This is a genomic window from Pseudomonas sp. LB3P81 (assembly GCF_054897965.1).
The window spans coordinates 2,793,455-2,851,125 of record NZ_JBUBVG010000001.1 but is presented as its reverse complement, the minus strand read 5'-3'; the positions used below and the strand labels follow the sequence as shown (position 1 = coordinate 2,851,125).

Annotated in this window: 45 protein-coding genes, 2 pseudogenes and 1 riboswitch (1 of these 48 cut by a window edge); of the genes and pseudogenes, 35 read left to right on the top strand and 12 right to left on the bottom strand. The window is 59.9% G+C overall.

Features of this window, described 5'->3' with window-relative positions:
• Positions 1-103: 103 nt before the first annotated feature.
• From ACYZTL_RS13160 to ACYZTL_RS13125, 8 genes are read left to right on the top strand one after another with little or no spacing between them, the layout of a single operon-like run.
• Positions 104-1,861 (top strand): carbamoyltransferase family protein, encoded by a 1,758-nt coding sequence (locus tag ACYZTL_RS13160; RefSeq protein ID WP_008027860.1) that lies wholly within the window; start codon positions 104-106, stop codon positions 1,859-1,861.
• Positions 1,845-2,975 carry a glycosyltransferase gene (locus ACYZTL_RS13155; protein ID WP_461952147.1) on the top strand — a complete coding sequence of 377 codons (1,131 nt, stop codon included), beginning with the start codon at positions 1,845-1,847 and terminating at the stop codon, positions 2,973-2,975. Before ACYZTL_RS13160 ends, ACYZTL_RS13155 begins: the two co-directional genes overlap by 17 nt.
• Positions 2,975-3,871 carry an antimicrobial resistance protein Mig-14 gene (locus ACYZTL_RS13150; protein WP_461952146.1) on the top strand — a complete coding sequence of 299 codons (897 nt, stop codon included), beginning with the start codon at positions 2,975-2,977 and terminating at the stop codon, positions 3,869-3,871. Before ACYZTL_RS13155 ends, ACYZTL_RS13150 begins: the two co-directional genes overlap by 1 nt.
• Before the next feature lie 8 nt (positions 3,872-3,879).
• A complete protein-coding gene (locus ACYZTL_RS13145) occupies positions 3,880-5,313 on the top strand; it encodes a PIG-L deacetylase family protein (protein WP_461952145.1) in 1,434 nt (477 codons plus the stop codon).
• A 53-nt stretch (positions 5,314-5,366) separates the two neighbouring features.
• Positions 5,367-6,251: a DUF6625 family protein gene (locus tag ACYZTL_RS13140; RefSeq protein ID WP_461952144.1), complete on the top strand. Its 885-nt coding sequence runs from the start codon at positions 5,367-5,369 to the stop codon at positions 6,249-6,251.
• Complete coding sequence (locus tag ACYZTL_RS13135; protein ID WP_461952143.1) at positions 6,248-7,402, top strand: glycosyltransferase; 1,155 nt, start codon at positions 6,248-6,250, stop codon at positions 7,400-7,402. Before ACYZTL_RS13140 ends, ACYZTL_RS13135 begins: the two co-directional genes overlap by 4 nt.
• Positions 7,399-8,280 carry a glycosyltransferase gene (locus ACYZTL_RS13130; RefSeq protein WP_461952142.1) on the top strand — a complete coding sequence of 294 codons (882 nt, stop codon included), beginning with the start codon at positions 7,399-7,401 and terminating at the stop codon, positions 8,278-8,280. The genes ACYZTL_RS13135 and ACYZTL_RS13130 overlap by 4 nt, the downstream gene beginning before the upstream one ends.
• 3 nt (positions 8,281-8,283) lie before the next feature.
• A complete protein-coding gene (locus ACYZTL_RS13125; RefSeq protein ID WP_461952141.1) occupies positions 8,284-8,907 on the top strand; it encodes a CatB-related O-acetyltransferase in 624 nt (207 codons plus the stop codon).
• Positions 8,908-8,931: 24 nt separating this feature from the next.
• On the opposite strand, the gene ACYZTL_RS13120 is transcribed toward ACYZTL_RS13125, so the two are convergent.
• A complete protein-coding gene (locus ACYZTL_RS13120) occupies positions 8,932-10,797 on the bottom strand; it encodes an O-antigen ligase family protein (RefSeq protein ID WP_461952140.1) in 1,866 nt (621 codons plus the stop codon).
• Between the two features lie 154 nt (positions 10,798-10,951).
• Here ACYZTL_RS13120 and msbA point away from each other — a divergent pair, with 154 nt between their 5' ends.
• The 5 genes from msbA to ACYZTL_RS13095 all read left to right on the top strand — a co-directional run bounded on the left by msbA (position 10,952) and on the right by ACYZTL_RS13095 (position 17,034).
• Complete coding sequence (gene msbA / locus ACYZTL_RS13115) at positions 10,952-12,754, top strand: lipid A export permease/ATP-binding protein MsbA (RefSeq protein WP_461952139.1); 1,803 nt, start codon at positions 10,952-10,954, stop codon at positions 12,752-12,754.
• Positions 12,755-12,930: 176 nt separating this feature from the next.
• Positions 12,931-14,352: a bifunctional D-glycero-beta-D-manno-heptose-7-phosphate kinase/D-glycero-beta-D-manno-heptose 1-phosphate adenylyltransferase HldE gene (gene hldE / locus ACYZTL_RS13110; protein WP_461952138.1), complete on the top strand. Its 1,422-nt coding sequence runs from the start codon at positions 12,931-12,933 to the stop codon at positions 14,350-14,352.
• A gap of 127 nt (positions 14,353-14,479) precedes the next feature.
• Complete coding sequence (locus tag ACYZTL_RS13105) at positions 14,480-15,454, top strand: glycosyltransferase (protein ID WP_461952137.1); 975 nt, start codon at positions 14,480-14,482, stop codon at positions 15,452-15,454.
• A 2-nt stretch (positions 15,455-15,456) separates the two neighbouring features.
• Complete coding sequence (locus tag ACYZTL_RS13100) at positions 15,457-16,161, top strand: hypothetical protein (protein WP_461952136.1); 705 nt, start codon at positions 15,457-15,459, stop codon at positions 16,159-16,161.
• 66 nt (positions 16,162-16,227) lie between these two features.
• A complete protein-coding gene (locus ACYZTL_RS13095) occupies positions 16,228-17,034 on the top strand; it encodes a hypothetical protein (RefSeq protein ID WP_461952135.1) in 807 nt (268 codons plus the stop codon).
• 12 nt (positions 17,035-17,046) lie between these two features.
• Here ACYZTL_RS13095 and ACYZTL_RS13090 read toward each other — a convergent pair whose 3' ends face one another.
• The 4 genes from ACYZTL_RS13090 to ACYZTL_RS13075 form a co-directional block, all read right to left on the bottom strand.
• Entirely contained in the window at positions 17,047-18,012 is a 966-nt protein-coding gene (locus ACYZTL_RS13090; protein ID WP_461952134.1) for a metal ABC transporter ATPase, read from the bottom strand.
• Positions 18,013-18,045: 33 nt separating this feature from the next.
• Positions 18,046-18,858, bottom strand: coding sequence for an aldo/keto reductase (locus ACYZTL_RS13085; protein ID WP_461952133.1), 813 nt, complete (start codon positions 18,856-18,858; stop codon positions 18,046-18,048).
• Positions 18,855-20,030, bottom strand: a complete 1,176-nt coding sequence (locus ACYZTL_RS13080) for an NAD(P)/FAD-dependent oxidoreductase (RefSeq protein ID WP_461952132.1) — start codon at positions 20,028-20,030, stop codon at positions 18,855-18,857. The genes ACYZTL_RS13085 and ACYZTL_RS13080 overlap by 4 nt, the downstream gene beginning before the upstream one ends.
• 237 nt (positions 20,031-20,267) lie before the next feature.
• Positions 20,268-20,600 carry a DMT family transporter gene (locus tag ACYZTL_RS13075; protein WP_008027887.1) on the bottom strand — a complete coding sequence of 111 codons (333 nt, stop codon included), beginning with the start codon at positions 20,598-20,600 and terminating at the stop codon, positions 20,268-20,270.
• 103 nt (positions 20,601-20,703) lie between these two features.
• Between ACYZTL_RS13075 and ACYZTL_RS13070 the strand changes: the two genes are divergently transcribed.
• Together ACYZTL_RS13070 and waaA are read left to right on the top strand one after the other, a co-directional pair.
• On the top strand, positions 20,704-21,624 hold the full coding sequence (locus ACYZTL_RS13070; protein ID WP_461952131.1) for a LysR family transcriptional regulator: 921 nt from the start codon (positions 20,704-20,706) through the stop codon (positions 21,622-21,624).
• On the top strand, positions 21,617-22,894 hold the full coding sequence (gene waaA, locus ACYZTL_RS13065) for a lipid IV(A) 3-deoxy-D-manno-octulosonic acid transferase (protein WP_461952130.1): 1,278 nt from the start codon (positions 21,617-21,619) through the stop codon (positions 22,892-22,894). Before ACYZTL_RS13070 ends, waaA begins: the two co-directional genes overlap by 8 nt.
• Before the next feature lie 97 nt (positions 22,895-22,991).
• Here the strand turns inward: waaA and ACYZTL_RS13060 are convergent, their stop codons facing one another.
• Complete coding sequence (locus ACYZTL_RS13060) at positions 22,992-24,425, bottom strand: TolC family outer membrane protein (RefSeq protein ID WP_461952129.1); 1,434 nt, start codon at positions 24,423-24,425, stop codon at positions 22,992-22,994.
• Positions 24,426-24,621: 196 nt separating this feature from the next.
• Positions 24,622-24,727: riboswitch (TPP riboswitch) on the top strand.
• Positions 24,728-24,892: 165 nt separating this feature from the next.
• Here ACYZTL_RS13060 and thiC point away from each other — a divergent pair.
• Together thiC and cytX are read left to right on the top strand one after the other, a co-directional pair.
• Positions 24,893-26,782: a phosphomethylpyrimidine synthase ThiC gene (gene thiC / locus ACYZTL_RS13055; protein ID WP_461952128.1), complete on the top strand. Its 1,890-nt coding sequence runs from the start codon at positions 24,893-24,895 to the stop codon at positions 26,780-26,782.
• A 217-nt stretch (positions 26,783-26,999) separates the two neighbouring features.
• Positions 27,000-28,292 (top strand): putative hydroxymethylpyrimidine transporter CytX, encoded by a 1,293-nt coding sequence (gene cytX / locus ACYZTL_RS13050; protein WP_461952127.1) that lies wholly within the window; start codon positions 27,000-27,002, stop codon positions 28,290-28,292.
• Here cytX and ACYZTL_RS13045 read toward each other — a convergent pair.
• Positions 28,261-29,007 (bottom strand): RsiV family protein, encoded by a 747-nt coding sequence (locus tag ACYZTL_RS13045; RefSeq protein ID WP_461952126.1) that lies wholly within the window; start codon positions 29,005-29,007, stop codon positions 28,261-28,263. The two genes, cytX and ACYZTL_RS13045, sit on opposite strands and share 32 nt — an antisense overlap.
• Positions 29,008-29,235: 228 nt before the next feature.
• On the opposite strand from ACYZTL_RS13045, the gene ACYZTL_RS13040 reads away from it, so the two are divergent.
• The 9 genes from ACYZTL_RS13040 (at position 29,236) to ACYZTL_RS13000 (ending at position 38,597) form a co-directional block, all read left to right on the top strand.
• Positions 29,236-29,853, top strand: a complete 618-nt coding sequence (locus ACYZTL_RS13040; protein WP_461952125.1) for an NUDIX domain-containing protein — start codon at positions 29,236-29,238, stop codon at positions 29,851-29,853.
• Positions 29,844-30,296: a DUF1249 domain-containing protein gene (locus tag ACYZTL_RS13035; RefSeq protein ID WP_064675587.1), complete on the top strand. Its 453-nt coding sequence runs from the start codon at positions 29,844-29,846 to the stop codon at positions 30,294-30,296. Before ACYZTL_RS13040 ends, ACYZTL_RS13035 begins: the two co-directional genes overlap by 10 nt.
• A 90-nt stretch (positions 30,297-30,386) precedes the next feature.
• Entirely contained in the window at positions 30,387-31,202 is an 816-nt protein-coding gene (gene cpdA, locus ACYZTL_RS13030) for a 3',5'-cyclic-AMP phosphodiesterase (RefSeq protein WP_461952124.1), read from the top strand.
• A 151-nt stretch (positions 31,203-31,353) separates the two neighbouring features.
• Entirely contained in the window at positions 31,354-31,962 is a 609-nt protein-coding gene (locus ACYZTL_RS13025; RefSeq protein WP_461952123.1) for a YqiA/YcfP family alpha/beta fold hydrolase, read from the top strand.
• Between the two features lie 54 nt (positions 31,963-32,016).
• Positions 32,017-33,921 (top strand): DNA topoisomerase IV subunit B, encoded by a 1,905-nt coding sequence (gene parE, locus ACYZTL_RS13020; RefSeq protein ID WP_461952122.1) that lies wholly within the window; start codon positions 32,017-32,019, stop codon positions 33,919-33,921.
• Positions 33,921-34,910 carry an esterase-like activity of phytase family protein gene (locus ACYZTL_RS13015; protein WP_461952121.1) on the top strand — a complete coding sequence of 330 codons (990 nt, stop codon included), beginning with the start codon at positions 33,921-33,923 and terminating at the stop codon, positions 34,908-34,910. The genes parE and ACYZTL_RS13015 overlap by 1 nt, the downstream gene beginning before the upstream one ends.
• Positions 34,907-35,431, top strand: a complete 525-nt coding sequence (locus ACYZTL_RS13010) for a retropepsin-like aspartic protease family protein (protein WP_461952120.1) — start codon at positions 34,907-34,909, stop codon at positions 35,429-35,431. The genes ACYZTL_RS13015 and ACYZTL_RS13010 overlap by 4 nt, the downstream gene beginning before the upstream one ends.
• A gap of 7 nt (positions 35,432-35,438) precedes the next feature.
• On the top strand, positions 35,439-37,706 hold the full coding sequence (gene parC / locus ACYZTL_RS13005; RefSeq protein ID WP_461952119.1) for a DNA topoisomerase IV subunit A: 2,268 nt from the start codon (positions 35,439-35,441) through the stop codon (positions 37,704-37,706).
• 177 nt (positions 37,707-37,883) lie between these two features.
• Positions 37,884-38,597, top strand: a complete 714-nt coding sequence (locus ACYZTL_RS13000; RefSeq protein ID WP_461952118.1) for a PqiC family protein — start codon at positions 37,884-37,886, stop codon at positions 38,595-38,597.
• A 178-nt stretch (positions 38,598-38,775) separates the two neighbouring features.
• On the opposite strand, the gene ACYZTL_RS12995 is transcribed toward ACYZTL_RS13000, so the two are convergent.
• A complete protein-coding gene (locus ACYZTL_RS12995; protein WP_461952117.1) occupies positions 38,776-40,302 on the bottom strand; it encodes an AhpA/YtjB family protein in 1,527 nt (508 codons plus the stop codon).
• A 135-nt stretch (positions 40,303-40,437) separates the two neighbouring features.
• Between ACYZTL_RS12995 and serB the strand changes: the two genes are divergently transcribed.
• The gene (gene serB, locus ACYZTL_RS12990) at positions 40,438-41,652 is read left to right on the top strand and encodes a phosphoserine phosphatase SerB (protein WP_461952116.1); all 1,215 of its coding nucleotides are present in this window, start codon (positions 40,438-40,440) and stop codon (positions 41,650-41,652) included.
• A gap of 136 nt (positions 41,653-41,788) precedes the next feature.
• Here serB and ACYZTL_RS12985 read toward each other — a convergent pair.
• A pseudogene (locus tag ACYZTL_RS12985) lies at positions 41,789-43,570 on the bottom strand (molecular chaperone).
• Positions 43,571-43,877: 307 nt separating this feature from the next.
• On the opposite strand from ACYZTL_RS12985, the gene ACYZTL_RS12980 reads away from it, so the two are divergent.
• Positions 43,878-44,279 carry a lectin OAA family protein gene (locus ACYZTL_RS12980; protein ID WP_031318316.1) on the top strand — a complete coding sequence of 134 codons (402 nt, stop codon included), beginning with the start codon at positions 43,878-43,880 and terminating at the stop codon, positions 44,277-44,279.
• 57 nt (positions 44,280-44,336) lie between these two features.
• On the opposite strand, the gene asd is transcribed toward ACYZTL_RS12980, so the two are convergent.
• Genes asd through ACYZTL_RS12965 form a run of 3 tightly spaced genes read right to left on the bottom strand, consistent with a single transcriptional unit; the run spans position 44,337 to position 47,609 of the window.
• Entirely contained in the window at positions 44,337-45,197 is an 861-nt protein-coding gene (asd, locus tag ACYZTL_RS12975; protein ID WP_461952115.1) for an archaetidylserine decarboxylase, read from the bottom strand.
• 18 nt (positions 45,198-45,215) lie between these two features.
• On the bottom strand, positions 45,216-46,031 hold the full coding sequence (locus ACYZTL_RS12970) for a rhodanese-like domain-containing protein (RefSeq protein WP_461952114.1): 816 nt from the start codon (positions 46,029-46,031) through the stop codon (positions 45,216-45,218).
• A gap of 39 nt (positions 46,032-46,070) precedes the next feature.
• Positions 46,071-47,609 (bottom strand): HDOD domain-containing protein, encoded by a 1,539-nt coding sequence (locus tag ACYZTL_RS12965; RefSeq protein WP_461952113.1) that lies wholly within the window; start codon positions 47,607-47,609, stop codon positions 46,071-46,073.
• Positions 47,610-47,775: 166 nt separating this feature from the next.
• Here ACYZTL_RS12965 and motA point away from each other — a divergent pair, with 166 nt between their 5' ends.
• From motA to ACYZTL_RS12930, 7 genes and pseudogenes are all read left to right on the top strand, one after another.
• Positions 47,776-48,627, top strand: a complete 852-nt coding sequence (motA, locus tag ACYZTL_RS12960; RefSeq protein WP_461952112.1) for a flagellar motor stator protein MotA — start codon at positions 47,776-47,778, stop codon at positions 48,625-48,627.
• Between the two features lie 3 nt (positions 48,628-48,630).
• Complete coding sequence (gene motB / locus ACYZTL_RS12955) at positions 48,631-49,650, top strand: flagellar motor protein MotB (RefSeq protein ID WP_461952111.1); 1,020 nt, start codon at positions 48,631-48,633, stop codon at positions 49,648-49,650.
• A gap of 238 nt (positions 49,651-49,888) precedes the next feature.
• Complete coding sequence (locus ACYZTL_RS12950; RefSeq protein WP_461952110.1) at positions 49,889-51,958, top strand: type VI secretion system Vgr family protein; 2,070 nt, start codon at positions 49,889-49,891, stop codon at positions 51,956-51,958.
• Positions 51,955-52,788 carry a DUF4123 domain-containing protein gene (locus ACYZTL_RS12945; RefSeq protein WP_461952109.1) on the top strand — a complete coding sequence of 278 codons (834 nt, stop codon included), beginning with the start codon at positions 51,955-51,957 and terminating at the stop codon, positions 52,786-52,788. Before ACYZTL_RS12950 ends, ACYZTL_RS12945 begins: the two co-directional genes overlap by 4 nt.
• Positions 52,785-56,072: a toxin VasX gene (locus tag ACYZTL_RS12940; protein ID WP_461952108.1), complete on the top strand. Its 3,288-nt coding sequence runs from the start codon at positions 52,785-52,787 to the stop codon at positions 56,070-56,072. The genes ACYZTL_RS12945 and ACYZTL_RS12940 overlap by 4 nt, the downstream gene beginning before the upstream one ends.
• Positions 56,069-56,689 (top strand): annotated as a pseudogene (locus ACYZTL_RS12935) (hypothetical protein); the annotation flags it as partial. The gene ACYZTL_RS12940 and the pseudogene ACYZTL_RS12935, both read left to right, overlap by 4 nt.
• A 99-nt stretch (positions 56,690-56,788) precedes the next feature.
• Positions 56,789-57,671 (top strand): IS3 family transposase gene (locus ACYZTL_RS12930; protein WP_461950368.1). Its coding sequence is split into 2 segments (ribosomal slippage): positions 56,789-57,251 and positions 57,251-57,671, totalling 1,554 coding nucleotides; it runs 670 nt beyond the window's last position; the frame shifts between segments, so codons are not numbered across the junction.

Here is a 57,671-nt window from a genome sequence, read left to right as displayed (position 1 = left end):
TAAGCTATAATCCCGCCCTTTAGCTGTCTCTCGCCCCCTTGCGAGGGCACATTCATTTTGAGGCGCCTTGCGCCTGCATGCAGACTAAAGAGGCTAGACCCCTGTGGCATTGACGATTCTTGGCCTGTCCGGCGCCCTTAGCCATGATCCTTCCGCAGCCTTGTACATCGACGGCAAGCTGGTCGCGGCGGCTGAAGAAGAGCGCTTCGTGCGCGACAAACATGCAAAGAACCGCATGCCTTACGAATCGGCGAAATTCTGCCTCGAACAGGCTGGCATCAAGCCATCCGACGTTGACGTGGTAGCGATTCCGTTCGCGCCGATCAGCCTGTTCGGCAAGGCGCGCTGGCACTACGCCAAGCGTTACTGGTACGCCCCGGACCGCGCCCTTGACGCAATCCTGATGGGCAACCGCCGCTACAAGCGCTACCGCAACAAGATTGTCTGGTGCCTCGAGCAGCTGGGCTTCGATCCGAAGAAAATCAAGATCGAGCCGGTCGAACACCACCTGGCTCACGCCTCCAGCGCTTACCATTGTTCCGGTTTCAAAGAGAAAACCGCGATCCTCGGGATCGATGGCAAAGGTGAGTACGCCACGACCTTCTTCGGCTACGGCGAAAACGGCAAGATTCACAAGATCAAGGAATTCTTCGATCCGGACTCCCTGGGCGGCCTGTACGGCGCGATCACCGAGTTCCTCGGTTTCGAGATGCTCGACGGCGAGTTCAAGGTCATGGGCATGGCGCCGTACGGCGACGCCAGCAAATACGATTTCTCCCGTCTGGCCTCGTTCGAAAACGGCGAGCTGGTGATCAACACCGACTATGCCAACGTCATCGGCCTGCGTCGCTATAAAGAGAAGGGCAAGGGTTTCTACTTTTCGCCGAAGCTGATCGAGTGGCTGGGTCCGAAGCGCGAAGGCGACATCGCCGACGAACCGTACATCCACTACGCCGCGAGCATGCAAGCGCTGTTCGAGAAACTGGCGTTGCAGATGATCGACCACTACCTGGGTGACGTGCTCAAGGAAACCGGCAAGCTGGCCTTCGCCGGCGGCTGTGCGTTGAACGTCAAGCTGAACCAGAAAATCATCGCCCGCGACGACGTCAAGGAACTGTTCGTGCAGCCTGCGTCCGGCGATGCCGGCACCGCGGTCGGTGCGGCGGCTTATGTGTCTCACGCCCGTGGCGTGCCGGTCGAGAAGATGGAACACGTCTACCTCGGCCCGTCGTACAGCAACGAAGACGTGCTTGCAGCATGCGCCCGTCACCCGAGCAAGCCGGTCTGGCGCAAGCTCGAGAACATGCCGGAAAACATCGCCAAAATCATGGTCGATGGCAACCCGGTCGCGTGGTTCCAGGGGCGTATGGAGTTTGGTCCGCGTGCCTTGGGCGGGCGTTCGATCATCGGTTGCCCGAGCGCGACCGGCGTGGCCGACCGCATCAACCACCAGATCAAGTTCCGCGAGCGCTGGAGGCCTTTCTGCCCGTCGATGCTCGACACCGTCGCACCGCAGATGATCAAGATCGATCACCCTGCGCCGTTCATGACGTTCACTTTTGAAGTGGCTGAAGAGTGGAAGACCCGCGTGCCGGAAGTCGTCCACGAAGACGGCACCTCCCGGGCCCAGGTGCTCAAGCGCGAATACAACCCGCGCTACTACGACATGATGAAGGCGCTGGAAGTACTGACCGGCAACGGCGTGTCGCTGAACACCTCGCTCAACCGTCGTGGCGAACCGATGATCTGCTCGCCGACGGATGCCCTGAACATGTTCTTCGGTTCCGACCTACAGTATTTGATCATGGAAGACATTCTGGTGGTCAAAGAGGGCGCGGACGCATATGACACGCTCGGCTGAACGCCACGTGCTGCAGTTCTGTCACGGCTATGACGGTCCGTTTCTGGACTGCGCCCGGCAGTACGCCAGCCTGTTCGCGGGGACCGGTTATCGAGTGACCACGGTGTTTCTGACCGGGGTTGCCGATGCCGGAGTCGCTGAGGCCTGTGCCTCCGATGAAGTGCTGTTCATGGAATACAGTTCCAAGGCTATTCGTGGCCTGAAGCTGGGCGCCATCGGCGATCTGCGCAAGATCGCCGCTTCGCGCAATTTCAGTTTCTGCATTGCTCACCGCTTCAAGCCGATCTATATCGCCTTGCTTGGCACTTCGTTGCCGGTGATCGGCGTCCATCACGCGTTTGACGACTATAAGCGCGGCACTCGCCAATTCTTTGCGAATTTTTTCCGCAAGCGTTTGAGTCTGCTCGGGGTCTCCGATGCCGTGCGCGACGACATGCGCAGCTGCCTGCCGAAATGGCCGGCTGCACGGATTCAGACGCTCTATAACCGCATCAATGTGCAAGCCTTGCAGGACAGTCACGTGTCGGTTCGAGAAGCCCGGGAAACCCTGGGTTTGTCGATGGATGCGTGGATTGTCGGCAACGTTGGCCGACTCCACCCGGACAAGGACCAGACCACGTTGCTGCATGGTTTTGCCGCGGCGTTACCGGGTTTGCCGGCTAACAGCCAGTTGGTGATTCTGGGTGTCGGTCGGCTGGAACAGGATCTCAAGGCCATGGCCCGTGAGCTGGGGATCGGCGACCGCGTGCTGTTCCTCGGTCAGGTGCCCGAAGCCCGTCGTTATTTCCGCGCCTTCGATGTGTTTGCCTTGAGCTCCGATCACGAACCGTTCGGCATGGTGCTGCTGGAGGCCATGGCCGCCGGCGTGCCGTTGCTCGCGACGGCATGCGGCGGTGCGAGGGAAGTGGTCGAGGGCGTCGGCATTCTGTTCCCGCTGGGCGATGCCGAGCGCATGGCTCAAGGGCTGCAGCATCTGGCCGCAATGGATGATCAGCAACGCCGCCAGTGCGCCGAGCTGATGCTCGAGCGCTTGCGTGAGCGTTTCTCCGACCGTGCGGTACGCGATGCTTTCTGGCATTTGCCAAACGTCACCGAACTGGCGGCGAGGGGCTGATGCTCAACCGATTTCAAGGATGGCGCGAGCGTGGCTGGGCGGTGATCGACGCCTCGACGTACACCGAGGCCTGGCACCGTTATGGTGGCAGCGTCGCCACTCATCCGATGGTGGTCGAGCGACTGGCGCAGTTGGCCGACATTCCGGTGCGTTACCTGGCCTGGGCGCCGAATGGCGAAGTCGAGGCTGCGATTCCGACTTGGGGCCGCGACCTTGCGTTGTCCAAGGACGTGCTCAAGCGCAACGGTAAAAAGGGCCTGTTCGACCTTGGCAATGCTGAGTTCATCCTGCCTGCCGCCGCTGATACGCAAGCCCCTCTGCGCCATCGTGCACGCTACTTGTCCGCGCTGAATGAAGGCCGCTTCAGCGGCATCAGGCTGCAGGCCGAACAACTGGCCATGGCCCGGACTCCCGAAGAACTGTCGAAGAAGTTTCGCTATAACCAGCGTCGCGAATTGCGTTTGCTGGAAGAGGCGGGCGGCGTGGTGCGGCCGGTCAGCGAGTTTTCCAGCGTCGAGCTGGCGGCGATCTATTGCGACTTGTTCCAGCGTCGCTGGGGTTTTCCGGCGACCGGGGCCGAGCGCATGGCCGAGGTGATCGAGTTGTTGCGTGATTTGTTGATCGGCTCGGTGATTTTCCTCAACGATGCGCCGATCGCTATTCAACTGGTGTACCGCGTCGAAGCGCCGCAATGGATCAGCGTCGAGTACATCAATGGCGGCGTCGATCCCGAAACCCGGGAATTCAGCCCCGGTAGCGTGTTGAGTTTTCTCAATACCCAAAGCGCCTGGGAGCATGCGCGTGCGCTGGACAAGCCCCTGCGTTTTTCCTTCGGTCGCGCCGACCGTGAATACAAGGACCGCTGGTGTAATCCTGTACCGGTCTTCACCGTATGAGCGAACCCATGAGTCGTAAACAGCAATTGCTCAAGCGCCACCGGCGCAACAAACGCATCGGCCTGTTGATCGCTCTGGTGCTGTTGATTGTCGTCGGCGTGCTGGTGGCCTGGTGGCTGCCGCTGGTGCTGGCGGTGCTGGGCTGGATCGCTCACGAAGCATGGTTCGCCGACCATTTGTTTTATTCGCCCAAGGACGATTACGCGTACAGCTTCCCGCCTTACACCCCGCAACCCAAGATTCACCTGGACGGTGAGCGTTTGCGCCTGGATGACGGCGTGATGCTGGTGGACGACGCTACGCTGGTATTGGCCCTGCGGATCAAAAGCACCTGGTTGGGACGCTTTATCGACCCGTCTGTCGAATTGTCGGGTGGCGATAATCCCGATCGGCAAACCTTCGAGCGCGGTGCCAACGGGCTGCGCTATCTCAACCTCAGTGGACAGGCGCAAGTGCTGTCGCGGGGCGAGTTGCGTTTGCGCGGACGTTTTTGCCGAGTGCTGGGCGAACCCGTGCTCTGGGCGTTCGAACAACCGGATTACCGCCGTCAGCGGGTGATGGTGATTGCACCTCACGCTGACGACGCCGAACTGGCGGCCTATGGCTTGTACAGTCAGGCCGACGAAGCCTGGATCGTTACCCTCACCGCCGGCGAAATCGAAGCAGAACATTATCAGCAGATCGGCCTGAACAAGGTCGAAGCGGCGCGCCTCAAGGGGCGGCTGCGGGCCTGGGACAGCATCGCCGTACCGCGCTGGGCCGGGGTGCCCGACGCCCATTGCGTGCAGTTGGGCTATTTCTGCCTGCAACTGGCGGCAATGCAAGAAGCACCGTCCCGGCCAGTGGGTTCGCGGGACGCGGAGATGGACGACACCCGCTTGTTCCGCCAGTTGAACCCCTTTGCACTGCCGGGCGACGCCAATGGCGCACCCACCTGGAATAACCTGTTGGCCGACCTGCGCGAATTGCTGCTGCGGGCCCGTCCCGAAGTCATCGTGTTGCCGCACCCCACGCTCGATCCGCACCCGGACCACATTTGCGCTCAGCAAGCGGTCTTGGAAGCGCTGCGAGGCCTGGAGTGGCAGCCGACCACATTGCTCGGTTATGCCAACCATTTGCATGACAATGATCGCTGGCCCATGGGGGATGCCGGCCATGGCATCGCACTGCCGCCCGCCTTCGACTCGTCGGTACCGATGCAGCCTTACTGCCTTCCGGTTCCTCCGGAACTTCAGCGTGATAAAGCCATGGCGCTGAGAATGATGCACGACCTCCAGCCGCGCATGCCATTCAAGCGGCGACTGCGGCGGTTGATACAGTGGCTCTTGGCCAGTAGAGTTCCGCCGCTCTATGGAGAGAATGAATTCTTTCGCAAGGCGGTCAGACGCCAGGAATTGTTCTGGCTTCTGACGCATGGCGAAACACCTGTGAAGCAGAACTGAAGTACAACCCTGCCTAGCATGGCGGCGTTCCCAGCATTGACAGAGAGTTTTCCGTGATTAATCCATGCCCGCGTATTTTGTTTCTGATGCCTTATTTCGGCCGCTGGCCCTTCTGGATGCCGTTTTTTCTGGAGAGCTGTCGTCGTAATCCCGACATCGACTGGTTGTTCTTCACCGACTGTGGGGTTCCCGAGAATCTGCCACCCAACGTGACCGTCGAAAGCATGACGTTCAGCGAATACTGTGGGCTGGTGTCCCGGCGGCTGGGTATCGACTTTGCGCCGACCGAAGCTTACAAGCTGTGCGACATCCGGCCCGCGTTTGGACTGATTCATGCCGACCGCCTGGAGGGCTATGATTTCTGGGCATTCGGCGATATTGACCTGGTGTACGGCGACCTGCGCAGTTACTTCACTGCGGAGCGACTCGCCTCATACGATTTGTACTCCACTCACGAGCGGCGCGTGGCAGGGCATCTTTGCCTGATCAGGAACACTGCCCGCAAGCGTGAATTGTTCAGGCAGATCAAGGACTGGGAAGCGCGGTTCACGGACCAGAAGCATCACGCGATCGACGAAGGTGCATTCAGTCGAATCTTTCTCTGGCGCAAGAATTTCCCCGAGCCCTTGTTCAAACTGGTGGGCAAGTTCAACCCGTGGCGTCGACGCAGCGAATTCACCGAGGCATTCAGTACGCCGGGTGGCTGCATCAAGTGGCATGACGGGACCGAGAACTTCCCGCACCAATGGTATTGGCGCGACGGCCATCTGACCAATGATCGCGATGGCGATCGCCGGTTTCCGTATTTCCATTTCGTTTGCTGGAAGCGCAACGAGTGGCCACGGTTGCCTCAACCCGATCCGGCGGAGGTCAGGCGCCTCGCCGCTGAACCCGCCTGGGTCATCGATGCGACTGGTTTTCACCGGGGAGAGTTATGAGTCAACGGTCAAAGGTTCTGCAATTGCAGCCTGACTACAATGTCAAAGCCCATGACTTTGCCGACTTGGCGGAGCAGATCGTCAAGGCTTTGCCGGGTGATCGCTATGAGGTGACCGCAGCGTTTCTGCGCGGCAAGCCCGGGCCGGGCGAGGCCGTGAGCCGTGCCGCGCGTTCCGTGTATTTCGAGTTTTCCGACAAATCGCTCAAGGGCATGCGCCTGCGTGCCATGTGGCGGCTGTATCAGTTTTGCCGCAAAGAAAAATTCGATGTAGTGATCTGCAACCGCTTCAAGCCGGTCAACATGATGCTGACGCTCAACCGCTGGTTGAAAGTGCCACTGTGCATCGGTATCTCCCACGGCTTTGGTGAGTACGACCGGTTCTACCGACGTCGCCAGACCCAGCGCCTGATCGATAGTCACTGGCGTTTTGTCGGTGTATCGCCGGCGGTCAAACAGTACCTGCTGGACTGTGATTGCGGTTTCACCGATCAAAACACCTATGCCATTACCAATGCGATCGACATCGAACAGGCCGAAGGCTTGCAGCACAGCCGCGAACGCGCCCGTGAACTGCTCGGCATTGATCCGTCGGTGCGGTTGATTGGCGCTTTGGGCCGGTTGGTGCCGGTCAAGGGGCACACCTACCTGTTGCAGGCGTTTGCGGCTCTCAAGGACAAGTACCCGAACACCCAGTTGGCGATCATTGGTGCCGGCCGCGAAGAGTCGCGCCTGGCCGCCGAGATCGAGCGTCTGGGCCTGAGCGGGCGAGCGCACCTGCTGGGCTTCAAGGAAAACGCCTTGCAGTATGTTCGCGCCTTTGACATCTGGACCATGCCATCGTTGGCCGAAGGTCTCGGGCTGGCATTGCTCGAGGGCATGAGCGGTCATCTCCCGGTGATCGCCTCCAGCGTGCCGGCGATGCTGCCGCTGATCCAAGGCGCGGGCGGTCTGGCGATTACGCCAAAGGATGTGCCGAGCCTGGTTGCGGCACTGGATGCTTACCTCGCTCTACCGGATGACGCGCTCAAGGCCAAGGGCGAACAGGCCTACCGTTATCTCCAGGAACAACACGACATCGAGGTGTTCCGTCAGGAATACCTGAACCTGATCGACTCCGGCTTGAGCAAGGCCCGCAAGGAACAGTCATGAACGACGCACAACCCATCGTCACGGTCATCATCGCGTCGTATAACCACGGTCGTTACATTGAGGAGAGCATTCTCAGCGTCCTCAACCAGACCTATTCGAACATTGAGTTGCTGGTGGTCGATGATGGCTCCAGCGATGACAGTGTCGAGCGGATCAACGTCTTGCAGGCGCAACACGGTTTTGATTTTCGTGTTCAGCAGAATCAGGGGCTGACCAATACCCTCAACGGAGCCATTGCGCGCGCCAAGGGCAGTCTGATCGTGCCATTCGGTTCCGATGACATCATGCTGCCCGAGCGCATCGCCACGCAGGTGGCGTACATGGATGGCAAGCCCGAGGTCGGCATCTGCGCCGGCAACATCGAGCTTATCGACGCTGACGGCAATCTGTACCCGGAGTCGCGTCAGCGCCGCGATGTGCCGTTCCGCCGTCTGGATTTCGATGACATGTTCCTGGAGCGCAAGCCCTATCCGCCGGCGCCGACGCTGATGATTCGCCGCGAAGCGCTGGACAAGGTCGGTGGGTTCGATCCGAGCATTCGTCTGGAAGATTTGCTGATCGAGCTGAAGGTGACCCATGCCGGTTACTTCATTGATGGCTTGAACGTGCTGATGGCGCGCTATCGCAAACACGCCACCAATTCCTACAAGAATCACCGCTTCATGATCGACAACATTCTGCGTTCCTATGCCCTGTTCAGCGATCACCCGCTTTACGAGCACGTGCGCTACAAGTTTCTCAGTTCGATGTTCCTGAAGACCGCCAATCGAGACCGCAAATTGGCGCGGGAGCTACTGGCGCAGATTCCGTTCAGGGCGTGGAACAAGAAGACCTGGCGTGGTCTGGGGCGTTTGTTATTGCCGTTGGAGAAAGATTGAGCCATGGGCTGGATTCAACGCTATCGGGAAAAACGCGCGAAACGAGCGATCAGAAAGCTGCCGAAATTTGAGCGGGGCATGGCGCGTTTCAAACTGCAGTATCCGGACTACGCCTTTGGTCGTGGCAGTTATGGCGTGCCACAGGTCCATGACTGGAAGGAAGGCTCGACGCTGAGCATTGGTGCGTATTGCTCGATCGCTGAAGGCGTGCAGATTTTTCTCGGTGGCCACCATCGTGCCGATTGGGTCACCACGTTCCCGTTTCCGGTAATGGTTGCACAGGCCGCACATATCAGCGGCTACAGCGGCACCCACGGCGATGTGAGCATCGGCAACGATGTGTGGCTGTGTTCAAACAGCACGATACTTTCAGGTGTGACGGTGGGGGATGGCGCAATCGTTGCCGCGGGCGCGCTGGTGACTCGCGATGTCGAGCCCTACGCAGTAGTCGGTGGCAATCCGGCGCGTTTCCTGCGTTGGCGTTTCCCTGAGGAACAGCGTTTGCTGCTCCTTCAAAGTGCCTGGTGGAACTGGCCGGAAGCCGAGTTGCACAGTCTGGCTGACAAACTCTGCAGCGATGATATCGAAGGCTTCCTTGCCTATGCTCGTCAGCGGCCGCCCGTCTGATCGTTCAAGGTTGACGAATTTCGGTCATACATGAGCCCGCTCGGGCTGGCTGGCCGCCAGTGCTTGCCTGTGCAGGTTATCCACCGCGGATTTCGATGCCGTCACGGCGTAGCCCTGAAGCAGTGCCTGGAAATGATCTTCGAACAACCAGCGATGATCGACGGTGTAGCGCTGCATATGGCGCAGGTTGCGCTGACGCAGGGACAGGCTCAGTGACGAAGGGTAAATGCGCAGGTCCGCCACGTCGATCAGGCCGAACTCGCCGTCCTCCAGTACCAGCACGTTGCCCAGATGCAGAGATCGGAAATACACGCCTTGCTCATGCAGCTGCGCCATGAACTTGCCGAAGCGTTCCACCAACGCCTGGCGCACGTCCGGTGCCGTGATCGCTTGCAGGACCTGACGCAGCGTATTGCCCGGCAGAGGCGTGTAGTGCACGGCGCTGCTGCCGTCCTTGAAGCGGTATAGATCCAGAATCTGCGGCGTCGGGATGCCCATGCGGCGCAGTCGCTCGCTGTTGTTTGCAAAGCGTTCGGAATACGGATCGAAGCTGCCCGAGGTGTACCAGCGGCGACGGCGGAACAGCTTGAGGAAGCTGCCATCGACCAGACGCAGGACCTTGGGGCCCAGACCATCTTCCTCGATCACCTGGGCGTTGGCCGTCAGTTTTTGCAGGGTTGCCTGCGCCAGTTGTTTGATCGGCATGGCCAGCAGGCGACCAGCACGCTGGTTGATACTCAACGCGGCGATCAGTGCCAGCGGAATCCACAGCAGGAACCAGTGTTCCTTGGGGCGCGAAATGATCCCGCCGCCTTCGGTCAGACCTGCACCGATACCGAACACCAGCCAGGTCGAGGCGATGATGAACAGCGGTTGCACTCGATGGCGCCAGCTGCTCAGCAGGCCCCAGGCCTGGAAGAACAGCCACGGGATAAAGCCGAAAATACCGACATAGTAGAGAACGCCCAGGGCGAAACTGTGGGGTTCTGCCAATGTGAAACCGACGCTGGAGTCGACGGACAGGGTGGCGTCGTAGCCATGGCCTATCCACGGGTGTTCGGCGATTTTTTGCAGGACTATCTGCCAGATTTCGAAACGATAGGAATCGCCTCGTCCAAAAATCATGTTCGAGAAAAGCACAACTACCGACGCCCCGCCGACGAGCATGATGCCCAGCAACACGACGGACCGGCGGTTCCAGCAGATGAAGCCCAGCCACAACGCGGCCAGTGTCAGGGCAACCAGCGGTGTCCGGGAGCCGGTGGCGATCACCGCGATGAACATGACCGCCGTTGCCGGGATACTCAACCAGAGTATCTGCGGGCGTTTGCAGGTCATGCTCAGGCTCATCCAATAGGCGCAGAAAAAGCCGAACAAGTGCGAGCTCAACAACGGATTGTCGAACGCGCCGCCACCCACCAGGCGCAGGCCCGGCTCATAGATGTGGGCAAACATGTACAGGTTATAAATCGACGCGATCAGCCCGACTATCGCGGCGCTGAACAGCAGGGGCTGGACGATATCGCTGCGGTAGCGCACCAGCAGGTAGCACCCGGCGAACAGCATCAGCGTGTGTAGCGGTGGCTTGAACTTGCCGGAAAATCCTGCATCGCCCGGGCCCCAGCACAGACTCAACAGCGCCCATCCGGCGAACAGCAGCATCGCAATGAAAATCGGCTCGCGCAGCAACTCTTTGAGCTCTCGGGGTCGCAGGCAAAGCGCTATCAGCGCTGGAATGCTGAACAAGCCATAGTAGAGCTTATGAAACAGACTGCGGTCCGGCAGGAAGAACAGCGAGCACAGAAGCAAAAGATAGCCAAGTGGAAGCATCCACAGGCAAATGAAGTCGAAGACTCGATTGGACGTACTGTTGAAACTGCTGAGTTGCATGCTGAGAAATTCAATCCTGAAGTTGATCGGCCATTCCGATGGTGGCCATATGATACTGTTTGAGTCGTCTAACAATAACAGCCTTTAAGCGATTGCCAGAACCCTGAGGAAGCTGTGCTAAAGTCAGCGTCCTTTTTATCGACATTCGCGTGATATGACCGACTCCAGTCTCTCCGCAAGCCCCTCGAGCTTGAAAATCTACTTCCGTCTGCTCGGTTATGTCCGGCCGTACATCAGCCTGTTCCTGATCAGCATCGTCGGTTTTCTGATTTTCGCTTCGACGCAGCCAATGCTCGGCTACATCCTCAAGTATTTCGTCGATGGCCTGTCCAATCCCGAAGCGGTGCTGTTTCCCACCGTCCCCTATCTGCGCGACCTGCAACTGTTGCAAGCCGTGCCGTTGCTGATCATTCTGATCGCCGCCTGGCAGGGGTTGGGATCTTATCTGGGCAACTACTTTCTTGCCAAGGTTTCTCTCGGGCTGGTCCACGACCTGCGGGTCCAGTTGTTCAATAACCTGCTGGTTCTGCCCAACCGGTATTTCGACAAGCATAACTCCGGTCACCTGATTTCCCGTATCACCTTTAACGTGACGATGGTCACCGGGGCGGCCACGGATGCGATCAAGGTCGTAATCCGTGAAGGCATGACGGTGATCTTCCTGTTTGCCTCGCTGCTGTTCATGAACTGGCGCCTGACCCTGGTCATGGTCGCGATCCTGCCGCTGATCGCGTTGATGGTCCGTACCGCGAGCAAGAAATTCCGCAAGCAGAGCAAGAAGATCCAGGCGGCCATGGGCGACGTGACGCACGTGGCGTCGGAAACCATCCAGGGTTATCGCGTGGTGCGCAGCTTCGGCGGCGAAGTCTACGAAGAGAAGCGCTTCTTCAATGCCAGCCAGGGCAACACCGACAAGCAATTGCGCATGACCCGTACCGGCGCTATCTACACGCCGCTGCTGCAACTGGTTATCTACACCGCCATGGCCGTGCTGATGTTCCTGGTCCTTTTCCTGCGCGGCGATGCGTCCGCCGGTGACATGGTGGCCTACATCACCCTGGCAGGCCTGCTGCCCAAGCCGATCCGTCAATTGTCCGAAGTCAGCTCAACCATTCAAAAAGGCGTGGCCGGTGCCGAAAGTATCTTCGAGCAACTGGATGTTGAACCGGAAGTCGATACTGGCACCGTCGAGCGCGATGCCGTGACCGGGCGCCTGGATGTGCGGCATCTGAGCTTCACCTACCCTGGCACCGAGCGTCAGGTGCTCGACGACATCAGTTTCTCGGTCGAGCCCGGGCAAATGGTGGCGCTGGTAGGGCGTTCGGGCAGTGGCAAGTCGACCCTGGCCAACCTGATTCCGCGTTTCTATCACCACGACAAGGGCGAGATCCTGATTGATGGCGTCGAGGTGGAACAGTACAAACTGCTGAACCTGCGCAAACACATCGCCCAGGTCACCCAGCACGTGACGTTGTTCAGCGATACCGTGGCCAACAACATTGCGTACGGCGATCTGGCTGGCGCGCCCCGTGAAGACATCGAAAAAGCGGCGAAAGACGCTTATGCGATGGACTTCATCGCACAACTGCCAGAAGGCCTGGACACTCAGGTCGGCGAGAACGGCGTATTGCTGTCCGGTGGCCAGCGTCAGCGTCTGGCGATTGCCCGGGCCCTGTTGAAGAACGCGCCTTTGCTGATTCTCGACGAAGCCACCTCGGCCCTCGACACCGAATCGGAACGGCATATTCAGGCGGCTCTGGATCAGGTGATGAAAGGCCGGACGACCCTGGTGATTGCTCACCGTCTGTCGACCATCGAGAAGGCCGACCTGATTCTGGTCATGGATCAGGGGCGGATCGTCGAACGCGGCACGCATGCCGAGCTTCTGGCGCAAAACGGCTATTACGCCCGTCTGAATGCCATGGGCCTCGATGCCCCGGCTGAAGATATCGCCTGATTCCTGTCGACGTTCATTTGCCGTGAACGACTGAAAAAAGTCGCAGTCTGAAGTTTTCGAACTTGCACAGGCTGCGATTTTTTTGCTTTTGGCACCCTCCTTCATGCCATGCGCAAGCCCCGCGCAATCCCTGTGCTAATATCCCGCCCTTGTTCATTTTGTATGTGGGTTGCTCCATGAAGTTGTCCATGCCGCGATTCGATCAAGCCCCTGTATTGGTGGTCGGCGATGTCATGCTCGACCGCTACTGGCATGGTGGTACCTCACGGATTTCCCCTGAGGCGCCGGTACCGGTGGTCAAGGTCGAGCAAATCGAGGACCGCCCGGGCGGTGCCGCTAACGTTGCCCTGAACATTGCCGCGCTCGGCGCGCCGGCCTCGCTGGTCGGTGTGACCGGCGACGACGAGGCTGCCGACAGCCTGGCCAATAGCCTCAAGGGGGCGGGTGTGCGCGCACTGTTCCAGCGTATTGCGCACCAGCCGACCATCGTCAAGTTGCGGGTCATGAGTCGTCATCAGCAGTTGCTGCGTATCGACTTCGAAGAACCCTTTGCCACCGACGCCCTGGCGCTGGGCGAGCAAGTTGACGAGTTGCTTGAAGGCATCAAGGTGCTGGTGCTGTCCGACTACGGCAAAGGCGCGCTGAAAAATCATCAGGTGCTGATCCAGGCTGCCCGTGCCCGTGGTATTCCGGTGCTGGCCGATCCCAAGGGCAAGGATTTCTCGATCTACCGGGGGGCGAGTCTGATTACCCCGAACCTCAGCGAATTCGAAACGATCGTCGGCGGTTGCGCCGATGAGCACGAACTGGTGAGCAAGGGCGCGCAACTGATGCACGACCTGGACCTCGGCGCTTTGCTGGTGACACGTGGCGAGCATGGCATGACCTTGTTGCGCCCGGACCATCCTGCATTGCACTTGCCCGCCCGCGCGCGGGAAGTGTTCGACGTGACCGGTGCCGGCGACACGGTGATTTCCACCCTGGCGGCTGCGATCGCTGCTGGCGAAGAATTGCCCCACGCGGTGGCGTTGGCCAACCTGGCGGCCGGCATCGTGGTCGGCAAGCTCGGCACGGCGGCCATCAGCGCTCCGGAGCTGCGGCGTGCCATTCAGCGTGAGGAAGGTTCCGAGCGCGGTGTGCTGGGTCTGGAGCAGTTGCTGCTGGCGGTTGACGATGCGCGTGCGCACAAAGAAAAGATCGTCTTCACTAACGGTTGTTTCGACATCCTGCATGCCGGTCATGTGACCTACCTCGAGCAGGCGCGGGCCCAAGGGGATCGTTTGATCGTCGCGGTCAACGACGATGCATCGGTAAGCCGTCTGAAAGGGCCGGGACGTCCGATCAACAGTGTAGACCGTCGCATGGCCGTGCTGGCGGGGCTGGGTGCGGTGGATTGGGTGATCAGCTTCCCCGAAGGCACTCCTGAAAACCTGCTGCGCGAAGTCAAGCCGGACGTGCTGGTAAAGGGGGGCGATTACGGAATCGATCAAGTGGTGGGTGCAGACATCGTGACGGCTTACGGCGGCACCGTGAAGGTGCTGGGGTTGGTTGAAAACAGCTCGACAACAGCGATTGTCGAGAAGATTCGCGGCCATTGATGAGATTAATGAGGCCCGTTTCATACTGCGTATGAACGGGTTTTATCGTGAGCTTATAACCGTTTACGAGGATGTTGACGGGTATGACCCAATGCACTTGCTTGCTTTGTCTCGTGGTAAATGATTTATGAAAGTCATGCTCCTGGTGATGGACGAGCAGCGCGTGATTCTGGATCGTCTGTATGAAATCGTGCAGCGGAGCTGCGACGAGTGTGTCGTTTATCGCCTGAGCAAAAAGCAGCAAATCAAGTTAGGTCCGTTTCTCGCCTCCGTCAATTACCAGAACTTTGACCGGGTCGTGATCTTCTCCAGGGTCAAGCGCCTCGTCCCTCAACTAAGGGTCCTGAAATGTATTCCCGGCCTGGTTTTTCTTGAGCATGATGCTTATCAGAATTACATGCCCGAGAGTAAATACCTGCGGGTTTACTCGCGTCTATACAGTCGTCTGCCAAGTTCTCGCGTACTGGTTTCCGGGGCTGTCGTTGCGCGTCGGATGCAGGCTGAAAACATTGATGCAGTGTTCGTTTCGAAGGGATATGACGAACAAATGCTGCATAACACCGGCGGTGTTCGGGACATCACGGTAGCCTTTCTGGGCAGTTTGAAAAGTACTGAATACGCGCAGCGCAGGACGCTTCTGGAATCCCTTTCCCGGCGTACCGGCCTTTTGGTGGGCCGCACCCGGTCGGGCGCCGAATATCTGGAAATGCTCAATCGCATCAAGATTTTTGTGAGTGCCGATATCGGCATGAATGAATTCATGATCAAGAACTTTGAAGCGATGGCCTGCGGCTGTGTATTGCTGGCCTGGAGTCAGGGTGAGGAAGACCAATTGCTGGGCTTCCGGGATATGCACAATACGGTTTTCTATCGCTCCGAAGATGAGGCCGTGGAAAAACTCCAGTTGTTGCAGAGTGACCCGTTGCTGACGGCTCGTATCGCCAGTAACGGGCAGGCATTCGCCGAGAGCCAGTATTCCTTTGCTCGTGTGGGTCGCGCACTCGCAGCCGAGATTCAGCGTGAAATGCGTCCCTGGCAACCACCTTCAGCGTTCACTCGCCTGTGGGTAAAGGTGCGTTACGGTATGCAGGTTCGCGAGTAGCCATGGAAAATCACCCGCCTCAAGCCGAGGAGCTGATGGCGCTGGATGCGCTGCCCGGTGGTCATCAGTCTGTTCCCGGCGGGCTACCGCAGGCGCTGAAGGAATGCCTGCGCAGGGCTGCCCGGGTTCTGCTGGTTGCCAACAATCCAGCCATTACCCGGGACGATTTCCAGGCGCTGAATATCGGCACCGATGATGTCGTCGTCAGCTTCAACAACTGTGTCCTGGCGACGCTGCTTTGCCCGCAAAGCGTTAATCTCTTCGTGCATGGGTTCAATGCACCGGACGCCTACTTTTTTGGTCTTCCCTACGGGCCTGAAGTGCAGCGGCTTTTCGCGCAGACTGACGCGCGGTGTTTCACGATGTTAGTGGGATGCACCGGGGCCATGTGCCCCTTGCCGGAGGTGGCGCTTTTTTGGGAGCGTATCCCGTTGCCGGCATTGTGGAACTACCCGGTGGATCGCCCGGGCGGTAAACGTTATGTCGGACCTACCACCGGCTTCAATGCGCTGGTGTTGTTCGACTGGATTCGCGGACAAGCGGGATATGACTACCAACTCATGACGTTGGGTTTTTCCAACGAGGCGGGTAAACGCTGGGGCGGACATGCCTGGGATTATGAGCGGGACTGGTTGCAAAAATCAGACGTCATCGTGATACCTCTGCGGCGTCGCCGTTGGTGGCAGAAGTTGTTTCGACGCGGATGACTTGTCGCCGGTTGCCAGCGGGGCGCCGCAAGATGAGCCCGATAACTTTTCAAGGGGTGCTGTCGAGTGTTGAATATTGCGGTGGCTTTCTTTGGTATCCCGAGAAATTCGCAAATCTGCTTTCCTTCCATTCAAGAAAACGTCCTTGCGCTGCTTCCTTCCGACAGCAACGTAAAGTGCTTTTATCATCTGTATAAAATCGACGAAGTCCAGAACTCGCGCTCGGGTGAACAAGGTGAGCTGAAGGCTGACAACTACGCGCCCTTCGAAACCATGACCGGGCAACTGACCTCGGCCGAGGGTGTGTTGGAGCGCTGGAACTTTGAACAAGTGAAAGCGCTGGGCGATACCTGGGCTGATGATTACGCCTCACTCAGAAACCTGATCTATCAACTCAATTCGCTGCATACGGTCACGACCATGATGGAGTCTTTCAATCCCGATTTCGTCGTCTACGTGCGGCCGGACAATTTCTTTCACTCACCGCTTCCCGCTTATGTGTTCAAGCATGCCGAAGCCCGGCGGCTCAATACCTACATTCCCGACTGGCAGTGGTGGGGCGGGCTGAATGATCGTTTTGCCATTTGTGGTCGTGACACATACGTCGCGTACGGCAAAAGGATCGAGCGCATTTTTGATTTCAGTAAAGTGACGGGGAGGAAGTTGCACTCCGAGCGGCTGCTCAAATTTGCACTGCAACAGGCAGGGGCAAAGATCTGCACCATGGACACCAAGGCTTCGCGTGTTCGTATCACCGGCGCCTTTGCCGAAGAATCGTTCTCCCCAAAACGCGGCATGGGCAAGCGCGAGAATCGCTACTTCCATCTTTTTGCGCAGTTACGCACCTTTATGGACAAGCAACGAGCAGGCTAGATCGAACCTGACTTACTTGCGCAAACTTCCCCGAACCAACCGCACCAGCCGCAGGGCCTTGACGCTCAGTTTCTTCAGGGCCCGTCGCGGGGCCTTTGGTACTTCCAGCCCTTGTTGTGCAACCCAGTCCTTCCAGCGAATACGTTCCTCGCGGACTGTCCAGCCGTCCTGGAGAGCAAAACTCTCCGCCAGATAAAGTCCACGGGTACTGGCGGGTATAAGTTTGTCGCGCTTGAGCGTGTACAACTCGGGAAGCGGTACGCCCTCTTTCAGAGGCATCAAGTACAGATCCGGGCGTTTGCGATCAAGCCGGGCCACCAGCTGGTCGCCTTCCAGTCGTTCGTCGACATGAAACAGGCTCAGGGACTTGGCTTCCCTGGGCACGTCTAGACGCAAGTCATAGATCAATTGCAGCGACGCTGTCGGCAGGTGCACGTAAGCCTGCGGACGCTCGATCAACTGCATGTTGGCGCAACGCACCGGCCGCGCCGCGCCGGAAAACGGGGTGAGGCGAAACGGCAAGGCCTCGCGATAGTGCAGCGCAGACGAGTAGGGTGCTGGCAGCCATGTGTCGTTGAAACGTCCACCGAGCCAGCCTTCCGGCGTTTCCAGCAGGCACTCTTCGGCTATCTCCTGAATCGCCGTGTGCAGCGGCAGGTTCAGCTCGTGGGCCGGCACGTAACCGGAGATCAGTTTGAGCACCACGTCACCACGGTCCTGTCGGCGCTGGCGTACCAGCACCCAGTAGTCGCGATTCTGCCAATGCAGGGTCAGGCGCACCGAGACCCCGAGGTTGGCCAGTTCCAGCGCGAATCGCTCGTTGTCAGCCACAGTCACCGGGCGGCGACGTTGCAGGGTCTGGGAAAAATTGAGCGGCATCCCGACGCTCTGATAGCTCAAGCCTTCGGGAGTCGCTTCGACGAATAACGGCAGGGTCTTGAAGTTGCTCGGGTTCTTTCTAATGAGCGTACGCGGCATGTCGGCTCCTGCTTAAGGCCGCGTGGGGCGGCATCAGTTGCTACGTAGGACCTGGGCAACGGTCGCGACGTTGTGGGCGAGGTGCAGCGGATTGATGGTCCCGACAATAGCACTGGCCACACCCGGGTGTTCAAACAACAACTCGAAGCTGGCGCGCACCGGGTCCACGCCCGGGCTCAGGCAGACATGCCCGCTGGCCAGGGCTTTTTTGACCAGGATGGCTTTGCCGTGTGCAGCAGCATAGTCAATGACCGGCTTCTCGTTCTGCTCGTTCAGATTGTAGGTGACCATCGCGCAATCACCTTGCTCCAGAGCCTTCAAACCGCCTTCGACCGTTTTACCGGAGAAACCATAGCCGCGAATCTTGCCTTCGGCCTTGAGCGCGGCGAGGGTCGCGTAGACTTCGCTGTCGTTAAGGATCGCCAGGTCGTTGCCGTCGGAATGCACCAGCACCAGATCGATATAATCCGTTTCCAGACGTTGCAGGCTGCGTTCCACCGAGAGGCGAGTATGCGCGGCGCTGAAATCATGGCGGGACTGACCGTTGGCAAACTCTTCGCCGACCTTGCTGACGATCACCCAATCCTGACGCTGCCCTCGCAACAACGGGCCGAGGCGTTCTTCGCTGTGGCCATAGGCCGGGGCGGTGTCAATCAGGTTGATACCCAGGTCGCGGGCGAGTTTGAGCAGCATGCGCGCTTCGTCATCGCCGGGAATCTGAAAGCCGTTGGGGTATTTCACGCCTTGGTCGCGGCCGAGTTTGACCGTGCCCAGACCCAGAGGCGAAACCATCAGGCCGGTGCTGCCCAATGGGCGATGCAGTTCGTGCAGGGTCGGTTGGCTCATGGCAGCAGTTGCTCCCAGGCCGGGACGCCCATGGGTGGTTTCGGCAATTCGGGCAGCGGCGCCGGATGGCCCGGCTGGATGCCGTCACGTTGCAAGGCGTTGATCACTCGGTCGGCGAAGTCCGGTGCCAGGGCCAGTTTGGTTGGCCAGCCGACCAGCAGCCGGCCTTCTTCGGCGAGGAATGCGTTGTCCGGACGGGTCAGGCCCGATTGCAGCGGCTCGGCGCGGTCCACGCGCAAGGTCGCCCATTGCACGGTGCTCAGGTCGATCCATGGCAGCAACTGGCCGAGCTCTTTCTGCGCGGTAGCAATTTGCTCGGCAGGTTCGCGGGCAACACCTTCGGCTTCGGCAATGTCGCCGCCCAAGTACCAGACCCATTGGCCATCCGCGGCCGGATGGGTCGTGACGGTGATGCGCGGTTTGGTGCCGCCGCCGAGGCAGTGGGCGTACAGCGGTTTGAGGCTTGGGCCTTTGGCGATGATCATGTGCAACGGTCGGCGCTGCATGGCGGGGTGGCTGAGGCCCAGCGCTTCGAGCAACGCCGCCGTGCCGGCGCCGGCGCTCAAGACGATGCGCTGGGCGCGGATCTCGCGCCCGTCGACCTTCAGGCCCACCAGAACGCCACCTTCCAGGAACGGTTCGATGTTCTGACCGGCGAGCAAGCCATCACCCGCCAGATCGGCCAGGCGTTGGATCAGGCTCGGTACGTCGATCACGAGTTCCGCCAGGCGATAGACCTTGCCCTTGAAGCGCTTGTCCTGCAGGGCCGGCGGCAGTTGATCGCCCTTGACCTGGTCGACGCGGCCACGCACGGCTTTGCTGGCGAAGAAACTGGTGAGGTTGCCGGCGATCGTGCCGGGAGACCAGAGGTAGTGGGCTTCGGACAACAGACGCACGCCGGACAGGTCCAGCTCGCCGTCGCCGGCCAAGGCTTCACGCCAGCGACGCGGCATGTCGGCGATGGCTTCCGAAGCGCCGGTCAGGGCGCCATGCAGCGCGTACTTGGCGCCGCCATGGATGATGCCCTGGGACTTGACGCTCTGCCCGCCGCCAAGGCTGGCGCTTTCCACCAGCACGGTCGAAAAACCCTGGCGGCGCAGTCGCGCATTCAGCCAGAGGCCGGCGACACCAGCGCCGACAATCAGAACGTCGGTGGAAATAACGGATGGCATGCGGCGACCTCAGTGATCAAGACGAGGGCGCAGTATACAGACTCGATGCGCAGGGGATTTGCCGGATAAATACGGGCGCAAGCAAATCTGTGGCGAGGGAGCTTGCTCTCGCTGGGTCGCGAAGCGGCCCCAAAACCTGGCGCCGCGGTAACTTAGATAAACCGTATCAGGCATTTGCGACTGCTTCGCAGCCGAGCGGGAGCAAGCTCCCTCGCCACAGGGGTTTTGTATGTTCAGTTAGTGCCCGGCGGTTTTGGAGAACAGCTGGATGACTACAACGCCCAGCACAATCAACGCCATCCCCAGCATCGCCGGCACATCGAGTTTCTGCCCGTAGATAAACAGCGCCGCCACGCTGACCATTACGATCCCCATGCCAGCCCACACCGCGTAAGCCACACCCACCGGTACGCTGCGCACCACCAGCGTCAGCATCCAGAAGGCGATGCCGTAGCCGACGATCACCAGAATCAGCGGCAGCGGCGTGCTGAAGCCTTTGACGGCTTTCATCGAAACAGTCGCGATCACTTCGGCGCAGATGGCAATGGCCAGGTAGTAGTAAGCGGTCATGGGTGCGTCCTCGTGTGAAGTGTTGCTTTCTGAGGTCGGCATTCTAGTGATTCTCCAGATGCGGTAAAGTCATTACCTATCTGTCCTGAAGATGGGTTTGCCCATGAACACGCAATGGAATCTGGAACAGCTGCGCTTGTTTGTCAGCGTAGCGGAGCAGCGCTCGTTTTCCGCCGTGGCGCGGGATCAGCGCAAGGCGCAGTCGGCGGTCAGCAGCTCGATTGCGTTGCTGGAAGAAGACTTGGGCATGAGCCTGTTCGACCGCAGCAGCGGTCGTCAGCCAAAACTCACCGAGGCTGGCAGTGCCTTGCTGGAGGAGGCCCGGGAAGTTCTGCGCCAGTGCGAGCGCCTTAACGGCCGGGCGCTGGCGATGATGCGCGGGCAGGAGGCGCGTATCCGGTTGGCGCAGGATGAGGCCATGCCTTTTCAACCGGTCATCGACAGTCTTGATGCACTGGCCGAGCAGTTCCCCAGCCTGGAAGTGCAATTGTCCAACGGCACCCAAGGCGATGTGGCGCGAAAACTGTTGGAGCGCCGTGCCGACCTCGGACTGTTGTTCTACCACGAGCAGATTCCCGAAGCGCTGGAGCGGCGGGTGCTGGGCAGCATCGAAATGGTCACGGTCTGCGGGGTTGGTCATCCGCTGGCGGTGTTGAAGGAGGTCAACTGCCAGCAACTGGCCCAACATCGACAATTGCTGATGGCTGCCCAATCCAGCGTTTACCCCGGCAGCGAGCCCGCCAGCCCTCAGGTCTGGCGGGCCGACAGCTTTTACGTCATTGCTGAATTGCTGATGCGCGGCCTCGGCTGGGCGTGGTTGCCGCGCAACGTCGTTCAGTATTCGGGGTATCACCGGCAGATCGTCGAACTGGTCAGCGAATGGACACCGCCGGCGCTGGTGGTGGAACTGGTCTGGCGCCGTGACGAACCGCTCGGCCCGGCAGCCCGTTGGCTGGCGGAACGTTTTGCCGTGCACTTGCAGGCGATCGGCGAAAAAACCGATAAACTCCGCCGCCATGAATAGAACTCTCTACACCGCGCTGTTTTACCTGGGGCTGCCACTGGTAGCGATTCGGCTGTGGCTGCGCTCGCGCAAGGCGCCGGCGTATGCCAAACGCATCGGCGAGCGTTTCTCCCTCGGGCTGCCGGCGATGAAGCCGGGCGGCATCTGGGTGCACGCGGTGTCCGTAGGCGAAAGCATTGCGGCGGCGCCGATGATTCGCGCGTTGTTGCAGCGCTATCCGGCGCTGCCGATCACCGTGACCTGCATGACGCCGACCGGGTCCGAACGCATCCACGCATTGTTCGCCAACGAGCCGCGCATCCAGCACTGTTATTTGCCTTACGACCTACCGTGCGCCGCGGCGCGATTTCTTGATCGGGTCCAGCCAACGCTGGCGGTGATCATGGAAACCGAACTCTGGCCCAACCACATCCACCAGTGCGCCAAACGCGGGATCCCCGTGGCATTGGCCAACGCGCGACTGTCCGAGCGTTCGGCCAAAGGCTATGGCCGTTTCGGCAAGCTGACCCAGCCGATGCTCGCCGAGATGAGCCTGTTCGCGGTGCAGACCGAAGCCGAGGCCCAGCGCTTCCGTGATCTTGGTGCGCGTCCGGACACCGTCGAGGTGACCGGTTCGATCAAGTTCGACCTGACCATCGACCCGGCCCTGCTCCAGCGTGCCACCGAGTTGCGCGGGCAATGGCAGGCTCAGGAGCGTCCGGTGTGGATCGCCGCCAGTACTCACGACGGTGAAGATGAAGTGGTGCTGGCGGCGCATCGCCAGTTGCTTGCCGGTCATCCCGATGCGTTGCTGATTCTGGTGCCTCGTCATCCGGAGCGATTCAATTCGGTGTTCGACCTGTGCAAGCAACAGGGCTTCGCCACGGTCCGTCGTTCCACCGGCGAACCGGTGACCGCAGGGACTTCGGTGTTGCTCGGCGACACTATGGGCGAGCTGCTGTTTCTGTACGCCCTGGCCGACAGCGCTTTTGTCGGCGGCAGTCTGGTGCCGAACGGTGGCCATAACTTGCTGGAGCCCGCCGCCCTGGCGAAACCGGTGCTGAGTGGGCCGCACCTGTTCAACTTCCTCGAAATCGCCGCGCAGTTGCGCAGCGCCGGAGCGTTGCAGGAAGTGGAGGATGCCGAAGGTCTGGCGCTGGCGGTGCAGCGACTGTTCGAGTTGCCGCGCGATGCGCAGCGAATGGCGGAGGCCGGGTTGAAAGTGATGCGCACCAATCAGGGCGCGTTGCAGCGGTTGCTGGATGGGTTGGGGCGGTTGATCGATCGTTAGACTGCGTCGCCTGAAATAAAAGACCGCAGCCTGCGGCAACTCCTGCTTTGGAATGCATTTCCCTGTAGGAGCTGCCGAAGGCTGCGATCTTTTGCTTTTAAGGGCGGGCTTTAAGTTGCTCCGCCGCAGCCTTCGCCAGATCCGGCGGCAGGAAATCCTTGTCCGGATTGTAGTCAGCCTTGAGATAGCGCTTCAAATCCTGCAAATCCCCCGGATTCAACGTACCCGCAGCTTGCTTCAAGCGCAGGTTGTCGAGGATGTAGTCGTAGCGGGTGTTGTTGTAATTGCGCACCGAGGTGTACAGCTGACGTTGGGCATCCAGCACATCGACGATGTTTCGCGTGCCTACCTGATAACCGATTTCGGTCGCTTCCACCGCGCTCTGGTTGGAGATTATCGACTGCTTGCGCGCCTGCACTTGCTCCACATCGGTGTTCACCGCGCGGTGCAGGTTGCGGGTGTTTTCCACCACTTGCCGACGCAGGCCTTCACGCTGTTGTTCAGTCTGATCCAGGCGCGAGTAAGACTCGCGAACCTGTGAACTGGTGAGACCACCGCTATAGATCGGAATGTTCAATTGCAGCGCCAGCGTGCGTTGCTCGACGGGGCCACCATACGGCTGGCCGAAGCCGTTCGGGTTGCTGAAACCCAAGGCGTCGTTATCACCTTTTTCGTACTTCGCTACCGCGTCCACGGTCGGTGCGTGGCCAGCCTTGCGCTGCTTCAGGGTTTCTTCTGCGGCGCTGACCGCGTAGTTGCTGGCCAGCAGATTCAGGTTCTGTTTGGCGGCGGTGTCGACCCAGGCCTTGGCGTCGTTCGGCGCCGGTGGCAGGATCGGCAAGGTGTGGACGATGCCCTGAATCGAGTTGTACTGACGGTTGGTCAGGGTGATCAACGCTTCGAACGCATCATCCACCTGACGCTGGGCAACGATCCGGTTGGCCCGTGCCGTGTCGTAACTGGCCTGCGATTGCAGCACGTCGGTCTTGTCCGACAGGCCGACATCGAAGCGTTCATTGGATTGATCGAGTTGGCGTTTGAACGCCGCTTCCTCAGCCTTGGTCGAGGCCAGATTGTCCTGGCTGCGCAGCACGTTGAAGTAGTTTTCAGCGGTTTGCAGAATCAGGTTTTGCTCGGTTGCCGAAAGTTGCAGCGCGGCCTGCTCATTGACGTCCTTGGCGGCCTGATACTGGAACCAGCGATCAGCGCGAAACAGCGGCTGAGCCAACGTTGCCTGCCAGGAATTGGCGCTGCGGTTGGCGACGGCCGCCGGTTGATCGATGTCGGTGTGCACGTTGGCCAACTGGGCGCCACCCGAGATATTCGGCAGCAGGCCGGCGCGGGCCTGGGGCACGACTTCTTTCTGGGCGCCGTACTGGGCGCGGGCAGCGGCCAGGTCGGCATTGTTGTCCACCGCTTCCTGATAGACGCTGACCAGATCAGAGTTTGTCGATAAGGGCGCTTCTGCTGCCCAGGCCATTCCATTGGACGCACAAGACACGGCAACGGCCAGTGAGAGTTTGCGCAGCATGAGGCGATCCCTAGAAATTGATATGACGCTGATAATTTAGGCGCCAAGGTACGGCGCGGCCCGTACAGCGTCAAGGCGCGGTACGGCGTAGCGAGTGTAGTTGCGCATACGTACGGCAACAATCCTGTAATTACGCCATTCATCATGGTGTTTACCGCGGTGTTGGCGTTCTTTGCCACTTGTGTCTAGACTGGCCGGGTTCTTGTCGGGGTGCCTTGATATGAGGCTGAGATCGAATAATTTCGGATCCCGTTGAACCTGATCAGGTTAGCGCCTGCGTAGGGAACAAGATTTCTCGTCACCCGGCGAGTCCTCTTGTGCTTCGTCCGGGATGTTGTTCGACAATCGAACACCCCTCGAGCACTGAGCACAGCACGGCTGGTTTTCCCAGCGCTCGTGCGTCCATTCGTTTACAGGTTCGCTCCGACAAAAAATCCACTGCCTGGATTATGTCTGGAGAGCCCGTGATGACGATAAAACTAAAAAACACTACGAACCTGAGTGACTCGGCCCAAGTCGATCAACAGTCGGTTCAGCCGTTTACCCGCTCGCAAAAAATCTATGTTCAGGGCTCTCGTCCGGACATCCTCGTGCCGATGCGCGAAATCAGCCTCGATGTGACCCCGACCGACTTCGGCGGCGAGATCAACGCGCCTGTGGTGGTGTACGACACTTCCGGCCCCTATACCGATCCCGACGTCATCATCGACGTGCGCAAAGGCCTGGCCGATGTGCGTTCGCCGTGGATCGAATCCCGTGGCGACACCGAGCGCCTGCCTGGCCTGAGTTCGAATTTCGGCCAGGAGCGCCTCGCCGATGCCGAGCTGACCAAACTGCGTTTCGCTCACGTCAACAACCCGCGCCGCGCCAAGGCCGGGGCCAACGTTAGCCAGATGCACTACGCCCGCAAAGGCATCATCACCGCCGAGATGGAATACGTCGCCATCCGCGAAAACATGAAGCTCGAAGTGGCCCGCGCCGCTGGCCTGCTGGACCAGCAACACGCCGGTCACAGCTTCGGCGCCAGCGTGCCGAAAATCATCACCCCCGAATTTGTCCGTGACGAGATCGCCCGTGGTCGCGCGATCATTCCGGCCAACATCAACCACACCGAACTGGAACCGATGATCATCGGCCGTAACTTCCTGGTGAAGATCAACGGCAACATCGGCAACAGTGCTTTGGGTTCGTCCATCGAAGAAGAAGTGGCGAAACTGACCTGGGGCATTCGCTGGGGTTCGGACACGGTCATGGACCTGTCCACCGGCAAGCACATTCACGAAACCCGCGAGTGGATCATCCGCAACTCGCCGGTGCCGATCGGTACGGTGCCGATTTATCAGGCGCTGGAAAAAGTCGGCGGCGCTGCCGAAGACCTGACCTGGGAGCTGTTCCGCGACACGCTGATCGAACAGGCCGAGCAGGGCGTCGACTATTTCACCATCCACGCCGGCGTATTGCTGCGCTACGTGCCGCTGACCGCCAAACGCGTGACCGGTATCGTTTCCCGCGGCGGTTCGATCATGGCCAAGTGGTGCCTGGCGCATCACAAGGAAAACTTCCTCTACACTCATTTCGAAGACATCTGCGAAATCATGAAGGCCTACGACGTCAGCTTCTCGCTGGGCGATGGCCTGCGTCCGGGCTCGATTGCCGACGCGAACGACGCCGCACAATTCGGTGAGCTGGAAACCCTCGGCGAACTGACCAAGATTGCGTGGAAGCACGATGTTCAATGCATGATCGAAGGCCCGGGCCACGTGCCGATGCAGTTGATCAAAGAGAACATGGACAAGCAGCTCGAGTGCTGCGACGAGGCGCCGTTCTACACCCTCGGCCCGCTGACCACCGACATTGCGCCGGGCTACGATCACATCACCTCCGGTATCGGTGCGGCGATGATCGGCTGGTTCGGTTGCGCCATGCTCTGCTACGTGACGCCGAAGGAACACTTGGGCTTGCCGAACAAGGATGACGTGAAGACCGGGATCATCACTTACAAGATCGCCGCGCACGCCGCCGATCTGGCGAAGGGACATCCGGGCGCGCAGATCCGTGACAATGCCTTGAGCAAGGCGCGTTTCGAATTCCGTTGGGAAGACCAGTTCAACCTGGGCCTCGATCCAGACACCGCGCGTTCGTATCACGATGAGACGCTGCCGAAGGATTCGGCCAAGGTCGCGCATTTCTGTTCGATGTGCGGGCCGAAATTCTGCTCGATGAAAATCACCCAGGAAGTCCGCGAGTACGCGGCCAACCAGCGGATCGAAACCGTCGACGCCGAAGTCGCCCAGGGATTGGCGGAACAGGCTGAGCGGTTCAAGCAGGAAGGCAGTCAGCTGTACAAGAAGGTTTGATCCGAGCGGCGCACTCAGGTGCGCCGCTTACCCCTGTGGCGAGGGGATTTATCCCCGTTGGGCCGCGAAGCGGCCCTGCAACCTATGACCACGGTGTATCAAATACACCGCACTCGCAGGTTGGCGACTGCTTCGCAGTCGAACGGGGATAAATCCCCTCGCCACAGGGGATCGGGTAGGTCAACACAACAACAAATGTCCCTCTGAGATAACCCCCTTGAGCATTCAACCCAGCACTTACTCACCCGACATCGCGGTGCCAATCGACAAACGTGTCTTCGGCGGCCGCGATCTGTTTTCCCTGTGGTTCTCACTCGGCATCGGCCTGATGGTTTTGCAGACCGGCGCTCTGCTCGCGCCAGGTCTGGGCCTGTCCGGCTCGCTGCTGGCGATCTTCCTGGGCACGCTGGTCGGCGTTCTGCTGCTGGCCGCCGTCGGCGTGATTGGCAGCGACACCGGCCTGTCGTCGATGGCCGCGCTCAAACTCAGCCTCGGCAAGCGTGGCGCGAGCCTGCCGGCAGTGCTGAACCTGCTGCAACTGATCGGTTGGGGCTCGTTCGAAATCATCGTGATGCGCGACGCTGCCAGCCTGCTCGGCGCCCGTGCGTTCAGCGAAGGCAGTCTGTTCTCCAGTCCGCTGCTCTGGACGTTGTTCTTCGGTGCCTTGGCGACCTTGCTGGCCGTCAGCGGTCCGTTGACCTTCGTGCGACAGATCCTGCGCAAGTGGGGCATCTGGTTGCTACTGGCCGCGTGCATCTGGCTGACCTGGAACCTGTTCACCAAGGCCGATCTGGCTGCGTTGTGGGCGCAGGCCGGTGATGGTTCGATGCCGTTCGCTGTGGGCTTCGACATTGCTATCGCGATGCCGCTGTCGTGGCTGCCGCTGATTGCCGACTACTCGCGTTTCGGCAAGCGTGCGAAAAACGTTTTCGGTGGCACCGCGATCGGCTTCTTCATTGGTAATTTCTGGCTGATGAGCTTGGGCGTGGCTTACACCCTGGCGTTCGCGCCAAGTGGTGAAGTGAATGCCTTGTTGTTGGCGCTGGCAGGAGTCGGCCTGGGGATTCCGCTGCTACTGATTCTGTTGGATGAATCGGAAAAAGCCTTTGCCGATATTCACTCGGCGGCGGTATCCAGCGGGATTCTGCTTCGCTTGAAAGTCGAGCACCTGGCATTGGCCATCGGCGTGGTCTGCACCCTGATCGCCCTGTTGGCGCCGTTGGCTCAGTACCAGAACTTCCTGTTGTTGATCGGTTCGGTGTTTGCGCCGCTGTTCGGCGTAGTGCTGGTGGATCACTTCATCCTGCGCAAGCGCTCTGCTCAAGTGGCGTCAGCCGCATTGCGCTGGCCGGCGTTGCTCGCCTGGTTGGGCGGGGTGAGCACCTATCACTTGCTGGCCAATCTGTATCCGGACATCGGTGCAACCCTGCCGTCGTTGATTCTGGCAGGGCTGCTGCAGCTGGTGCTCGGTCGGGCCTTCAGTTACGGCCGGGAAACAGCTCGGGCTTGAGAATGCCGTTCAGGCGCGGGTAAGGGATCTTCAGTTCGACGTGGCCCAGCGCGTAAGGCGCGATGGTGCTCACTTCGTACTTGAGGATCACCCCGCCGTAGGTCAGCGCCACGTTCTGGGTTTTCTGGAACGGCCAGCTCTTCACGAACTCCGGTTCCTGATCGAGCTTGGTGCTGATCAGCCAGCTGTTGTGCGCCACCTGCGCCGCTTTCCAGAACGCCTCTTCCTGCCCCGGCACCAACATGTCGGACAAGGTCAGCACTTTATGCTGCTGGCGCGAATAGTTGATGAAGCTGCGGCCTGGCGTGCCATGGGCACCGCCGGTGTCCAGGTAGCTGGAAAATTCGACGATCACCAAGCCGTCATGCTGCTCACGTACTTTCGCTTGCAGGTAACTGCTGTAGCGCGGGCCGGCCGTGCGCAAAAACTCATCGCGATACGCCGCCAGCGTCGGTGCCGCCGGGACGTCCGGCGAGGTGCGGGTCATTTGCAGCAGGCGTTTTTCGACGATGCCGTCAAGCTGAGGCTCGGCGGGAAAGCGCAGCGTATCGATGTTCACCAGTGGGCAATCCGGGGTTGTGCAACCCGGTTTCAGCGTTTCTGCGGCATCGCGGGTGGTTTCCAGCGGCGCCCGGTAGTTGGGCTGGAACAGGCTCTGGCAAGCGCCCAGGGTCAGGGCGATTGCGGCCACGGAGGCGATTTTAAAAAGCGACATGGGCGTCCTTCATAAAACAGGGAAAGGCGAAAAGTTATCCGCTTCGACTCTCAACGAAGCAGTCAGTTCGCCACTAAGCTAATTAGAGTTGGTTTAGCCCTCACCGTCCATCCCGCTGACGGGAAAGGGGCTGCATCAAACAGCGCGGGCGCGTTAGGATGGCGCGAAGTCGAGGTTGCAAGTAACAAAAAGGAGCCTCGTAACGGATTTGCAGTAAAGAGGATAGTCATGACTGATTTTGCCAACGCCATTCCGACCGCCGTTGAGATCGTTCGGCGCGAAAAGTGCTACGAGGGCTTTTACAAGCTCGACCGTGTGCACCTGCGCCACGAGTTGTTCGCCGGTGGCATGAGCCGCGAAATCAATCGTGAAGTGTTTGTTCGCCACGATGCCGTCTGCGTACTGCCTTACGATCCACAGCGCGACGAAGTGGTGCTGATCGAGCAGTTTCGCGTCGGTGCCGTGGGCAAGACCGACAACCCGTGGCTGATCGAACTGGTCGCCGGTCTGATCGACAAGGATGAAGTGCCGGAAGAGGTTGCTCACCGCGAAGCGCAGGAGGAAGCTGGGCTTGTATTCGGGGCGCTGTGGCCGATGACCAAATATTTTCCATCGCCGGGCGGCAGCAATGAATTCGTGCATTTGTACCTGGGGCGTTGCGAGACAACCGGGGTCGGCGGCCTGCATGGGCTGGAGGAAGAAGCAGAAGATATCCGCGTTACGGTCTGGGCGTTCGATGATGCCCTGCAAGCCGTACGCGACGGACGAATTGCCAACGCGGCCAGCATCATTGCCTTGCAATGGCTGGCATTGAACCGCGTTGAAGTGAGGGGGTTATGGTCGTAAACAAGCTGCGCGATCGTTACAGGGTCGACCTCGTGGGGCTGCAAGCCTCTTGCGAGGCCAACTACGCGCGCCTGATGCGACTGTTGCCGGACATGCGCAACGAACCGGCGGCGCGGCGCATTGCCGTGACCCACGGCGACCAGATGCTCGGCGTGCTGGCCCTCGAAGTGCTGCAGGTCTGTCCTTACACCACCACCCTGCAAGTGCGTCAGGAACACAGCCTGCCGTGGCTGCCGGTGCCGCAACTGGAAGTGCAGGTCTATCACGACGCCTGCATGGCTGAAGTGGTCAGCGCCGAACATGCGCGACGCTTTCGCGGCATCTATCCTTACCCGAACGCCGCGATGCATCAGCCGGACGAAAAGGCCCAGCTGAACATGTTTCTGGGGGAGTGGCTGAGCCATTGCCTGGCGTGTGGGCATGAGTACGCCGTTGTACGTTGAGCGTCTGGTTCACAGATTTCCCCTTTTGATCGTCCCCCAGCATAATTGCGGCACTCATCCAATCCCGTGATTCAGCCTTGGGAGAACGCCTTGCCGAGCGTATCCACATTAACCACCGCCGACTCGGCGTTGCTGGTGCAACTGTCCGACAGTCATCTGTTTGCCGAACCGGACGGTACGTTGCTGGGCATGAATACGCGCGACAGCCTGCAAAAAGTCATCGAACTGGTCAGGCTGCAACAGCCGCAGATCGACCTGATCATTGCCAGCGGTGATTTGTCTCAGGACGGGACGCTGGAGTCTTATCAGCAATTTCGCGATCTGACCCGGCAGCTCGATGCACCGGCACGCTGGATTCCCGGCAATCACGATGAACTACAAATCATGGCCGAGGCCGCGGTTCAGAGCGCGTTACTGGAACCCGTGGTGGATATCGGTAACTGGCGTGTCACGTTGCTCGACTCGGCAGTGCCCGGTTCGGTGCCGGGATATTTACAGGATGAGCAGTTGCAATTGCTGGCGCGCTCGTTGAGCGAGGCGCCCGAGCGGCATCACCTGGTGTGTTTCCACCATCATCCGGTGTCGATCAGGTGTGCGTGGATGGAGCCGATCGGGTTGCGCAATCCCGAGGCGCTGTTTGCCGTGCTGGATCGATTTCCGCAAGTACGTGCCGTGCTTTGGGGGCATGTGCATCAGGAAATTGATCAATTGCGTAACGATGTGCGCCTGATTGCTTCGCCGTCGACCTGCATTCAGTTCGAGCCGGGCAGTGAGGATTTCAAGGTCAGTGAGCAGGCGCCGGGGTATCGGTGGTTGCGGCTTTTGCCGGATGGTCAACTCGAAACCGGCGTGGAACGCGTGACCGGGTTCGACTTTCAGGTCGATTACGGTTCCAACGGCTACTGACACAACCCCTGTAGGAGCTGTCGAGTGCAACGAGGCTGCGATCTTTTGACTTTGTTTTTTAAAAGCAAGATCAAAAGATCGCAGCCTCGTTGCACTCGACAGCTCCTACAGTAAACTCCGCCTTCTTCTACCCGACGCACAGGGAGTTCAAATGTCCGGTTCGATCCTTTATATCCACGGTTTCAACAGCGCGCCTTCGTCGAAAAAGGCCACTCAGTTGATCGAAGTGATGGAACGTCTGGGTTTGAGCGATCAATTGCGTGTTCCGGCCCTGCATCACCATCCGCGCGAGGCCATCGGTCAGCTCGAGCAGGCGATTGCCGAGCTGGGACGGCCACTGCTGGTCGGCAGCTCACTCGGCGGCTACTATGCGACTCACCTGGCCGAGCGCCATGGCCTCAAGGCCCTGTTGATCAACCCCGCCGTCAGTCCACACCGGATGTTCGACGGGCACCTGGGGACGCAGAAAAACCTGTATACCGATGAGACCTGGGAATTGACCCACGACCACGTGACGGCCCTGGCCGAACTGGAAGTGCCGGCGCCCCGGGATTCGCAGCGGTATCAGGTGTGGTTGCAGACCGGCGACGAAACGCTGGATTATCGCCTCGCCCAGCAGTATTACCGGGCTTGTGCCTTGCGCATCCAGGCCGGTGGCGACCATAGTTTCCAGGGTTTTGCCGAGCAATTGCCGGCAATGCTGAGTTTTGCCGGCATCGGCGCAGATTTGTATCAGGCGATTGATTTCACTGCACTGTGAACCATCGCCTCTTTTTCACAGAACACTCTTTTTACAGGCGGACGACGAGACCCCATGGCCACTCCCAGCGCTAGCTCTTATAACGCAGACGCCATCGAAGTCCTCTCGGGCCTCGACCCGGTGCGCAAACGCCCCGGCATGTACACCGACACCAGTCGGCCGAACCACCTCGCCCAGGAAGTCATCGACAACAGCGTCGACGAAGCCTTGGCCGGGCACGCGACGTCGGTGCAGGTCATCCTGCACGCCGACCACTCCCTGGAAGTCAGCGATGACGGCCGTGGCATGCCGGTGGACATTCACCCGGAAGAGGGCGTGTCGGGCGTCGAGTTGATCCTCACCAAGCTCCACGCGGGCGGCAAGTTTTCCAACAAGAACTACCAGTTCTCCGGCGGTCTGCACGGGGTGGGTATTTCCGTGGTCAACGCCTTGTCGACCGAAGTCCGGGTGCGCGTAAAGCGTGACGGCAACGAATACCAGATGACCTTCGCCGACGGTTACAAGAAAACCGAGCTGGAAGTGGTCGGCACGGTCGGCAAGCGCAACACCGGCACCAGCGTGTTCTTCGCGCCGGACCCGAAGTACTTCGATTCACCGAAATTCTCCATCAGCCGCCTCAAGCACGTACTCAAGGCCAAGGCCGTTCTGTGCCCGGGGCTGCTGGTCAGTTTTGAAGACAAGGCCACCGGCGAGAAAGTCGAATGGCATTACGAAGACGGCCTGCGCTCCTATCTGGTCGACGCGGTCAGCGTATTCGAACGCCTGCCGGACGAGCCGTTCTGCGGCAGCCTGGCCGGAAACAAGGAAGCGGTCGACTGGGCGCTGCTGTGGTTGCCGGAAGGTGGCGACAGCGTACAGGAAAGCTACGTCAACCTGATTCCGACGGCCCAGGGCGGTACGCACGTCAACGGCTTGCGTCAGGGCTTGCTCGACGCCATGCGCGAATTCTGCGAATTCCGCAGCCTGTTGCCGCGCGGCGTGAAGCTGGCGCCGGAAGACGTCTGGGAACGCATCGCCTTTGTGCTGTCGATGAAAATGCAGGAGCCGCAATTCTCCGGCCAGACCAAAGAACGTCTGTCGTCTCGCGAAGCGGCGGCGTTCGTGTCCGGCGTGGTCAAGGACGCGTTCAGCCTGTGGCTCAACGCCCACCCGGAAACCGGCATGCTGCTGGCGGAACTGGCGATCAACAACGCGGGCCGTCGTCTGAAGGCCAGCAAGAAGGTCGAGCGCAAACGCATCACGGCGGGCCCGGCATTGCCGGGCAAACTCGCCGACTGCGCCGGGCAGGACCCGATGCGTTCCGAGCTGTTCCTGGTGGAAGGTGATTCCGCCGGCGGCTCCGCCAAACAAGCGCGAGACAAAGAGTTTCAAGCGATCCTGCCGTTGCGCGGCAAGATTCTGAACACTTGGGAAGTCGACGGCAGCGAAGTGCTGGCCAGCCAGGAGGTGCACAACATCGCCGTGGCGATCGGTGTCGATCCGGGCGCGGCGGACATGAGCCAGCTGCGTTACGGCAAGATCTGCATCCTCGCCGACGCCGACTCCGACGGTCTGCACATCGCCACCCTGTTGTGCGCGCTGTTCGTCCAGCATTTCCGCCCGCTGGTGGATGCCGGTCACGTCTACGTCGCGATGCCACCGCTGTACCGTATCGACTTGGGCAAAGAGATTTATTACGCCCTCGACGAAGCCGAGCGCGATGGCATCCTCGATCGTCTGGTGGCCGAGAAGAAGCGCGGTAAACCGCAAGTCACCCGATTTAAAGGTCTGGGTGAAATGAACCCACCGCAACTGCGCGAAACCACCATGGACCCGAACACCCGGCGTCTGGTGCAGTTGACCCTGGACGATTTCGAAGCGACTTCGGAAATGATGGACATGTTGCTGGCGAAGAAACGCGCCGGTGATCGCAAATCCTGGCTCGAATCCAAAGGCAACCTGGCCGAGGTTCTTGGCTGATGCGGGTTGGCTTTGCCCTGGCGTGTGCGTTACTTCTGACCTCTGTTTCGGCGTTTGCCGAACCGGCACCGGAGCTGCGCCTGTTGTCCGAGCATCCCGTCGAGGGCATGCGCGGTGGCAACCTGTCGGGGCTGGCCCAGTGTGGCAAGAATTTGTGGACGATTTCCGATCGCGACGACGATCAGATCTACCGCCTCGAAACCAGCGACACGGTCTGGCAGGCTGAAACCGTGCGCATCGGTGTGCCGCCAGTGCCGGACAGCGATTTGCCCTGGGGCCTGCGTTCGCGGACCTGGGCGTCGTCGTTTGTACGTGGCGGTGACCTGGATTTCGAAGGCATCACCTGCGACAGCGCCGGTAATCGCTACATTGCCAGCGAGTCCCACGCTGCGGTGCTGCAAGTGCCGCCCGTTGGTCCGACGTCCTGGCTGAAGATCTCGCCAATGCTGGTTCGCGAAGCCCGGGCCAGTGGCATGCTGCTGCATTTCAATGCGTTGTTCGAAGGCCTGGCGATCAATCCGGCGGGTGACCAGTTGTGGTTGGCCGCCGAGCGTGAGCGCCGTGGTCTGCTGTTGATCAAGCGCCAGCAAACTGTCTGGGATTGCGATGGCGGCTGTGTGCTGCTCAGCGAAGCCGGGATGGAAATGCAGCCGGCGAAATTTCCCAAGGCCAGAGCGGTGTCGCGGGATTTTGCCGATCTGTCCTTGTTCAACGGCAAGCTGTTTACCCTTGAGCGCAATGCGTTCGAGATTTGCCGCCGTGACGCGGTGACGGCCAAGGTCGAGCGTTGCTGGTCGTTTGCCGACGAGGCGTTGCAGGAAAACCGTCGCTATCCGCAGGGCTATGGCCTGACGGAAGCGCTGATCGTGGACGCTGACGGGGCGTGGGTCGGTATCGACAACAACGACGGTGCCCGTGCTGATGGCGAATATCGCCCCATCGTCTGGCGCTTCGCCGCGCCGGAAGGTGGCTGGAGCGCCAAACCATGACCCCGCAAACGCCGGGAAAACGCGCCGGTCGGGTATTTATGGTGCTGGCTTGGTGCGCGGCGCTGTTTCTGGCGACGCGGTTTTTCGGCCAATGGGAGGAGCGTCAGCACAATCCCAACGTCGTCGTCAGCTCGGAACAGGGCGAAGGTTTTATTGAAGTGAAACTGGCCAGCAACACCCAGGGGCACTTCGTCGCCAGCGGCCAGATCAACGGCCAGCCGGTGGATTTCATGCTGGATACCGGGGCAACCGACGTGGCGATCCCGGCAGAAATGGCCGAACGGCTGAAACTTGAACAAGGCTTCGGGGTGACCCTGAGCACCGCCAACGGTCGTACCGAGGGTTATCGAACCCGTGTCGACCGGCTGCAACTGGGCGACATTGTGCTGCGTGATGTGCGCGCCATCGTCGTGCCGGGCCTGGATGGCAAGCAAGTGCTGCTCGGTATGAGCGCACTGAACAAACTTGAATTTACCCAGCGCGGTGGCACCATGCTGCTGCGCCAGACAACGAACCGATGAGGCCCGCATGAGCGACTCCCTTGATCTCAGCCTGGACGGTGTAGAACGCCGGTCGCTGGCTGACTTCACCGAAAATGCCTACCTCAACTACTCCATGTACGTGATCATGGACCGTGCCTTGCCGCATATCGGCGACGGCCTGAAACCGGTACAGCGCCGCATCATTTATGCGATGAGCGAGTTGGGGCTGGACGCCGATTCCAAGCACAAGAAGTCGGCGCGTACCGTCGGTGACGTGCTCGGTAAGTTCCACCCGCATGGCGATTCGGCCTGCTACGAAGCCATGGTCCTGATGGCCCAGCCGTTCAGCTACCGCTACACGCTGGTCGACGGCCAGGGTAACTGGGGTGCGCCGGATGATCCCAAGTCCTTCGCCGCCATGCGTTACACCGAAGCGCGGCTGTCGCGTTATTCCGAAGTGCTGCTCAGCGAACTGGGCCAGGGCACCGCGGACTGGGGCCCGAACTTCGACGGCACCCTCGACGAACCGCTGGTGTTGCCGGCACGTTTGCCGAACATTCTGCTCAACGGCACCACCGGGATCGCCGTGGGCATGGCCACCGACGTACCGCCGCACAACCTTCGGGAAGTCGCGACAGCGTGCGTGCGTTTGCTCGATGAGCCGAAAGCCACGGTCGAACAGCTCTGCGAACACATTCAAGGGCCGGATTATCCGACCGAAGCGGAAATCATCACTCCGCGCGCCGATCTGCTGAAAATCTATGAAACCGGTCGCGGTTCGGTGCGCATGCGCGCCGTGTACCACATCGAAGACGGCGACATCATCGTCACCGCGCTGCCGCATCAAGTGTCTGGCGCCAAGGTGCTGGAGCAGATCGCAGCGATGATGCAGGCCAAACCGTCCAAGGCCCCGCAGATTGCTGACCTGCGCGACGAATCCGACCACGAAAACCCGTGCCGGATCGTGATCATTCCGGGTGCACGGAAAAACTTTGACCACGACGCGTTGATGCAGCACTTGTTCGCCAGCACCGAGCTGGAGTCGAGCTACCGGGTCAACATCAACATCATCGGCCTGGACGGCAAGCCGCAGTTGAAGAACCTGCGTGCACTGTTGGTGGAATGGCTGGAGTTCCGGGTGCAGACCGTGCGTCGTCGTCTGCAATTCCGCCTCGACAAGGTCGAGCGTCGCCTGCACCTGTTGGACGGTTTGTTGATCGCTTACCTCAACCTGGATGAAGTGATTCACATCATCCGCACCGAGGAACATCCGAAAGCCGCACTGATCGCGCGTTTCGCCCTGAGCGAAATTCAGGCCGACTACATTCTCGACACCCGTTTGCGTCAGTTGGCGCGACTGGAAGAGATGAAGTTGCGCGCCGAGCAGGATGAACTGCTCAAGGAACAAGCCAAGCTGCAAGCCCTGCTGGGCAGCGAAGCCAAGCTGAAAAAATTGGTGCGCACCGAGCTGATCAAGGACGCCGAAACCTACGGCGACGACCGTCGCTCGCCAATCGTCGAGCGCGCCGAAGCCAAGGCCCTGACCGAGCACGATCTGCTGCCGAACGAGAAAGTCAGCGTCGTGTTGTCGGAAAAAGGCTGGGTTCGCTCCGCCAAGGGTCATGAAATCGACGCAACCGGGCTTTCCTACAAGGCCGGGGACGGTTTCAAAGCCTTGGCGGCCGGGCGTTCCAACCAGTTTGCGGTGTTTATCGACTCCACCGGTCGCAGCTATTCGGTGGCCTCGCACACATTGCCATCGGCCCGAGGCCAGGGCGAGCCGTTGACCGGTCGTCTGACGCCGCCGCCAGGGGCGACCTTTGAATGCGTCCTGATGCCGGAAGACGATTCGTTGTACGTGATCGCCTCCGACGCCGGTTATGGGTTCGTGGTCAAGGGCGAAGACTTCCAGGCCAAGAACAAGGCCGGTAAAGCGCTGCTGAGCTTGCCGAACAACTCGAAGGTCATTCTGCCGCGCCCGGTGGCTGATCGTGAGAATAACTGGCTGGCTTCGGTGACCACCGAAGGTCGCCTGCTGATCTTCAAAATCAGCGATCTGCCACAATTAGGTAAGGGCAAAGGCAACAAGATCATCGGGATTTCCGGTGAGCGTGTGGCCAGTCGCGAAGAATATGTCACGGACATCGCCGTGCTGCCGGAAGGCGCCACCTTGGTGTTGCAGGCCGGAAAACGTACGTTGTCACTGAGAGCGGACGACCTCGAACACTACAAAGGTGAGCGTGGGCGTCGTGGTAACAAGCTTCCACGAGGCTTTCAGAGGGTAGATGCGCTACTCGTCGAAAACCTCAATTAAGCGTCCTAGAGCGCTCGATCTACGATTTAACGCGTAGATCGACGCTTTGCCGCTGGAGTCGGAGCGCATATTCACGGATGATATGGCCTTTCCAAGCGCCGGCGTGGCCGAGCGTTCGTCATATTTATAGAGTATTTTCACTGCGGTTAGCTTTGTGGCAACCACCTGGATGGAATGATGACTGCTCTGCGCTTTCCCTTTATTTTGATGCTCGCCGGCGTTCTTGGCCTGGCGGGTTGCAGTACGCACCAACCGGTGTCGCTGTATCAGCTGGACAGCGGAAGTCCGGCTCAGCCTGCGCAAGCCGCGGGCATGGCCGTTTTGTTGGGCCCGGTAACGGTTGCCGACTACCTGCAACGCGAAACGCTGCTGCAGCGTCAGCCGGATGGCAGCCTGCAAGCTTCGGCGGATGGTCGTTGGGCGGGTAGCCTGTCATCCGATATTGATCAGCTGTTGCTGCGTCAGGTCGCGGGTCATCTGGACAGTCAGCGCGTCGTGCTGGCGCCGGCAACGGTCGGCTTCACGCCGGACGTTCAGGTGCTGCTGACCATCACGCGCCTGGATTCGGGTGAATCGCAACCGGCGATCCTTGATGCGCAATGGCGTTTGATCGACCGTCGCGGTCAGGTTCGCGATAACCGCATCATTCATCTGCAGGAACAGCATGCCGGCGGTACTGCGGCGCAGGTTCAGGCTCAGGGCGTGTTGTTGCAGAAACTCGCCGAACAGCTTTCGGTAGCGCTCAAGCCACTGGCCAACCAGCCGCCGATTGCCGAAGCGCCAAAAAAACCGGCTGCCAAGCCTGTGGCTCCGGCGGCGGAACAGGAAAAGCAGCCAAAGATCCCGATGGCTTCACCGATCCGGACGGATATGGAAGTGTTCAGGTTCTAAAGCCTGGATTGATCCAAAGTAAAGCCCGCCTAGTGCGGGCTTTGCTGTTTCTGCAACTTCTAAATGTCTACCGACCGTCCTGGCCCCTTCGACTTGCTCGCGAAGGGGCCGGAACAGGCAACAAAAAAGCCCGCAGACAATCACTTGTCTGCGGGCTTCTTCACATCAGGACTAAAATCTACGCCCGACGCTCATGCATCCGCGCCAACTGCCGCTCCAGCATCGACGGATAAGGCTCCATCAACCGCTCCACGCAGCACGCCCCCTCAGGGCTGGCAATCGGACGGATCCGCGCACGCTGGCGAATCAGTGCGTCGTCACTGATCTTGCGCTCCACCAGCAGCAGGTTGCGGCTGTGTTGCGACAGCGCCAGAGCGTCCTGGGCGGTTTCGGTCAGCAGCAGGTCGATCTGGCTCAAGCCGAACAACTCGTCGCCCAGGGTCAGGCCCAGTTGCAATTGCAGGGTGATGCCGCTGTCCGCGACTTCGATCTGCAACTGGTGGCCCAGCGCCCGCAGCAATTCGCCGCAGCAGATGGCGTTGGTCAGGTAATCGTCGCCGCTGTCTTCGGTGTGGAACACCATCAGCGTGCTGCCATCGTTCAGGCTATGCAGTTCGCCCTCATAGAGCGAAGCGGCTTGGTCGAGGCAATCGCGATAACGCTTGAGCAGTTCTTCCAGGCGCGCTCGGGGCAGGCGACGCAGCTGATCCTGAGCGCCCAGCTGCACGGCCAGCACCGCGCTGTGTTGCGGCACGTTCGATACCTGCGGTTTGACCACTGGCTTCGGTGCGCTCGCTACCGATTCGTCACGCAAATCGGCAAACGCATCATCGTCATCCTCATCTTCTACGGTGCTGACGATCTGCCGTGGCGCAGGCTTGAGGCCAGCGACAGGCTTGGTTTCATCGAAACTCGGGTCCCGCAGATTGCGAACTTCGAAGGACGGCTCGTCGGCGTCTTCGTAATCGCTTTCGTCGTCCTCGGGTTCCGGCTCAGGCTCGGGCTCGGCCGGTTCTGGCGCGAAGTTGGCGTGCAGCTGGCGAGCCAGGTCGCCGATCTCGTCCTGACGCCCGGTAGCCGGGGTGTATTCATCAATATTGCGCAGCCACACACGCAATTGCAGCAGCGGCGTGGAGATGTGCCGACCCAGGCGCAGGCTCAAGGCCAGGGACAAGGCCAACAGAATCGCACTCAAAATGCCCATGCTTTGCAGGCTGATGGTCATCGGCTGCTGGAATTGATCCATGTCCAGGCTGATGCGCAGTTGTCCGGCGGTCACGTCCTGGAAAGTAATCTTGCTCTGGTACATGCCCTCGGCTTCACCCAGCAGGCTGTGCTTGGGGCGCTGACCGGCTTCGGCGAGGATACGGTTATCCACGCTGTAGATGGCGGCGTGGGCCACCAGCTTGTTTTTGGTCAGGTTGTTGAGCAGCACGTTGAGGCTGAGGATGTCGTTGGACACCAGCAGTTCCGTGGCGGACGTGGCGGTCTGCGTGGTCAGGCTTTCGCCCAGGGCATCCGCCTGCTCGTGCATGGCCTGCTTGAACTGCAAACCCATCACGCAGGCGTAGATCACCAGGGCCAGAGCGACCAGGATCACGTTATGGCTGGCGATGCGCAATGCAATCGGTACACGGCGGTGGCGCAGTGCACGGAAGATCAGCAGAAAGAAGTTATCGGTTTTTACTGGCGTGGGCCGGTTCACTTGAGCTCGGCTCTTTTGTCCGTGAAGTTGAAGCGCAGTATAGCGACAGGCCCTAGACCGGCAAAGCGCTCACGGTGCCCGATGGTCACTGAAAGTGGGTAGAATGCGGTTTTTTTCCACCTGCGGGGGTGCGCCTTGCGCGAAATCGTCCTGATAAACATCACGGGAGTCGACCGTCCGGGTCTGACTGCGGCCATTACCGGCGTTCTGGCCCAGGGTGGTGTGAACATTCTCGACATCGGTCAGGCGGTGATCCACGACACCCTGTCGTTCGGCATCCTGGTTGAAATTCCTGACACCGAGCAAGGCAAATCGGTGCTCAAGGACATTCTGTTCACGGCTTACAAACTCGATCAGCAAGTGCGTTTCACGCCGGTGTCCGAAGAGGATTACCAGCTGTGGGTCGGCAATCAGGGCAAAAAACGCCACATCGTGACGCTATTGACCCGCAAAGTGACCGCCGGGCAATTGCAGGCCGTGAGCTCGATCACCGCCAAATATGGCCTGAACATCGACCACATCGACCGTCTGTCTGGGCGCATGCCACTGGACACGCCGGCTGACAAGGGCAAAGGCTGTATCGAGTTTTCCGTGCGCGGCGAAGCGGCTGATCCGCAAGCGCTGCGGGCTGAATTCCTCAGCGTTGCCCAGGAATTGAACGTCGACATCGCCTTTCAGGAAGATTCGCTGTTCCGCCGCAACCGCCGCCTGGCAGTGTTCGACATGGACTCGACGCTGATCGAAGCCGAAGTCATCGACGAGTTGGCCAAGGCAGCGGGCGTGGGCGAACAGGTTTCTGAAATCACCGAGCGGGCGATGGCCGGTGAGCTCGACTTCCGCGCCAGCTTCAAAGAGCGTCTGGCCTTGCTCAAAGGGCTGGACGTCGGCGTGCTGGATTCGATCGGCGCCTCTTTGCGCCTGACCGAAGGCGCCGAAACCCTGTTCGCCGAACTCAAGCGTCTGGGCTACAAAACCGCGATTTTGTCGGGTGGCTTCACTTACTTCGCCAAGCAATTGCAGGCCAAGCTGGGCATCGACTACGTGTTCGCCAACGAACTGGAAGTGGTCGATGGCAAGGTCACCGGCGTGGCGGTCGAGCCGATCGTCGATGCGCAGCGCAAGGCGGATCTGCTGAGAGAGCTGGCGCACAAGGAAGGTTTGCGTCTGGAGCAGACCATTGCGGTCGGCGACGGTGCCAACGATTTGCCGATGCTGGCGATTGCCGGGCTGGGCGTGGCGTTTCGTGCCAAGCCGCTGGTCAAGCAGTCGGCGAAGCAGGCGATTTCAACACTGGGGCTGGATGGGGTGTTGTACCTGTTGGGCTTTCGGGATCGTGACGGGCAGCTCTGAGTTTTCCAAATTGTTAGAAGTGCCTTTGTGGCGAGGGAGCTTGCTCCCGCTGGGTCGCGAAGCGGCCCCCAAAAAAAGGACTGCTACGCAGTCCTGACGGGAGCAAGCTCCCTCGCCACAGATGTTTGCTTAGCCCTCAAAGCGTCTGCCACAACGAATCAAAATCCTCCTCGCTACTGACCACGCCGCTCCCCGCGGCGTTTTCGTTACTGGCAGCCTCCAGCGAACGATAGGCAAACTGATTAAAACTGTTGGTGCTCGCCACCCGCTGATCCAGTCCGGCCCGGCGTTCCTCGCCGTTGGTGTTGATCATCACCTTGTTGCCTTCCTCAAAGGGCAATCGCGGGGCGAGCAGGGTGGCCGGCAGGTCTATCGCGCTGATGGCCGGCAGTAGCAGGCCACGCAAGTACTGGCTGTGATCGTCACGCGTGCGCACCAGTTGCAGGCCGCAAGGCTCGGCGAAGGGCGCGACCTGCTCGATACCCATTTGCGTACCGCCGCCGTGAACCTGGCGGATCCAGCGCACCACCGCGATGCTCCAGCCCGACCCCGCCGTATCCTCGATGCCGACCATTTCGCCAGCCTGTAACTCGGCCGGCACTGCATCGGGCCAGGCCAGGCAATAACCGCCTGGGCTGTGATTGATCACCGGCAAGGTGTAGGTCGGAAAGTGACGGTTGCGGTCAGACGCTTCGTGACTGTCGTCATTCTGAAGTTGCGGGTACTCGATTTCTTCGTAGGGCAGCAACGCGTCAGCGGTGCCTTGTGGTGCCGCGTCGAAGGCATGGTGCCATTGATCTTTTTCCCGGACGGAGGTCGCCGTGAACTGCGCGCGGCCGGCTCCGGGATTTTTCAGGATCTCGCTGAACGGGCGTTGGCCACCCAGATAGAAGTGCAGTGCGCTCATGCCCACGCACAAGGTCAAGGTGCCTTGACTGGCCGTGCGCTGGAAACTGCGTTCAACCGCCTGGCCCCAAGCGGCATTCAGGTGTTGCAGCGTATCCAGGCTCAATCCTGCGGGCACGGGCAGTGGCGCCGGGCTGTCGGTTTTTTCCAAATGGGCTTCAATGGCTGCGACCAGCGGCTGCGAATCGAGCCCCAGCAAGCTCTCCTGTTGCTCGGGCCGGAATTTCGATCGGTAACGCGGCCCGGTGTCGAGCTCCGGCGCGACGGCAAACAGTCCGTCGACCGGCGTTTCCGGTTGCAGCTTGATCAATTTGCTCCACGGCTCCAGCACTTCGGCGAGCCGCGCAATCTGGTTCTGGCGCAGTTGATTGCATCGTGCGGCGCCCAGCAGCAGTGCGGCCACGTACGTCTGCTCGATGCTCAGGGCCAGCGTCTGGCTGGCCAGCTCATCGCGCAGGCTCAGGTGCTGGAGCCGACGGGAGCAGGCGATCCGATACAGCTGATGCAGTTCCAGCCACACACCTTCCGGCACCGGGCAATAGAGCTGGGTGGCGCGGATCAGCGGCCCGTTGAGGCAATGGATCGCCCGTTACAATGCCTGGGCCAGCAGCGGTGCGCGGTCCTTGCTGAAGCGCAGCGAGATGCGCACGACGATCTGTTTATAGCCAATCGCCAAATGACTTTGCAGTGCCTGGCAGAGGTTGGCGATCTTGCGCGAACGCTCGTCGAGGACAATCGACTGGTGCAGGAAGTGCCGCTCCAGGTGTTTGCAGACGTAATACACCTCGGGCCGCAGTAACTCGAGTAATTGCAGGCGATTGTCGCTGGGTGTGAGTAACTGGTTCAGTTCGCTCAAGCCCTGATAGAGCTGGCGTGCAGTTTCGCCGATGTTGGCTTTGGGCAGGTCGGCGATCCAGCGCTTGAGGTCGCGCGGGGTGGCTTCGCAGAATGACAGGCGCAGCTGTGCCGGGACAGGTGCGCGGAGCAGCAGATGGGGGCTGGTCTCATTCATGCCGTGGACAAACTCCAACCGGGAAAATGGGCAGTGAATGACTTGACTGTAGCAGCAATAGCCTGCCGAGGAACCCCTGCCTCGGTAGGAGCTGCCGAAGGCTGCGATCTTTTGATCTTGATCTGCGGTGACCACGGGTAAAGATCGCAGCCTTCGGCAGCTCCTACGGAAATCTACCGTTTGTCTGTCAGTCGGGTGATGACGAGGCGTGCTACTAATCTGACAGACGTGCGACTGGATACGCACGGTCGTACGGCCTGCTGCCTGTGCCGGGCAGGTCTCTCGTAACTTCAAGGAGATGAAGTTTATGTCTAGATACGTAGTGGCAAATCAATGGGGCGGTAGTTCTGCACCCTGGCATCCGGGCGGAGACTGGACGTTAGGCGCACGGGACAACCAGAAGGTTGTCGCCATCGAGATCAAGTCGAGCGATGGCGGCAAGAGCTTCACCGGCACCATGACGTACGCGGGTGAAGGTCCCATTGGCTTCAAGGCTCAGCGCACGGGCCAGAACCAGTACAACGTTGAAAATCAGTGGGGCGGCAATGACGCTCCATGGCATCCGGGTGGCAAATGGGTCATCGGAGGCCGGGACAATCAGAACGTTGTCGCGTTGAGCGTGACCTCCAGTGATGGAGGGAAAAACCTCAGTGGCACCAATACCTACGCCAACGAAGGACCGATCGGTTTTCGCGGGCAGATAGAGTAGCGGCACCACCGAAATGTCCGACCCCACGAAGACGTTCGTGGGGTTCGGATCAGGGGATCAGGCTTTTGGCAGGCCCATGCCCTGACCCATCTGCACCGGCGAACCGGCCGCCAGTTCTTCAGCCCACTGCACTTGATCCGGGCCGAACAAGACGACCGCCGTCGAACCCAGCTTGAAACGACCCAGTTCCGCACCTTTTTCCAGGTGGATTGGCGCACGGGCTGCTTCGTCGTAGCGGAAGGTTTTCAGTTCGCGTTTCGGTGGCGTCACCAGGCCCGCCCAGACGGTTTCGATCGATGCCACGATCATCGCGCCCACCAGCACCACGGCCATCGGCCCGCGCTCGGTGTCGAAAATGCACGCCACACGCTCGTTGCGGGCAAACAATTCCGGAACGTTTTCAGCGGTGGTCTGGTTGACCGAGAAAATCCGGCCCGGGATGTAGACCATTTCGCGCAGAGTACCGGCTAGCGGCATGTGCACGCGATGGTAGTCCTTCGGCGACAGGTAAATGGTCGCGAAATCACCGCCCATGAACGGCGCAGCGTTGGCGGCGTCACCGCCTAGCAATTCCAGCACGCTGAAGCTGTGGCCCTTGGCCTGGAACACGCGGCCGTGCTCGATCGGGCCGAGTTGGCTGACGGCGCCGTCGGCCGGACTGAGGATCGCGCCCGGGGTTTCGTCCAGCGGACGAGCGCCGTCTTTCAGCGCTCGGGTGAAGAACGCGTTGAAATGCTCGTAAGCCGTCAGGTCTTCGACCAGGGCCAGGGACATGTCCACCTGATAACGCTTGGCGAACCACGCGGTGAATGCATTCTTGAACCAGCGCACACGGCATTCGGCGATGCAGCCGGCCAGTCGCGAGAGCAAGTGGTGGGGCAGCAGGTATTGGCTGAGGATAAACAAACGCTTATTCATTAACTGTCCTTAAAAACCTTAGATCTCTACAGGCGTATCGGGATGGTTGCCCCATTCGCCCCAGGAGCCGGCGTAGCCTTTGACCCGCGGATAACCGAGGGACTTGGCCACCAGATAGGTGAAGCCAGAACGGTGGTGAGTCTGGCAGTGGGTAATCACTTCTTTGTCTTTGCTGATCCCGAGTTGTTCGAGGATTTGCGGCATGTCTTTGCGGATGCGCAGGTTGCGCGTCCGGTCCATGCCCGCGGTCCATTCGAAATTGACCGCGCCGGGAATGTGTCCGCCCTTGGCCGCCAGGACTTTCTCGCCGGAGTACTCCAGCGGTCCGCGCGCGTCCCAGATGGCCAGGTCAGCGGCGCCGAGACGGCTTTGCAGGTATTCGCGAGTGGCGGTGGGTTCATCGTGCAGGGTCAGCGCAACCGGGCCGCCGACCGCAGGCGGGATCTGGATCGACATGGGCGAGCCTTCTGCCAGCCAGGCCGGCAGACCGCCGTCGACATAGTGGTACTTGCTGTGGCCGATGACGTCCAGCAGCCAGATAAAGCGTCCGGCCCAACCGCCGCCTTCGTCGTCATACACGACGTAGACCGCATCGGGGTTGTGGCCCAGCTCACCGAACAGCGCTTCGAGGGCCGCTTGCGGCGGCATCAGGCCTGGCGCAGGCGGTTGGCCGAGTTGCGTGCGTTTCGGATCGACAAACCGCGCACCGGGAATATGCCCTTCGGCATAGCGGGCGCTGCTGGTCAGGTCCACCAGAATCAGTTCGCGGGCGTCGAGGCGAGAGAGCAAGTCACTCGGTTCGATCACCAGCGGCAAGCCAGAGAAGTCAGACATGTGAGGTCTCCAGAGCACAAAGGGGAGGATTGTAGCGGGTCATTGGCCGCGATGGCTAAAGCTGTTCAGGGCTTTCTCGATGCACTGCGCGGTTTTGCCAAAGGCTTGCACGGTGATTTCCGAAAACGGCCCGCCACCCTGATCCGCCACCACGATCATGATCACGCGTCCGTTGTTGGCCAGCGAGCGTAACAGCAGGTGTTCGCCACCGAACTGCGAACTCAGGCTGGCCGGCAGCAGCGCCGAAAATTGCGCGTTGTTGGCCGGTGTCAGGCGCACCTGGGCCTGTTGCGAAAGCAGGCGTTGCAGCACCGTGCTCTGGCTCACCAAAAAATTCAGACCAGCTACTTCTTTCGGCAGCCCGGCAATCTGGTGCACGCGCAGATTGGCGTGCGTGCGGTCGGCCATCAGGATCATCACCCGACGCATGCCGCACGCGACCAGTGCGTCACGGGCCGAGTTGGTCAAGTGCATGGCATTGGTGAAACGACTCGGCTCCACCAGCAGCTCGGCACATTGCCTGCGCCACTTCGCCAGGTCTTCGGCGGTCGGCGCCGGGGCCGGCAGCAGACCGGCGTGAACGCGGTTCATGCCCCACGGCCAGAGCAGCGCAACGGCCGGGTGCCAGAGGTCCGGCATGGCGTGTTGGCGCGCACTGTTGGCGGCCTGTTGGTGCAATTGCTGTTGCACCTCGTCCATCGGCATTTGCAGGTAAAGGCTGGTCAGGTATTGCCAGCGTTCACTGTGCGGACTGTCCCAGGCCTGTTGCGCCGACAGCGCCAGACCGTTGGCCAGCAGCACCGTGTTGGCCGGTTGATTGAGCCAGCGGCGCAACGTCGGATCGTCGTCGAGACGGTTCTGCTGGCGCAATGGATGATCGCTGTCGCGCGCAATGCGCAGGACTTTCACCAGTTCCCGTTGTTCATTAAGCAACAGCTTGTAACCCTGCAGCACCCAGATCGGCAGGTGCCAGATCTCCACCAGCGCCTGAGCGATTTCCAGCAGGCGAACGCCAAACAATTGCTTCTCGACGTTGCGCGCCGACTCGCCTTTATGGATGACCCGCAACTCCCATTCTTCAAGCAGCTGCGGATGGGTGAACGCCATCGGCCACAGCGGCGAAAGAAACAGCAGGCTGCCCCAGTGGATGTCCTGCCACAACCGCGCCAGGCGAGCGGCGAAAAAACCGTTGGCCTGTTGCGTCGCGTGCTGGCTGATCATCTGCAACTGACGCAGGGCCACGGGAATGTCCAAATCCGGTTCCGCGGGCAGCCGCGCAAGCAACTCTTCGGTGCGCTTCAAACCGAGGCGATTGATCGCCACCTCAAGGTTTTCCGCAGGCTCGGTCATGCTGCCGTGGGTGTGCCGGTTGGCTTCGCGAATCACGCTCAAGGCCAGGGCGGGGCTGGCTTGCATCAGCTCGGCGATATCGCGCAGCGAGCTGCGGTCGTCGCGGATGGCCTTGCAGACAAGGTCATGGCTGGCTTGCGGAACCGGCAGGCGCACGCCATCGAGAAGCTTGACCCAGCCTTCGAGTGTGGTCGGTTTTGGAGTTGGAACGTTTGTTTCGTTAGCCATGGTTGGACACGATCACCGTCTGCATTACCTATGCCCGGAGCGGGCCAAATTGGCTTTTCGCCTGAACTGCCTATAGTCTGGCGCAGTTTTGCCGATAAGTAGAAGAAGAGATTTTTTAACTTCCGAATATGACCTTGAACCCGACTCAGTAAGTGCTCTCCTACCTATGGCTAAAATAATCGGCATCATCGTCGTATTCGCGAGCGTGCTCGGCGGATACGTGCTCTCCCATGGCAAAATTGCCGCACTGATTCAACCCTTCGAGGTGATGATTATCGGTGGCGCGGCCCTTGGTGCATTTTTGCAGGCCAACCCCGGTTACATGACCATGCACGTGTTCAAGAAATCCTTGGGCATGTTCGGTTCGCGCTTCACTCACACCTTCTATCTTGAAGTGCTGGGCCTGATCTACGAGATCCTCAACAAGAGTCGCCGCGAAGGCATGATGGCCATCGAAGGGGATATCGAAGATGCCGCCGCGAGCCCCATCTTCGCCAAGTACCCGACAGTCCTCAAAGACGAGCGCATGACCGCGTTCGTCTGTGATTACCTGCGCATCATGTCGTCCGGCAACATGGCTCCCCACGAGCTGGAGGGACTGTTCGACATGGAGCTGTACAGCCTCAAGGAAGATCTTGAACATCCGTCACACGCCGTCAACGGCATCGCCGACGGCATGCCTGGCTTCGGTATTGTCGCGGCGGTATTGGGTATCGTAGTGACCATGGCTTCCCTGGGCGAAGGTGATCAGGCATCGATCGGTCTGCACGTCGGTGCGGCACTGGTCGGTACCTTCTTCGGTATTCTCGCGGCGTACGGTTTTTTCGGTCCGCTGGCCCACTCCCTGGCCCACGATGCCAAGGAAGAACTGAACGTCTACGAAGCCATCAAAGCCTCGCTGGTCGCTTCGGCGTCCGGCATGCCGCCGTCGCTGGCGGTGGAGTTCGGGCGCAAGGTTCTGTACCCGGCGCACCGTCCGAGCTTCGCTGAGCTGGAACAAGCGGTTCGTGGTCGCTGAGTTATGGAAAATAATCAGCCGATAATCATCAAGCGCGTCAAGCGCATCGCCGGCGGGCATCACGGGGGCGCCTGGAAAATCGCCTTCGCCGACTTCGCGACGGCGATGATGGCGTTCTTCCTGGTGTTGTGGCTGCTGTCCACTGCAACACCGGAACAGAAGATCGCCATTGCCGGTTACTTCAAGGACCCGGTCGGCTTTTCCGAAAGCGGCACGCCTTACATCATCGACCTGGGCGGCACGCCGACCCTGGCGCCGGAAAACACCCTCAACCCCGAGGTGAAATCCCAGCCGCAGCCGGACAAGGTGACCATCGACGCCGAACAGGTCGAAGGCATGGCCGAGATGGTGGAGAAGGAACGCCTCGAACTGTTGCTGCAAGAATTGCAGAACAAGGTCGAAGAGAACCCGCAGCTGAAGAAATTCAAGGACCAGATTCTGTTCGAGATCACGCCGGACGGTTTGCGCATCCAGATCGTGGACGCCGAAAACCGCCCGATGTTCGACTCCGGCAGTGCGCGTCTGAAGCCGTACTTCGAAGACATCCTGCTGGCCATGGCCGACACCATCAAAGCGGTGCCGAACAAGATCAGCATCAGCGGTCATACCGACGCCAAGCCGTACTCGGGCACCGGCGACTTCGGTAACTGGGAGCTTTCAGCCAACCGTGCCAACGCCGCACGTCGGGCGCTGGTGGCGGGCAGTTATCCGGATCGGCAAGTGGCGCGCGTCGTCGGTTATGCCTCGTCGGCCTTGTTCGATCGCGAGAAACCGCTCAACCCGGTCAACCGCCGAATCGACATTATCGTGCTGACCAAAAAAGCCCAGCGTGCCATCGAAGGTTCGCAAGGCGCGGAGCCGGCTACAGAGCCGACGCAAGGGCAGGGCGGCCCGGGTGAAGTGCCGGCCGACCCGAACGCATTGCCGGCGGATAAGGAACCGTTGCCGGCCCATGAGCTGCGCGAGCGTTTGAATCTGTTTGATGATCCGGCGCCGAAACCGGGTGAAACACCGAAGCAGTGACCCACAAAAAAGCCGACAGCGATGTCGGCTTTTTTGTGCCTGTTGATTTTGTTCGGTGGGAAAGTGCCTGCCTGCATTGGGCGTCAATCGGTCATTGGGAAACGTCCGTCATGGTTTCGGGACTCTTCCTACATCTATCCGGCAGTGCTCTTGGTAGGGTTTTTGCCAATGTCGCGTGCACTAACCAGGACGGTTTTGACATCGCGCTTTCACATCCTCCGTGCTTAAGGATAAGCGTATGTTCAAATCGGCCAATACGGCGCAATTTGCGCTGCACATCCCCGCTGTTCGTAACGATTTCAAAGTCCTCGCCTTTGACGGTGTCGAGGCCATCAGCGCCTTGTACGCGATCAAGGTCGAGCTGGTCAGCGAAAACCCTGATTTCGATCTGGAAAGTCTGCTCAGCCAACCGGCGTTTCTCCAGTTTGGTCTGAACGGCGAAGGCCTTCATGGCCATATCGAAGAGGTGTTCGTCGGTGAACCCGGCAAACGTCTGACCCGTTATCACCTGGCTCTCGTACCGACGCTGCACTACTTGCAGTTCAGCCACGATCAGCGAATTTTCCAGAACCTGACGGCGCCGCAAATCATTGCTCAGGTGCTCAAAGGTCACGGCATTCAGGCCGATGCCTTTGCCTTCCACGTCAGCACCAGCCCGGAGCGCGAATACTGCACTCAATATGGGGAAAGCGATTTCGAGTTCGTCCAGCGCCTGTGCGCCGAGGACGGCATTGCGTGGCATCACCAGCATTCGCCGGACGGTCATTTACTGGTGTTCACCGATGACCAGACCTTCTTCCCCAAACTGGGCGAAACCCCCTATCGGCAAGAGTCCGGTATGATTGCGGAGCATCCGGTCGTCAGCCAGTTCTCCATGGGTTTTCGCAACCGAACCAGCACGACCACGCGTCGGCATTACGACTTCCAGCGCCCGAGTCTCTTGCTGGAAAGCCGCTTCACCGCCGAGTTCACTCCTGAGCTTGAAGATTATCGCTACCCCGTATTGATCGAGAACGAAAAACTCGGCAGGCAACTCGCTCGTCAGGCCCTGGAGCGCCACCGTGCCGATTACCTGCTGGTCGAGGGCAAAAGCGATCAGCCAACTCTGCGCGGTGGTCACTTTTTTGACCTGACTGAGCACCCGCGCGAAGGCTGCAATGATTTATGGCTGTTGCTCAATGTGACGCACGCTGGAAAACAGCCTCAGTCACTGGAAGAGGCCATCACCCACGACGTCCAACCCGAGGACGGCTTTACCCAAGGCTATCGCAACAGCTTCAGTGCTATTCCATGGGACGTGTTTTACCGACCGCCCATGCGGAAAAGAAAAACCCTGCTGGTCAGCCAGACCGCCCGCGTGACCGGCCCGGTCGGCGAGGAGATCTATTGCGATGAATATGGTCGTGTGAAAGTCGAATTCTATTGGGACAGGGCCGAATTCAACAGTGAAAAAAGCAGTTGCTGGCTGCGGGTATCGACTAATTGGGCGGGTAAACGTTTCGGCTCGATGACCATTCCGCGTATCGGCATGGAAGTGGTCGTCACCTATCTGGACGGCAATCCCGACAATCCGCTCATCACCGGCTGCGTGCCGAACAAAGTCAATGCGGTGCCCTACCCGCTGCCGGAGCACAAAACCAAAACCGTATTGCGCAGCTACAGCTCCCCGCAAACCGGCGGTTACAACGAACTGTCGATTGAAGACCGCGCCGGGCAGGAACAGATCTACCTGCGCGCCGAGCGCGACCTGGACCAACTGATCCTCAACGACAGCGACACCAAAATCGGCAACGACCGCCGTGAACAGATCACTCGCGACAGCCACAGCCTGATCAACAACGACCGCTTTGAACAGGTGGGCCACAACAGCGCCAGCCTGATCAAGGGCGACGAACTGCATACGACTGAAGGCACGCGACACACAGTGATCGGCGGCAACGAGGTGATCTCGATCACCGGCAACAGCAGCACAACAGCGGATGGCACGCTGGTCATTCAGGCCGGGCCTCACGCCCATGTCACGGCCGCCAATGTGGTGATCAAGGGTGACCGGAGCTTGACGTGGGAATGTGGCGGTCACTTCATCGTCATCAACGCCAGCGGGATTTTCAGCAGTGTGGCCATTGTTGTGGGCGGGGCGCCGCTGGCCGGGATAGCTGCGGAGCTTGCTCGCTCATTGAGCCCCGTAGCGCCACAGGCACTGATTGCGCCATCGCTGGCCGCGCAAAAACTGGCATTGACCCAGGCAGCTGAGCGGGCTGCGCCGATCTGTGCCGTGTGTCAAAAACTGGCGGAGATGTCGGCATGAGTCAGGTTTATCTGCTGCTGGATCGCTCCCAGATCGAACGTCTGCCTGAGCGTCTGTTTGAGTTGGAATGCACAACCTACCAATCGCTTTACCAAGGTACCGCTTACAGCCCGCTGGAAGAGGTCGGACCGATTTTGGTGCCTGTTGCTCCCAACAGCCCGCTGGCCCAGACCTTTTCCCAGGAGTGGAGCGCGACATGTGGCATCTGGCTCGAGTCGCAGGCGCAAGAAGCTGTTGTGCTTGGGCACTTGCGTAGCCTGATTCACGCTCGTGTTGAAGGGGATGTCACGGTCTTGTTCCGTTACTACGACCCCCGTATCACGGGATTGTGGCTGGCGCAGTTGTCCGCCGGTGAGCGGGATCGCTTGATGGGTCCTGTGCGACTGATCCGGCTCCCGGCATTGGATATCCTTCAGGAAAATCCGGATCAACCCTCTGCACCGTATGCGCACGAGCCTTGGTTGTTCCTGTCTGCAGAGCAACTGGAGCACTTGGGCACCGCGCAGCGACAGCGCTTCGCTCAACGGTTGATCGAACACTGCCAGCAATACTTATCCGAATACCTGCAAGGGCTGGACGCTGTTGCACTGCAACAGTGGGCGTCTCAGTGCCAGCACAGTGCCGCTCGTCACGGTTACAGTGCCATCGATGAAGTCCTGCTCTGGGCTCGCTTTCACGCTGTGCTGGGCACTGACTTTCCCGATGCACCTGCTCACACCGCTTACCGGGGTTTGTTGGCCGAGTCCGGTGTCTCGCCCAAGCAACGGCTGGATAACCTGAATGCCGAACTGACGCGTCAGCAGCTTAGCGGCGAGGCGTTCAGCCTATGAGCACAAAACAGCTGGCATTGATTGACCAAGCCGCTCAGGCCGAACGCGCCGCCAAGGCTCAGCCTCACGTCGATATCAACAGCACGCTGGCGCCGTGCCCGGCCAGCCAGGCCGAGATTTTCGTGGTGCCCGTACGGTATGCCTTGGCTGAAGAAAAGGCCGAGCACCCGTGCTGCGCTCCCGGCGTAACCACGCAAAGCCGGCCCATGGCCGCACGACGCTTGCGTGCGGGGTTTGTATATCTGTGGCAACACCAAGGCCCCCTCAAACGCTATGCCGTCTCGCCGAATGGCCAACTCAAAGAACAAGCGCTGGAAGCCGACGCGACCCTGGTGCTCGACGCCACCTTGGCGGGGCTGGCCCTGCAAAAAGTCCACGATGCCTGGATGCTCTACAGCGAGTTCCCGCTGAACCCCGAGCACTGCCAATCGCTGAGCGACAGCAGCGCCAAGCGCCGTGAACACATGCGCCATGTAGCCTTGCGCGCCGTGGCCAATGAACTGCAAGCCGAGCATTGCCCGCCGCTGGAAAAAGCCGCTGAGGTCATGGCCGAACTCATCCCCGACACCTTCGCCCGGTCCATGAAAGTTGACTCGCAACGGGGCGCTGAGGAGACCGGCGCGCTGGGCGAAACCGTAATGAAAGATCCGACACCGGCCAACATCAAGGCTTACACCGACGCCATGCACCGCGCCCGTGAGCGCGAGAAAGTCATCGCCCAGCACCCCGGTGCCAGCGATCAGTCGCCGGGCGAATGGAGCGCCGAGCCGTGGGACGGGCAGGGCACTCAGGATTGGCTGGACAGCGCCATGGCCCAAACCGAAGGCCTGTTCGCCATCTTCGCCTGCCTGGACGACGATCTCGGCGTGTTGCGTGACATCAATCACGAACAGGAATGGATAGAAGCGAGCCACGAACAATGGTTGGGCGAGAATAATCTACGCCTGAGCATCGGCGGGTTCGTGCGCAGCCTGATCAGCGAAGATGGTGCCGAACTGGCAGGGTCCGTCATCTACCGCTACAAGGACCGAGACATCAACCTCACGCCCGAGCAGGGCCAGGTCATGCTCGACACCCAGCATCGGCTGGATGAAGAACTCAAGGCCGAAACCCAGGCCCGTCAATTCGGTGGCCAACCCACTCAGGCCCAAGCCGCCGCACGTGATGCGAGGATCGCGGCCATCGTCGCGCCGGTGCGGGCCTTTATTCCGCCGGACTTGTACACCGAAGCGGAACTCATCGTCCGCGAATACCGCGCGGAAAAACACGCCAACCTCAACAACCATCTGTTCAGTGCCAAGGTCGGTGAATATATCGACCTTGAGGCCATGAACACCTGGTTCGCGCAGACGGCCACCGCGCACTATCAGCACATCGAACAGCGTCACACCGCGTTATTTGCCGACCGCGGCGTGTACCTCAACCGCTCGCTCAGCGGCACCTGGTTTGTCGATTACCACGACGTGGAGGCGCGGCACTGGCTGACCGAATTGGCCATCGGCTGCCTGACTGCGCAATGCATCCGCGCCCAGGGTGCCGAGCAATATGCCGACTATGTGCGCGCCGCGGATGGTGGCGCACTGAAGCAACTGTTTAACGCCTGGACGCCCTCGATCGATGCGGTACTCAACAGCACCTCTCGCCTGGGCGAGTTGATGGCGGCACTGGCCTCCGACAACATCAGCGCTACCCATCAGGCATTGGCACCCTTGAGCGCCGAGGTTCTGGACGACATCGGGGCCATGGCCCGCGAGGCGAACAGTGCATGGAGCGAGCTGGTGAATCGGCTGGCGGCAGCGCTGTTGTTGCTTAAGGACGACAACAGCTTCAGCCGTTCATGGATGGGTATCCTCATCGCCAGCCGCCTGGGCAGCGACACGCGCTTGCAGTCCGTGATCGAGGGCGGCCGGGCGGTGTGGAAATTGATGGGGACGCTGGGCGAAGAGCTGGCCCGCTGGGCGAGCGCATCAGGCAAGGCTATTGGCGCGGGGCGTGTGGAACGAATCCTTAAATCCAGCCTGGTGATGAACAGCGGGGGAGTGGTGCCGTTGGCGGCGTTGTTGTTGAACGTGCTGAATGCGCATAACCATCTAAGCAGGGCGGGGGTGTTGGAGGGGATGGACAGTCGGCGAGTGAATGAAACGGTGTCGGCGACGTTGTATGCGGCGGTGGCGTTGGTGGCGGTGGTTGATAATCAGGTGCGGAAGGGGTTTGGTGTCAGGGAAGTGTCCATGCGGTTGCCTAATGGCAGGGTCGGTAGCGCACCGACGCTTACTTTGTTTGGTGGGGTGATTGGTGGGTTGTCGTCTGCTGCGGCAATTGCAGAGTTCCGGTCCTTGCAAATACAACTTGAGAGCGCCCAAAACCGAATCGATCCATGGCTGCAGATGCGCCAGATCGTGGTCGGTGGGCAAGTCGCGGCTTTCGGTGCCCAAGCACTGTTAGGCTTTTCCTACACCGCTCGCGCCCTCGCGGGCTCAATAACCGTCGAAGCGGCCATCCTGCGTTACACGCTTTACATGGGGCCCTTGAACTGGATCATTCTCGGCTTAGGGGTCGTTTACCTGGCTGCATGGTTCTTTGAGCGAACGCCGCTGCAAAACTTCCTGAGCAATTGCTGCTGGTCGAAAGCCCGAGCTATTGATCTGGAACCTATCGCGCCTAAAGCCCAGCAGGATGAGCTTGATCGGCTGTACTTCATTCTTTATGCGCCTCGAGTCCGCATGGAAAGCACTTCGGAGGCCACTGCTAGTCACGGCCCGTCCGGCCTCGCTTTCGAAAGCTCCATCACTTCCCTGACCATCGACTTGCCGGGTGCGGAGCCCGGCAGTGTCTACCTGGAGCTGAGCATGATCGGTGACCCGTTGGACACCCAGCGCAATCGTGATCTGATCAAAAACAGCCCGCTTAGTCACTACAAACCACCCCGCCCTTGGCGAGATATGACGCCGCACTGGTTGAACAGCAGCACCTGCCACTGGATACCGTTCCAGGAAGGTCAGGGCTTACGCCTTACTGGCCCTTTTAACATCCTGTCGAATGTATTGGGCACGACACCCAGCACGGTTTCCCTGCGAATGCGTTATCGCACGCCGTTGACCGCAATGCTTGGCGCCCGCACCTTTATCGGCGGAGAACGAGGACTTGCTTTTACCCTTAATCACGCGACCGGCGTAATAGCGCTTTGGGCCGACCCGACGCCTGAGCTCGATCGTGTACCGAACTACCGGCTCGGCGAGGATCACCCCGGCACCATTTACCTGCAACCCAAGGACAAACGATGAGCATGCCACCGGCAGGCAACACGAAAAAACGGCCGCTTTCTCGCAATGACTATTTGGCGCCGCTGCCAATTCCCACGGGTAGGAAGCCATCTGATGTGCTCAACATCATATGGCGCAAGAACGACGTGTTTTTGGATATTGGTAACTACAGCATCGGCTCTGCGGTGATGGTTATGTGGCCGACGGTTATGACGTTTTTAGCCATGTCTTTCTTCACTCGAAATCTCGACATTACTTTCAGCCAAGATGTTTTGATCTTGGGGGCAATTATTACAGGCATTCCCGCGCTGTTTATCATCCAGGGCCTCTTTCGGAAAGTGCCCCTCCCCGTGCGCTTCAATCGCCAGCGCCGAGAAGTCTGCGTACCCCGTGGCGGTGAATATTGGGTCGTCCCTTGGGAAACCGTGACAGCCGCCGCTACCCAACACTCATCGGTAAGCCAAGCCGGTAAAACCACGATGGGTTTGTTGGTCATCGGTTTCGAAAACCCTGACCCTTTGGCCAAGGACGACAACAAGCATTTCTCCTTGGGCTTCAACTGTGGCGGCGGCACCACGGCTATGGCGTTGTGGGAGTGCATGCGCAGTTACATGGAGATTGGGCCGGAAGTGCTCCCACTAACAAATGACTTTGAGGGGGGGCCCCCGGTGTCAGGATAGTTGTCGCCTCTCCGGTTTTTCCTAAAAAAGCATATCGGGGGCGGAAAGAGACTGGTCGTGCCGTACTATTCACCTGAACGCAGAGCCGCATTACTCAAGATGCTGCTTCCCCCACTGAACCTGTCGATGGCCGAGGTTTCCCGGCGCGAAGGGGTCAGCGAAATGTCTTTGTCCAACTGGCGCAAGCAGCTCAGTTCTGAAGGAAGTGCAGTGTCCGAAAACAAGCAATCGGCTCAGAACTGGTCAGCCGAAACCAAGTTTGCTGTCGTCCTTGAAGCGGCCGGTTTGTCCGAGATCGACCTGGGCGAGTATTGCCGCCGCAAAGGCCTTTACCCCGAGCAAATCACTGCCTGGCGACAAGCCTTCATCACCGGCCAGAAATCGGAAAAGGCCCAGCAAAAAGAAGATCGGGAGCAGTCTCGCAAAGATAAGAAACGCATCCAGGAACTTGAGCGCGAACTGCGCCGCAAAGACAAGGCGCTCGCTGAAACAGCGGCGTTGTTGGTGCTGCGAAAAAAGCTCAACGACTACTGGGGGACCGACAACGAGGACAACTGACGTCTTTGCCAGAACGGCAGTTACTCGTGGACTGGCTGAGCAACGCGGTCGCGGCGGGAGCCAGAAAAATCAGGGCCTGCCTGGAAATCGGTCTATCGCTGCGGACTTTGCAACGGTGGACTGAAACAGACGTTATCCAGGCCGATGCCCGAACGACTGTCACACGGCCAACGCCGCGAAATGCACTAAACGAGGCTGAGCGACAGACCATTGTGACGCTGTGCAACAGCCTGGAGTACGCCCATCTGCCGCCGAGCCAGATCGTGCCGCGCCTGGCCGATCAAGGGCGCTATCTGGCGTCGGAGGCAACGTTTTATCGCGTCTTGCGTGCGGCGGGTCAACAGCAGCATCGAGGTCGTAGCCAGCGCCCCAGGCGGCACGC

Bases quoted from the DNA above. Each gene is read 5' to 3' on its own strand.
- ACYZTL_RS13145 (WP_461952145.1), top strand. From the start codon at position 3,880: ATGAGTCGTAAACAGCAATTGCTCAAGCGCCACCGGCGCAACAAACGC.
- ACYZTL_RS12945 (WP_461952109.1), top strand. From the start codon at position 51,955: ATGAGTCAGGTTTATCTGCTGCTGGATCGCTCCCAGATCGAACGTCTG.
- waaA (WP_461952130.1), top strand. From the start codon at position 21,617: ATGAATAGAACTCTCTACACCGCGCTGTTTTACCTGGGGCTGCCACTG.
- ACYZTL_RS12940 (WP_461952108.1), top strand. From the start codon at position 52,785: ATGAGCACAAAACAGCTGGCATTGATTGACCAAGCCGCTCAGGCCGAA.
- ACYZTL_RS13000 (WP_461952118.1), top strand. From the start codon at position 37,884: ATGACTGCTCTGCGCTTTCCCTTTATTTTGATGCTCGCCGGCGTTCTT.
- ACYZTL_RS13010 (WP_461952120.1), top strand. From the start codon at position 34,907: ATGACCCCGCAAACGCCGGGAAAACGCGCCGGTCGGGTATTTATGGTG.
- ACYZTL_RS13080 (WP_461952132.1), bottom strand. From the start codon at position 20,030: ATGCCATCCGTTATTTCCACCGACGTTCTGATTGTCGGCGCTGGTGTC.
- asd (WP_461952115.1), bottom strand. From the start codon at position 45,197: ATGAATAAGCGTTTGTTTATCCTCAGCCAATACCTGCTGCCCCACCAC.
- thiC (WP_461952128.1), top strand. From the start codon at position 24,893: ATGACGATAAAACTAAAAAACACTACGAACCTGAGTGACTCGGCCCAA.
- ACYZTL_RS13070 (WP_461952131.1), top strand. From the start codon at position 20,704: ATGAACACGCAATGGAATCTGGAACAGCTGCGCTTGTTTGTCAGCGTA.
- ACYZTL_RS13125 (WP_461952141.1), top strand. From the start codon at position 8,284: ATGGGCTGGATTCAACGCTATCGGGAAAAACGCGCGAAACGAGCGATC.
- ACYZTL_RS13060 (WP_461952129.1), bottom strand. From the start codon at position 24,425: ATGCTGCGCAAACTCTCACTGGCCGTTGCCGTGTCTTGTGCGTCCAAT.
- parC (WP_461952119.1), top strand. From the start codon at position 35,439: ATGAGCGACTCCCTTGATCTCAGCCTGGACGGTGTAGAACGCCGGTCG.
- ACYZTL_RS13120 (WP_461952140.1), bottom strand. From the start codon at position 10,797: ATGCAACTCAGCAGTTTCAACAGTACGTCCAATCGAGTCTTCGACTTC.
- parE (WP_461952122.1), top strand. From the start codon at position 32,017: ATGGCCACTCCCAGCGCTAGCTCTTATAACGCAGACGCCATCGAAGTC.
- ACYZTL_RS13085 (WP_461952133.1), bottom strand. From the start codon at position 18,858: ATGAGCCAACCGACCCTGCACGAACTGCATCGCCCATTGGGCAGCACC.
- ACYZTL_RS13155 (WP_461952147.1), top strand. From the start codon at position 1,845: ATGACACGCTCGGCTGAACGCCACGTGCTGCAGTTCTGTCACGGCTAT.
- ACYZTL_RS12965 (WP_461952113.1), bottom strand. From the start codon at position 47,609: ATGGCTAACGAAACAAACGTTCCAACTCCAAAACCGACCACACTCGAA.
- ACYZTL_RS13150 (WP_461952146.1), top strand. From the start codon at position 2,975: ATGCTCAACCGATTTCAAGGATGGCGCGAGCGTGGCTGGGCGGTGATC.
- hldE (WP_461952138.1), top strand. From the start codon at position 12,931: ATGAAGTTGTCCATGCCGCGATTCGATCAAGCCCCTGTATTGGTGGTC.
- ACYZTL_RS13075 (WP_008027887.1), bottom strand. From the start codon at position 20,600: ATGACCGCTTACTACTACCTGGCCATTGCCATCTGCGCCGAAGTGATC.
- ACYZTL_RS13045 (WP_461952126.1), bottom strand. From the start codon at position 29,007: ATGTCGCTTTTTAAAATCGCCTCCGTGGCCGCAATCGCCCTGACCCTG.
- msbA (WP_461952139.1), top strand. From the start codon at position 10,952: ATGACCGACTCCAGTCTCTCCGCAAGCCCCTCGAGCTTGAAAATCTAC.
- motB (WP_461952111.1), top strand. From the start codon at position 48,631: ATGGAAAATAATCAGCCGATAATCATCAAGCGCGTCAAGCGCATCGCC.
- ACYZTL_RS12950 (WP_461952110.1), top strand. From the start codon at position 49,889: ATGTTCAAATCGGCCAATACGGCGCAATTTGCGCTGCACATCCCCGCT.
- ACYZTL_RS13025 (WP_461952123.1), top strand. From the start codon at position 31,354: ATGTCCGGTTCGATCCTTTATATCCACGGTTTCAACAGCGCGCCTTCG.
- ACYZTL_RS13135 (WP_461952143.1), top strand. From the start codon at position 6,248: ATGAGTCAACGGTCAAAGGTTCTGCAATTGCAGCCTGACTACAATGTC.
- motA (WP_461952112.1), top strand. From the start codon at position 47,776: ATGGCTAAAATAATCGGCATCATCGTCGTATTCGCGAGCGTGCTCGGC.
- ACYZTL_RS13040 (WP_461952125.1), top strand. From the start codon at position 29,236: ATGACTGATTTTGCCAACGCCATTCCGACCGCCGTTGAGATCGTTCGG.
- ACYZTL_RS13090 (WP_461952134.1), bottom strand. From the start codon at position 18,012: ATGCCGCGTACGCTCATTAGAAAGAACCCGAGCAACTTCAAGACCCTG.
- ACYZTL_RS13035 (WP_064675587.1), top strand. From the start codon at position 29,844: ATGGTCGTAAACAAGCTGCGCGATCGTTACAGGGTCGACCTCGTGGGG.
- ACYZTL_RS12970 (WP_461952114.1), bottom strand. From the start codon at position 46,031: ATGTCTGACTTCTCTGGCTTGCCGCTGGTGATCGAACCGAGTGACTTG.
- ACYZTL_RS12980 (WP_031318316.1), top strand. From the start codon at position 43,878: ATGTCTAGATACGTAGTGGCAAATCAATGGGGCGGTAGTTCTGCACCC.
- ACYZTL_RS13105 (WP_461952137.1), top strand. From the start codon at position 14,480: ATGAAAGTCATGCTCCTGGTGATGGACGAGCAGCGCGTGATTCTGGAT.
- ACYZTL_RS13130 (WP_461952142.1), top strand. From the start codon at position 7,399: ATGAACGACGCACAACCCATCGTCACGGTCATCATCGCGTCGTATAAC.
- ACYZTL_RS13015 (WP_461952121.1), top strand. From the start codon at position 33,921: ATGCGGGTTGGCTTTGCCCTGGCGTGTGCGTTACTTCTGACCTCTGTT.
- ACYZTL_RS13100 (WP_461952136.1), top strand. From the start codon at position 15,457: ATGGAAAATCACCCGCCTCAAGCCGAGGAGCTGATGGCGCTGGATGCG.